The following is a 57671-nucleotide window of genomic DNA, read 5'->3' on the forward strand; positions in this document are numbered from 1 at the left end:
TAGCGCCGATGGTAGTGTGGGGCTTCCCCATGTGAGAGTAGGACATCGCCAGGCTTTAAATTAAATCTTTAGGTTGACCGACCTGGAGATATGGACGCTCACTTAGTGAGTTGACCACTGCGGAGTGGTAGTTCAGTTGGTTAGAATACCGGCCTGTCACGCCGGGGGTCGCGGGTTCGAGTCCCGTCCACTCCGCCACTTATTAGAAAGCCTAGTCTTACGACTAGGCTTTTGTCGTTTCTGGCATATGGATTTTAGCCTTAGATGACGATTACAAAAAAGTAATATCTCATCTGAGGTTTATCAAGAGTTACCTAAATACCATTGCTGTAAGTGGGTGCTAGCAGGCTCTCGAGGAAATGGTTTCAGAATAGATATAGCCATTTGATATTAATTTTAAGCTTCTTACCTAGAATAAAATGCCCAGCGACGAGGCTGGGCACCTAGGTAATAGCTTAGAAAGAAACTTAAAGTATCTGTTTTAGTACTCTGTCGGCTTTCACTCGAGTTATCTTACGAAGTAGCTTTTGTACGTCCAACGGGTAGCTATCTATCTTGTCTAACTGCTTATAAGTGCAAATTAACTGGGTATGTTGAAGGATATTATCAACCTCAACTTGGAACTTATCGGTTAGATGATGGTAATTGTCTTGGATAAATATACCGTTCTCTAGATCAAGTTTCCATGCTCTAGGGTTTAGGTTACTACCCGTTAGCAGCATATAGCGCTTATCGACCCAAATACCTTTAAGATGAAAACTATTGGAGTCATGTTTCCAAAGGCGGATCGATAGATTGCGACTGGCGATATTCGCTTCATTGGCTTTGGCAAAACGGCGTAGGTTCAACTCATAAAGGTATGGTAATCCACCAATTGTTTTAAACTCTTCTTCTGGTGAGATAAAAAAATCGTTCGCTGTTTTATCACCAACAACAATACTAACCTTGACCCCGCGTTTTAACGCCTTCTTAACTTCCTTAGCTAAGCTAGGAGGGAAGTTGAAGTAGGGGGTGCAGATGAATATCTCATCTTTAGCTTGGGCAATGAGTTGGTTGATTCCTTGATTCAAGCGGTTACGTCTCTTACCTATTCCGACTAATGGCGTAACGGCGACTTGCTCTGGAGATACATCTTGCCCATCGAATTTATACTGAGATCTCGCAAGTGATGCGCGGAACTGACGAATTGTTGGTTTTAGTTCTTTTGTGATTGGCTTGTTTTTATCAGCTAAGTCGTAAACTGCACTGTCTGGAACCATCTGATCGTGTACATACGCAAACATTGAATCTGCAAGCGCTGCGTTGTTTAAAACATGGTAGCGATCAAAGCGATAACGGTCATGGTAATTAAGATAGATATTATTAAGACTGGCACCGCTGTATATCACGCTGTCATCGATGATAAAGCCTTTTAAGTGCAATACGCCAAAGACTTCTTTGCCGCGAACTGGAATGCCATAGACGGGTACAGAGTGCTGATATTTCTCTGCGAACTCTTTATACATGGCTGCATTGCCTTCAGAAGACTCTGCACCAATCAATCCACGCTGCGCTCGGTGCCAATCGACACAAACGCTCACGTTTAATTCTGGGTTCTTTTGCTTTGCTTCATATAAGGCAGTTAGGATCTCACGGCCAGCCTCATCATCTTCAAGATACAAAGCGACTAAACTAATACGAGTCGTTGCGCGAGATATCTCATCAAGTAGGCGAGTTCGAAACTCTTGCGCTGATAGTAGTACTTCAAACTTGTCAGGATTCTGCGCTATGGTTGGCAACTGTATGAATGGATTCCTACTGGCAATCATATTGACTGTTTTACCTTAAAAATATGCAAAATTGCGAACCTTTAATTTTACCAAAGGGATAGCACCAAATACTAGATAATCGAGGCATTCTCTAACAATTTTGCTGATAATGCATAGGAATGAGATCTTTTCCGCTATTCGAATAGCGCTCGTATAAAACTCTTAAACCATTTGGTAGATCTTTAGGGTCTACTTGTACGAATTTGTGTCGTGCATAAAAATTGGTGAGATGAGCGTACGCAAAGCAGTAATCGTCTTCCGTAAGCGTATATTGCGCACAATAATCCATAAGCTGGGAGCCTAATTGCTTACCACGATGTTGTTTTGATATCGCCATTCCAGTAAGTAAGCGATTATTTTCTATTGTACGAAAACGCACGACACCGCACAGCTCGTTATTCAGTAATAACGAATAGATCAGTTCACTCTTATTCGCTTTTCCCGTTGGGTAATGTTCTTTATAGAAACGTTTAACTAGGGGAACCTTTACTGGGTCTAATTGAGTAATGATGACATTGTTCATTCAGTCACTGCGCCATTGGTTTATCTGCTGTAGAATGACCGCAGTGTAAGTTAATTGAATATCGCCATGCAATTCCATCTCAATGCTAGTTTAAAAAATGTTCATACTTTTTCCATCGATCAGACGTGTGATGCGTTGGTTGAAGTCACCACTACCGAAGAACTGATTTCGCTTTACAAAGACCCTAAATGGTCAGCTTTGCCTAAGTTAATACTGGGTAAGGGCAGTAATATGCTTTTTACTGAGCACTTCGCTGGTCTGGTCATTGTGAATAAATTGGCCGGGATTGAGTTGACCGAGATGGGCAGTCATCACCTACTGCATGTTAGTGGGGGGGAAGATTGGCCAAGCTTGGTTGAGTGGAGTGTGGATAAGGGGCTGGGTGGTCTAGAAAATCTAGCAATGATACCGGGTTGTTCAGGCTCAGCTCCGATTCAGAATATTGGTGCGTATGGTGTTGAACTGCAAGACGTATGTGAGTATGTCGACATCCTGTGTCTGGATACTTATACAGTTAAGCGCTTAAGCAAAGAAGAGTGTCTCTTTGGTTACCGAGACTCTATTTTCAAACACGCTCTCTACGGTAAAGCGATTGTTGTTGCGATTGGTTTAACGTTACCTAAAGAGTGGCAGCCCTGTAATCACTATGGTCCTTTGAAAAGCCTAGCTGCTGATAGTCTTTCTCCTCGTACTATATTTGATGAAGTGTGTGCTATCCGTTCAAGTAAGCTACCAGACCCTAAAGTACAAGGGAATGCGGGCAGTTTCTTCAAAAACCCTGTGATCACCAAAGATCATTTTGATCGCTTGTTAGCTCTATATCCAAATATGGTTGGCTATGAGAGTAATGACATGATCAAAGTTGCTGCTGGCTGGCTTATTGATCAATGCCAGTTCAAGGGTGTGACAGAAGGTGGCGCTCAGGTTCACCCCAACCAAGCATTGGTTATTATCAATTATGATGAGGCTTCTGCTGTGGATATCCTTAAGCTTGCAGAGCGAGTGCGCCAGTCCGTTTTGAATAAATTCGATATTCGATTGGAACATGAAGTGCGCTTTATGGGACGAGACTGCGAGACAAACCTAGACAAGGCTTTGGAGTCATTGGCATGAGAGAACACAGTACCAAGCTTGCACTATTGAGATGCCTTGCTGACGGTGAGTTTCATTCAGGTGAAGACCTAGGTGAAATGATTGGTGTATCACGAGCGGCTATCAGTAAGCACATTAAAGGTATTCAAGAGTGGGGTTTAGATATCTATCGAGTACAAGGCAAGGGTTACAAGCTAGCCAGTCGTTTGGATATGCTTGACCAAGAAAAATTGTCTGCAGTTAGTCGCGATGCTTCTCTTGAACTCATTCCCATCATAGGTTCTACAAACCAACACCTATTAGAGCGTACTAACACCCTCGAATCGGGTTCTGTCTGTATTGCTGAATATCAAGCTGCGGGTCGTGGACGCCGTGGACGAGAGTGGGTATCGCCATTCGGTGCAAACCTCTATCTTTCAATGTATTGGAGACTTGACGCAGGGATGGCTGCCGCGATGGGCTTAAGCCTTGTGGTTGGTGTTGCTGTTGTTGAAGCTTTGGAAGAAATGGGTGTAGAAGGTGTAAAGCTCAAATGGCCGAACGACCTCTACCACAATGATAAGAAGCTTGCAGGTATCTTGGTCGAGCTGTCAGGACAGTCTGGTGGCGCTGCACATATTGTGATTGGTTTAGGGCTAAACTTATCCATGGATCCAACAACATCAGGTATTGGCCAGCCATGGACTTCCCTTAAAGAAGTGTGTGATGGGAAGGTGCCAGACCGTAGTCAGTTAGCGCAGGCTCTAATCAATGCCTGGGATAAGTCTCTTGTCGATTATGAGCTGAAAGGGATGTCCAATTTTGTAGAGCGTTGGAACCGCTTGGATAACTTCTTAGGTCGCAATGTGAAGCTGATTATTGGACCTCGAGAAATTGAAGGTGTCGTACAAGGTATTGATGAGCAGGGTGCTGTGTTACTCAAAACCGAGAATGGTATAGAAAGTTATATCGGCGGTGAAATCTCACTAAGGAAAGGTAGCTAAGACCTTCCTATTTTCTTAGTAGTACTTCTTCAACCATGTGGTCTGCACCTTTACGAAGGATTAGGTGCGCTCTTTCCCTTGTTGGGAGAATATTTTGTTCTAGGTTCAAGCCATTGATTGAGCGCCAGATCCCTTCCGCTTTATCTAAAGCTGCTTGGTTTGATAATTTCGTGTAATGACTAAAATATGAACCTGGTTTGGTAAACGCACCATCGCGGAATTTGAAAAAACGATTGATGTACCACTCTTTAATTTGTTTACTATCAGCATCAACGTAGAGTGAAAAGTCGAGGAAATCGGAGATAAAGACACGATGCGGCTCGTGTGGGTAGTTCATGCCTGTCTGCAAGACATTAAGCCCTTCAATAATAAGCACATCTGGCAGGTCGACGCATTTTTCCTCATCTGTGATGTTATAAGTAAGATGCGAGTATACTGGTGCTGTGACATTTCTTTGGCATGCTTTTACATCAGAAACAAACTTCACTAAACGCTTGATGTCGTAGGATTCGGGAAACCCTTTCTTGCTCATTAAGCCTTTTTCTTCCAGCACTTTATTTGGATACAAGAAACCATCTGTGGTCACAAGCTCTACCTTTGGATGGTTCTCCCAACGCGATAATAATGCCTTGAGCAACCGAGCCGTTGTACTTTTTCCAACCGCAACACTACCTGCTATACCGATGATGAAAGGTGGCGCTTTTTCTTTCTTATCAAGAAATTGATGAAGTATTGAATTTCTGTTTTGTCTGGCTGCCACATAGAGGTTCAATAGGCGAGATAGCGGTAAATAGATCTCCACAGCTTCTTCCATTGTGAGCTTTTCATTGATGCCTTGAAGCTCTTTTAAGTCGCTTTCAGAAAGTGTCATAGGAACTGAATTCCTTAACTCCGACCAGCGTTCGCGGTCAAATGACATAAATGGGCTCATACAAAACTCTATAGTGGATAACAAAATAAGAGCATGGAAAATACATCAAGCGCTAGATAAATAAAATATCTTCCTGTGTTAGATACGAGTTAAAGACAGAAACCTTGAGCGAAATAGCGATATAGAGGAATTTGATACGAGATTTTTTCACTTTTTTTCAATTTGCTATTGCAAGGTGGAAAATCATTCAATAAAATGCGCCCCACTTGTGCCGACTTAGCTCAGTAGGTAGAGCAACTGACTTGTAATCAGTAGGTCACCAGTTCGACTCCGGTAGTCGGCACCACTTTCTCCCTTCCAATAAGGTAAGCGAGAGGAAGCTCAAAATTTGGAGGGGTTCCCGAGTGGCCAAAGGGAGCAGACTGTAAATCTGCCGGCACTGCCTTCGATGGTTCGAATCCGTCCCCCTCCACCATATTCTAAAGGTTAAATAGCTCAAGCAGAGTTACGTGTTGCGTGCATCGTATAATGGCTATTACCTCAGCCTTCCAAGCTGATGATGCGGGTTCGATTCCCGCTGCACGCTCCAACTCATTTTGTGTGCTGATATAAGCTCAGTCGGTAGATTTCACCCTCAGTAAAGGGTGAAGACACCAGTTCGAGTCTGAGTATTAGCACCAGTCTAAAGCTTCTTCTCCTTTTTATTAAGAAAACCATTTTTTGGTTGCGTGGTCTTATTGTAAGCCACCTAATCCGTACCTAGAGGGACACCCCATGTCTAAAGAAAAATTTGAACGTACGAAACCGCACGTAAACGTTGGTACTATCGGCCACGTTGACCACGGTAAAACAACTCTAACTGCTGCTATCTGTACTACACTTGCAAAAGTGTACGGTGGTGTTGCTAAAGATTTCGCATCTATCGATAACGCTCCAGAAGAGCGTGAGCGCGGTATCACAATCGCTACTTCTCACGTTGAGTACGACACTCCATCACGTCACTACGCACACGTAGACTGTCCAGGACACGCGGATTATGTTAAAAACATGATCACTGGTGCTGCACAAATGGACGGCGGCATCCTAGTTGTTGCTGCGACTGACGGCCCTATGCCTCAAACTCGTGAGCACATCCTACTTGGTCGTCAAGTTGGTATCCCTTACATCATCGTATTCATGAACAAATGTGACATGGTTGATGACGAAGAGCTACTTGAGCTAGTTGAGATGGAAGTTCGTGAACTTCTTTCTGAATACGATTTCCCAGGTGATGACCTACCAGTTATCCAAGGTTCTGCACTTGGCGCACTAAACGGCGAGAAGCAGTGGGAAGACAAGATTGTTGAGCTTGCAGAAGCACTAGATTCTTACATCCCAGAGCCAGAGCGTGCAGTAGACCAACCGTTCCTACTACCAATTGAAGACGTATTCTCAATTCAAGGTCGTGGTACTGTTGTAACTGGTCGTATCGAGCGCGGTATCCTACGTGTAGGTGACGAAGTAGAAATCGTTGGTATCAAAGAGACAACTCTTACTACTTGTACTGGTGTTGAAATGTTCCGTAAACTGCTTGACGAAGGTCGTGCAGGTGAGAACGTTGGTGCACTTCTACGTGGTACTAAGCGTGATGACGTTGAACGTGGCCAAGTACTTTCTGCGAAAGGTTCAATCAACCCACACACTAAGTTTGAGTCTGAAGTATACGTACTTTCTAAAGACGAAGGCGGCCGTCACACTCCTTTCTTCAAGGGTTACCGTCCACAGTTCTACTTCCGTACAACTGACGTAACAGGCGATATCACTCTACCAGAAGGCGTAGAAATGGTAATGCCAGGTGACAACGTTCAAATGACTGTTGAGCTAATTGCTCCAATCGCAATGGACGAAGGTCTACGTTTCGCAATCCGCGAAGGTGGCCGTACTGTTGGTGCTGGTGTTGTAGCTAAAATCTTTGCATAAGATTTGACGAACCACTAGTAAAAAGGGCATCATTTGATGCCCTTTTTCTGCGCTAAAAAAAGAGTTGAGCGATTTGGCATCAATTTCGACTCTTAGCAAGGAATTAAACGGTCTTTTTGGCTAAAATGACTGTTAGATGTGTTGTTTTGCAACGCAAAGGAATGTGCCCTGCAACAGCGGGGTTATTGTCGTCTATATTTAAGGCTTGTCACAGGTTGGTTTTATGAAAGCAAACGCTGAAACTCCTGATAGCTCAAGTGCAGCAGATACAATGAAGTGGATTGTCGCTTTTGTTCTGTTGGCTGCTGCTGTTGTGGGTAATTACCTGTATGGTGAATTGTCTGTTGTGATTCGCGCTGCAGGTGTAGTTGTGCTGATTGCTGCCGCACTAGGCGTTGCAGCAACAACAACTAAAGGTAAAGCTGCGATCGATTTTGCAAAAGAATCTCGAATGGAGATTCGTAAAGTTGTTTGGCCTACTCGCCAAGAAACTATGCAAACTGCATTGATCGTTTTAGCTGTATGTATTGTTATGTCTCTAGTGCTTTGGGGAATTGACGGCATTATGGTCCGTCTAGTTTCTCTAGCAACTGGGGTGTAGAGGGTTCTGATTCATGAGTGAAGCTCCAAAAAAACGTTGGTATGTAGTTCAAGCCTTTTCTGGCTTTGAAGGTCGTGTTGCTCAGTCGCTACGCGAGCATATTAAAATGCACAACATGGAAGAATTCTTTGGTGACGTTTTAGTACCTACTGAAGAAGTAGTGGAAATGCGTGCAGGTCAACGCCGTAAAAGTGAACGTAAATTCTTCCCTGGCTACGTCTTAGTTCAAATGATCATGAATGATGAATCATGGCACTTAGTACGCAGCATTCCGCGTGTTATGGGCTTCATTGGTGGTACCTCTGATCGTCCTGCACCAATCACTGATAAAGAAGCTGATGCTATTTTGAACCGTCTAGAGAAAGCGAGCGAGTCTCCACGTCCTAAGACAATGTTCGAAGCGGGTGAAGTGGTTCGTGTGAACGATGGTCCATTTGCTGATTTTAACGGTACTGTTGAAGAAGTAGATTACGAGAAAAGCCGTATTAAGGTATCTGTATCGATCTTTGGTCGTGCAACACCGGTTGAGCTTGAATTTGGTCAAGTCGAAAAACTGGATTAATACTCTTACCTTTTGAGCAAGTTGTGGATAAATAGTTTATAAGCTGTTCAAAATCAAAGAGTATAAAAAATCACCTTTTTAGGGTTGTTAAAGGCGCGAATTATGATTATAATTTCGCGCCTTTTTGCTTCTATGGAAGCGGAAAAGAGTTAATTGAAATTATGGGGAGCTTGCTTGACGGCTGGCGCATGTACCCAAATATTAGGAAATATCATGGCTAAGAAAGTTGAAGCTTATATCAAACTGCAAGTTGCAGCTGGTATGGCAAACCCAAGTCCACCGGTTGGTCCTGCTCTAGGTCAACACGGCGTGAACATCATGGAATTCTGTAAAGCGTTCAACGCAAAAACAGAATCTGTTGAGAAAGGTCTACCTACTCCAGTAGTTATTACTGTTTACAACGACCGTTCTTTCACGTTCGTAACTAAGACTCCACCTGCTGCTGTTCTTCTTAAGAAAGCTGCTGGCGTTAAGTCTGGTTCTGGTCGTCCAAACACTGAAAAAGTGGGCACTGTAACTGACGCTCAAATCCAAGAAATCGCAGAAACTAAAGCTGCTGATATGACTGGTGCTGACATCGAAGCAATGAAGCGTTCTATTGCTGGTACTGCTCGTTCAATGGGCCTAGTGGTAGAGGGATAAGATCATGGCAAAACTTACTAAGCGTATGCGCGTAATCCGCGACAAAGTTGATTCAACTAAAGAATACGAGATCAACGAAGCTGTTGCTCTTCTTAAAGAACTAGCAACTGCTAAGTTCGTTGAGTCTGTAGACGTTGCTGTTAACCTAGGCATCGATGCTCGTAAATCTGACCAAAACGTTCGTGGCGCAACTGTGTTACCTCACGGTACTGGCCGTGACATCCGCGTTGCTGTTTTCACTCAAGGTGCAAACGCAGAAGCTGCTAAAGCTGCTGGCGCAGATATCGTTGGTATGGAAGATCTTGCTGAGCAAGTGAAAAAAGGCGAAATGAACTTCGACGTAGTTGTTGCTTCTCCAGATGCAATGCGTGTTGTTGGTCAACTAGGTACAATCCTAGGTCCACGCGGCCTTATGCCAAACCCTAAAGTTGGTACTGTAACTCCTAACGTTGCTGAAGCGGTTAAGAACGCTAAAGCTGGTCAGGTTCGTTACCGTAACGACAAGAACGGCATCATCCACACTACTATCGGTAAAGCATCTTTCGAAGCTAACCAGCTTCAAGAGAACCTAGAAGCACTTCTAGTTGCTCTTAAGAAAGCTAAGCCTTCTTCAGCTAAAGGTTCTTACCTGAAGAAAGTAAGCATCTCGACTACGATGGGTGCTGGTGTTGCTGTTGATCAAGCTAGTCTTGATACTCAAGCAAACTAATTTGCTTAGGCGCAGATTTAGTGTATACTTCTGCGCCTAATATTTGTGGTTGGATGGTTTTAAAGCAATTTGAAATTATCTATCCCAAGACCGTAGGCGCTATCGATTTTCATCAGATTGTTGATGGCTTAATAAAACCTACGTAGGCGATGTTGTGGTTTGAAGTGAATTTATTCATTTTTAAATAACATCGTAAACGCTCAATACATTTTGTATTGGGTGCTGTAATCACAACCAGAGGTTAATCCAAATGGCTTTAAATCTTCAAGACAAAAAAGCAATTGTTGCTGAAGTCAACGAAGCTGCCAGTGGTGCACTTTCTGCAGTTGTAGCTGATTCTCGTGGCGTTGAAGTTGGCGCAATGACTTCTCTACGTAAACAAGCTCGCGAAGCGGGTGTTTACATGAAAGTTGTTCGTAACACACTAGCACGCCGTGCGGTTCAGGGTACAGACTACGAGTGTCTAGTAGACACTTTCACTGGTCCTACTCTGATCGCATTCTCTAATGAGCACCCAGGTGCTGCAGCGCGTCTTTTCAAAGACTTCGCTAAAGAGAATAAAGATTTCGAGATCAAAGCTGCTGCATTTGAAGGCGCAGTTACTGATGCTGAAGTACTAGCGACACTACCAACTTACGACGAAGCAATTGCACGCCTAATGATGTGCATGAAAGAAGCTTCTGCTGGCAAGCTGGTTCGTACTATCGCTGCTGTTCGCGACCAAAAAGAAGAAGCTGCGGCATAAGCCTTGCTTTTCACTGGTTGCTATTTAAACTTATTGTTGACTTAAAAGAGAATTGTTATGTCTATTACTAACGAGCAAATCCTAGACGCAGTTGCAGAAATGTCTGTAATGCAAGTTGTTGAGCTTATCGAAGCTATGGAAGAGAAATTCGGCGTTACTGCAGCAGCTGCTGTTGTAGCTGGCGGCGCTGCTGGCGGCGAAGCTGCTGCTGAGCAAACTGAATTCGACGTTATCCTAACAGGTGCTGGCGCTAACAAAGTACAAGTTATCAAAGCTGTACGTGGCGCAACTGGCCTAGGTCTTAAAGAAGCTAAAGGTCTTGTAGACTCAGCTCCTGCAGCGCTTAAAGAAGGCGTTGACAAAGCTGAAGCTGAAGCTCTTAAAGCACAGCTAGAAGAAGCTGGCGCTTCTGTTGAAGTTAAGTAATTACTACTTAATTTCATAGCCGAAAGGCTAATGGCTGGTGGTTAATTAACCACCGGCCTTTTTGCGCTGTAGGGCTATGACGAAATTTCCGCTGTTTAACCGTCATAATCCGAGCAAAAAAACAGTCATTTTTTCGAAATGATTGTTCACTACAGTAAACAGCTGTTTGTCACCACCCCCTCTGAAGAGTGTTTTGGGTGGTTTGGGTCACTTATCAGCGAGCTGAGGAACCCCATGGTTTACTCTTATACCGAGAAAAAGCGCATCCGTAAGGATTTTGGTACTCGTCCACAAGTTTTGGACATTCCATACCTACTATCGATCCAGCTTGATTCTTTCGACAAATTCATCGAACAGGATCCTGAAGGTCAATACGGTCTTGAAGCTGCTTTCCGTTCTGTATTTCCAATTCAGAGCTACAACGGCAATTCTGAGCTGCAATACGTTAGCTACCGTCTTGGTGAGCCAGTTTTTGACGTTAAAGAATGTCAAATCCGCGGTGTTACTTACTCAAAGCCACTACGCGTAAAACTACGTTTAGTTATCTTTGATCGAGACGCACCAGCAGGTACTGTAAAAGACATTAAAGAACAAGAAGTCTACATGGGCGAAATTCCGCTTATGACAGACAATGGTACTTTCGTAATTAATGGTACCGAGAGGGTTATCGTATCCCAGCTGCACCGAAGCCCAGGCGTGTTCTTCGACAGTGATAAGGGTAAGACTCACTCATCAGGTAAAGTTCTTTATAACGCACGTGTAATTCCTTACCGTGGCTCATGGTTAGACTTTGAGTTCGATCCTAAGGATAACTTATTCGTACGTATCGACCGTCGTCGTAAACTACCAGCATCGATTATTCTTCGTGCACTTGGTAAATCGACTGAAGAGATCCTTGATCTGTTCTTCGACAAAGTGAACTTCGAAGTTAAAGACCAAACTCTTCTTATGGAGTTGGTTCCTGATCGTCTACGTGGTGAAACTGCGTCATTCGACATCGAAGCAAACGGCAAAACTTACGTTGAGACTGGTCGTCGTGTTACTGCTCGCCATATCCGTCAACTTGAAAAAGATGGCGTTGAGCACATCGAAGTACCAGTAGAGTACATCGTTGGTAAAGTTGCATCTAAAGATTACATCAATGAAGCAACTGGCGAGATCATCGTTGGCGCGAACCAAGAGATTAGCCTAGAAGCACTTGCTAACCTGTCTCAAGCAGGCCACAAGGCTCTACAAACTCTGTTCACGAATGACCTAGATCACGGTCCATTCATGTCGGACACTCTACGTGCCGATAGCACAGTAGATCGCATCTCTGCATTGGTAGAAATCTACCGCATGATGCGTCCTGGCGAGCCACCAACGAAAGAAGCTGCAGAATCATTGTTCGAAAGCCTATTCTTCTCTGAAGATCGTTACGACCTATCAACTGTAGGCCGTATGAAGTTCAACAGCTCTATCGAGCGTGAAGAAGAAGAAGAGCGCGGTACTCTGGATGAATCAGACATCATCGAAGTGATGAAGAAACTGATTGGTATCCGTAACGGTATTGGTGAAGTGGACGACATCGACCACCTTGGCAACCGTCGTATCCGTTCTGTTGGTGAAATGGCAGAAAACCAATTCCGTGTTGGTCTAGTTCGTGTAGAACGTGCCGTAAAAGAGCGCCTAAGCCTTGGTGACCTTGACGCAATCATGCCTCAAGACCTTATCAACGCTAAGCCTATCTCTGCTGCAGTGAAAGAATTCTTTGGCTCTTCACAGCTTTCACAGTTCATGGACCAAAACAACCCATTGTCAGAAGTTACGCACAAGCGTCGTATCTCTGCTTTAGGTCCCGGTGGTCTTACTCGTGAGCGCGCAGGCTTCGAAGTACGTGACGTTCACGTAACTCACTACGGTCGTCTATGTCCGATCGAAACGCCTGAAGGTCCAAACATCGGTCTAATTAACTCGCTATCTGCGTTTGCACGTTGTAACGATTACGGTTTCCTAGAAACTCCGTACCGTCGTGTTGTGGATGGTGTAGTAACAGAAGAAGTTGATTACCTGTCTGCAATCCAGGAAGGTCAATTCGTAATCGCGCAGGCAAACACTGTTCTTACAGAAGAAGGTACGTTTGCAGATGAGCTAATCACAGCTCGTCAAAAAGGTGAATCAGGTCTTCACCCTCGTGATCACGTTGACTACATGGACGTTGCGACAAACCAAGTAGTATCTATCGCTGCTTCGCTTATCCCGTTCCTAGAACACGATGATGCGAACCGTGCATTGATGGGTGCGAACATGCAACGTCAAGCAGTACCAACACTTAAGGCTGATAAGCCTCTAGTCGGTACTGGTATTGAACGTAACATCGCCGTTGACTCTGGTGTTACAGCGGTTGCTAAGCGTGGTGGTCAAGTTCAGTCTGTAGACGCTTCTCGTATCGTAGTTAAGGTTAACGAAGATGAATTGGTACCTGGCGAAGCTGGTATCGATATCTACAACCTAACTAAGTACACGCGTTCGAACCAAAATACATGTATTAACCAACGTCCAACTGTACTTCCTGGCGAACCAGTTGCACGAGGCGACGTGCTTGCTGATGGTCCTTCAACTGACCTTGGTGAACTCGCTCTTGGCCAAAACATGCGTATCGCGTTCATGCCTTGGAACGGTTACAACTTCGAAGACTCGATCTTAGTATCTGAGCGCGTAGTTCAAGAAGACCGTTTCACGACAATCCACATTCAAGAACTATCTTGTGTGGCTCGTGATACTAAGCTGGGCTCTGAAGAGATCACAGCTGATATTCCAAACGTAGGTGAGTCTGCTCTGTCTAAACTAGACGAGTCAGGTATCGTTTACATTGGTGCTGAAGTTAAGGGTGGCGACATCCTAGTTGGTAAAGTAACCCCTAAAGGTGAAACTCAACTGACTCCTGAAGAGAAGCTACTACGTGCGATCTTTGGTGAGAAAGCATCTGATGTTAAAGATACTTCGCTACGTGTACCAAACTCTGTTTCAGGTACTATCATCGATGTACAAGTCTTCACTCGCGATGGCGTAGAGAAAGACAAGCGTGCACTTGAAATCGAACAGATGCAGCTTAAAGAAGCTAAGAAAGACCTAACTGAAGAGTTCCAAATTCTTGAGGGTGGCCTTCTTAACCGTGTTAAAGCTGTACTTCTGTCTGGTGGTTACTCTGAAGCTAAGCTTGATACTATCGGTCGTAAGCAATGGTTAGAGCAAGTTCTAGAAGACGACGCGCTACAAACACAGCTTGAGCAACTTGCTGAGCAGTGGGATGAGCTAAAAGCTGACTTCGATAAGAAGTTTGAAACTAAGCGTCGTAAAATCACTCAAGGTGATGATCTAGCGCCTGGCGTTCTTAAGATTGTTAAAGTTTACCTAGCGGTTAAACGTCGTATCCAGCCTGGTGATAAGATGGCCGGTCGTCACGGTAACAAAGGTGTAATCTCTAAGATTAACCCTGTTGAAGACATGCCATACGATGAGAAAGGCCAGCCTGTAGACATCGTACTTAACCCGCTGGGTGTACCATCGCGTATGAACATCGGTCAGATCCTAGAAGTACACTTAGGTTTGGCTGCGAAAGGTATCGGTGACAAGATCAACCAAATGGTTAAGGAACAACAAGAACTGCATAAGTTCCGTGAGTTCCTACAGAAGGTTTATGATCTTGGTGAGACTCGTCAGAAAGTTGATATTGCAGAATTGTCTGATGATCAAGTTCGTACACTGATTAAGAACCTACGTGGCGGTCTACCGATTGCTACTCCTGTGTTCGACGGTGCTTCTGAGCCTCTAATCAAAGAACTACTTAAACTGGGTGATCTGCCAGAATCTGGTCAGCTTAAACTGTTTGATGGTCGTACTGGTGATTCGTTTGAGCGTCCTGTAACTGTTGGTTACATGTACATGCTGAAACTAAACCACTTGGTTGATGACAAGATGCATGCTCGTTCGACGGGTTCTTACAGCCTAGTAACTCAGCAACCACTTGGTGGTAAAGCTCAGTTCGGTGGTCAGCGTTTCGGTGAGATGGAAGTATGGGCACTAGAAGCATACGGTGCTGCATATACTCTACAAGAAATGCTAACAGTTAAGTCAGATGACGTTAACGGCCGTACTAAGATGTATAAGAACATCGTAGACGGTAACCATAGCATGGAACCTGGTATGCCTGAGTCGTTCAACGTACTGTTGAAAGAGATTCGCTCGCTAGGTATCAACATCGAGCTAGAAGACGAAGAGTAATCCCTCCTCTTTTTAAAAGAAGATAGGATTATTTGGTAAAAGGGAGCTTGCTACAGCAGTGAGCTCCTTTAACTCCTTACAGGAGCTGAATGTGAAAGACTTATTAAACTTTCTAAAAGCACAGCATAAGACCGAAGAATTTGATGCAATCAAAATCGGTCTATCTTCACCAGACATGATTCGTTCATGGTCTTTTGGTGAAGTTAAAAAGCCGGAAACAATTAACTATCGTACGTTCAAACCTGAACGTGATGGTCTGTTCTGTGCACGTATTTTTGGTCCAGTTAAAGACTATGAATGTCTTTGTGGCAAATACAAGCGCCTGAAGCACCGTGGTGTTATCTGTGAGAAGTGTGGCGTTGAAGTTACACAAACTAAAGTTCGTCGTGACCGAATGGGCCACATCGAGCTAGCTTCACCAGTGGCTCACATCTGGTTCCTTAAATCACTACCGTCTCGTATCGGTTTGTTGATGGATATCCCTCTACGTGATATCGAGCGTGTTCTTTACTTCGAAATGTACGTAGTAACTGAACCAGGTATGACTGATCTAGAAAAATCTCAGATGCTTACTGAAGAAGAGTATCTGGATCGCCTAGAAGAATGGGGTGACGAATTCACTGCTAAGATGGGTGCTGAAGCGATCAAAGATCTGCTTTCAACAATGGACCTTCATCAAGAAGTGGAAGAAATGCGTGAAGAGTTAGAAACAACTAACTCAGAAACTAAGCGTAAGAAAGTTACTAAGCGTTTGAAGCTAGTGGAAGCGTTTATTGCATCGGGTAACGATCCGCAATGGATGATCCTAACTGTTCTTCCGGTACTTCCGCCAGATCTACGTCCTCTAGTACCTCTAGATGGCGGTCGTTTTGCGACTTCAGATCTGAACGACCTTTATCGTCGTGTGATCAACCGTAACAACCGTTTGAAGCGCCTTCTAGAGCTAGCGGCTCCAGACATCATCGTACGTAACGAAAAGCGTATGTTGCAAGAGTCTGTTGATGCCCTTCTAGATAACGGTCGTCGTGGTCGTGCAATTACAGGTTCGAACAAGCGCCCTCTGAAATCTCTTGCTGATATGATCAAGGGTAAACAAGGTCGTTTCCGTCAAAACCTTCTAGGTAAACGTGTAGACTACTCTGGCCGTTCTGTAATCACAGTAGGTCCATACCTTCGTCTACATCAGTGTGGTCTTCCTAAGAAGATGGCGCTAGAGCTATTTAAGCCGTTCATCTACAGCAAGCTAGAAACTCGTGGCATGGCTACGACTATCAAAGCAGCTAAGAAGATGGTAGAGCGTGAAGAAGCTATCGTTTGGGATATCCTAGATGAAGTTATCCGTGAACACCCAGTACTGCTTAACCGTGCACCTACACTTCACCGTCTAGGTATCCAAGCGTTTGAACCAGTACTAATCGAAGGTAAAGCGATTCAGCTTCACCCACTTGTGTGTGCGGCATACAACGCCGACTTCGATGGTGACCAAATGGCGGTACACGTGCCTCTAACTTTAGAAGCACAGCTTGAAGCACGTACACTGATGATGTCGACGAATAACATTCTGTCGCCAGCGTCAGGTGATCCGATCATCGTACCTTCTCAGGACGTTGTATTGGGTCTTTACTACATGACTCGTGAAAAGATCAATGTGAAAGGCGAAGGTATGTACCTTGCTGGCCCTGAAGAGGCTGAGAAGGCATACCGTACTAAGAGTGCAGAGCTACACGCTCGCGTTAAAGTTCGTATCACTGAGACCGTAGTAGACGAAGATGGTAACAGCACTACTGAAACGAAGATGGTTGATACAACTGTCGGCCGTGCAATGCTATGGCAAATCGTTCCAGCTGGCCTACCGTACAGCATTGTTAACCAAAAGTTAGGTAAGAAGCAAATTTCTACCCTTCTTAACGAAGCGTACCGTAAGCTTGGTCTTAAAGACACAGTCGTATTCGCTGACCAAATCATGTACGCAGGTTTTGCATACGCGGCACTTTCTGGTGTTTCTGTAGGTATCGACGATATGGTTGTACCTCAAGCGAAATACGACGAAATTGAATCTGCTGAAGAAGAAGTTCGTGAAATCCAAGAGCAATTCCAATCTGGTCTTGTTACTGCGGGTGAGCGTTACAACAAAGTTATCGATATCTGGGCGTCTACGAACGACCGTGTTGCGAAAGCAATGATGGATAACCTTTCTTCTGAAACAGTTATTAACCGTGACGGCGAAGAAGAACAGCAAGAATCGTTCAACAGCATCTACATGATGGCCGACTCGGGCGCACGTGGTTCTGCAGCTCAGATTCGTCAGCTAGCGGGTATGCGTGGTCTGATGGCGCGTCCAGATGGTTCAATCATCGAAACGCCGATCACTGCGAACTTTAAAGAAGGTCTAAACGTCCTTCAGTACTTTATCTCAACGCACGGTGCTCGTAAGGGGCTTGCGGATACAGCACTGAAAACAGCAAACTCGGGTTACCTAACTCGTCGTCTAGTAGACGTTGCTCAAGACGTTGTAGTACACGAACATGACTGTGGTACGCAAGAAGGTATCGACATGATGCCTCACATCGAAGGTGGTGACGTTAAAGTTGCACTTTCTGAGCTTGCTCTAGGTCGTGTAGTTGCTGAAGACGTTCTTAAGCCTGGTACTGACGATGTACTGATTCCACGTAATACTCTGATTGATGAGAAGTGGTGTCAAATCATGGAAGACAACTCAGTAGATAGCATGAAAGTGCGCTCTGTAGTTACCTGTGATGCAGACTTCGGTTGTTGTGCGCAGTGTTACGGCCGTGACTTAGCACGTGGTCACCTAGTGAACCAAGGTGAAGCAGTTGGTGTTATCGCTGCACAATCTATCGGTGAACCGGGTACACAGTTAACGATGCGTACGTTCCACATCGGTGGTGCAGCATCTACTGCAGCAGCAGAGAACAGCATCCAAGCTAAAACTACGGGTACTGTGAAGCTTCACAACGCTAAGTTCGTAATCAACAAAGATAAGAAGCTAGTCATTACTTCTCGTGCATCTGAGATGACGATTATTGATGAGTTCGGTCGTACTAAAGAGAAGCATAAACTTCCTTACGGTTCGATTCTGAGCAAAGCAGATAACGACGCAGTGGAAGCTGGCGAAGTTGTCGCTAACTGGGAAGCTCACACCATGCCAATCATCACTGAAGTGGCAGGTCGCATCCAGTTCGTTGATATGATCGATGGCGTAACCGTTTCTCGTCAAACAGATGATCTGACTGGTCTTTCTTCAAGTGAAGTGACAGACACAGCAGCTCGTCCAGCAGCAGGTAAAGATATGCGTCCAGCAATCAAACTTGTTGACGAGCAAGGTAACGATGTAATGATCCCTGGTACTGATATGCCAGCTCACTACTTCTTGCCTGGTAAAGCGATTGTAAACATTGAAGACGGCGCTGAAGTTGGCATTGGTGACACACTATCTCGTATCCCTCAAAAATCGAGCGGAAACAAAGATATCACCGGTGGTCTACCACGCGTAGCAGACCTATTCGAAGCTCGTAAGCCTAAAGAGCCTGCGATTCTTGCTGAGCACACAGGTACTGTGTCTTTCGGTAAAGAAACGAAAGGTAAACGTCGTCTAGTAATCACTCGTGAAGGCGGTGAAGCTTACGAAGAGATGATTCCTAAGCATCGTCAATTGAACGTGTTCGAAGGTGAGAAGATTGAACGTGGTGATGTAATCGCCGACGGTCCTGAAACTCCACACGATATTCTGCGTCTACGTGGTATCCACGCTGTGACTCAGTACATCGCGAACGAAGTTCAAGAAGTTTACCGCTTACAAGGCGTTAAGATTAACGATAAGCACATTGAAACTATCGTTCGTCAAATGCTACGTAAGTGTACAATCACTCATTCTGGTGACTCTCAGTTCCTACCTGGCGAACAAGTTGAGTATCACAATGTTAAGATTGCTAACCGTAAGCTAGAAGCTGAAGGTAAAGAACTAGTACGTTTCGAACGTGATCTACTAGGTATTACTAAAGCATCTCTTGCAACTGAGTCATTTATCTCAGCGGCATCGTTCCAAGAAACGACTCGCGTACTAACAGAAGCTGCGGTTTCTGGTAAGCGTGATGACCTTCGCGGTCTGAAAGAGAACGTAATTGTTGGTCGTCTGATCCCAGCTGGTACTGGTTTCGCATACCACCAAGAGCGTCAAGCTAAGCGTGAAGAAGAGCAAGACGGTCCTTCAGCTGAACAAGCTACTGACAATCTAGCAGCACTTCTAAATGCTGGTTTCTCTTCAGAAGAGTAAGCTCTACGAGTTGTCTCTAAGAGATAAGAAAAAGGCACCTTCGGGTGCCTTTTTTGTATCTGGCGCATTGGTATTTAGCGATAGGAATAAAACAATAAACTGGCTTGGCTTATTTGGTTAATGGACTTGGACATGAGTAGGCTCTGAGCTCTGTTCTTTCAAGCTAACAGGTTGGCTATTAGTGTTGAGCCTGATTTGGCCTATAACCTATACCATCGTTAAAGATTAAAGTAAGAACGAGTAGGTTCTGGTGGATAGTTTGGATTAGCCATAGGCAAAACAAAAAGCTTGCACAGGGGCAAGCTTATAAAGCGTTATAACATTAAGCTCCTGGCGGAACCGCTAGGCTGTCGGCAATTTGCTGTATTAGTTGATCTTCAACTTCAAACCTCACCTCAAGGGTTTCACCAATGAGTGATAAATCACTATCCAAACTTTCTAATGCATCATCAGCATCAATGGCGGCGTACTTATCGGTAAAGTTGAGTAGAGGATCTGTGGTAAGAACGATATGACCATAAGATTGGTTAATCTCGTCTGTTGCTTTGAAGCCTGTAGCCTGCCACTTGTCCATCACCATGTCATAAATTTTGAAATGACCTTCGGAAATGTAATCAACTAGGTGTTGGCTGAATTTTTGAAGCTCTTCAGGAGAGGGTAGTTCTGTTACAGCAGTTGTTTTTGATGATGAAGGCTGTAGAGCGGCAAGCTTACAATACTCAACGATTAGAGACTGTCGAGTGTCGAGCCAATGATCGATGACCTCATTAGAGCCACCCCATTGTTCTTGTACTTTTTTAAATTTATTTAGCATGACCATGTCCTCATGATCTGATCACAACCTTGTGATCAAGTAATTGCCTAAGCAGGGTCCATTTATTGGTATCTACTTAAAGTAATAGCTTGAATTATTATTTGCTACCACTCTAGTATGAAATTAGATTGCCAGTAAAATGAACGAACTGCAAGCAATGAGGGATAGGGATGTTAAAAAGTGATAACAAAATGACAGAGTCAGCTTATTGGTGCGTCGTTTCAGCTAGTGATATTTGGGTTAGTAATGATCAGTTTCCTTACGGTTCTGCTGACGAATTAGGACTGAATGCTGAGTACGCTATCTGTATTGGTCATCACCAAGGGCATAAGGTCTATTGGCTCAATGACTGTGATGTTGAGATCGAACTCGTCATGGTAAACCTAAGAGAGTTACTTCACTGGCCTGAATCTAGTTTCCTCATGGCAAGCAAAGCCATCCAGTATGGGCACATGACTCAGAGTATGCGTTTTTGTCCACAGTGCGGCGGTCGTAATCACCTTAATCACAATCAGGTAGCGATGCAGTGCGGTGATTGTCGGGCGCTTCATTATCCTCGTATCTTCCCGTGCATCATTGTCGCTGTGCGAAACGACAACAAGATACTGTTGGCGCAGCATCCTAGACATAAAACAGGGATGTATACTGTGATAGCGGGCTTCCTAGAGGTTGGAGAAACCTTAGAGCAGTGCGTGGCAAGAGAAGTCAAAGAAGAGACAGGGATCGATGTCAGTAATATTCGTTACTTTGGCAGCCAGCCATGGGCGTTTCCATCGAGTATGATGATGGGCTTTCTCGCTGATTACGCTGGTGGTACGCTTAAGCCTGACTACAGCGAGCTCTCAGATGCTCAATGGTTTGATGTTGCAAGCCTGCCTGATGTGGCTCCAGTGGGAACGATTGCGAGACAATTGATTGAAAAAACAGCCGATGGCGTGATAAAAGGCGAGGTGATTGAGCAGGTGCTCGAGCACTAAAAAGCCTGTGAAAGTATTAGGCCTATAGGTGGCTAAAAGCTAAAAAAAACCCTCCACAAGTGGAGGGGGTAAGTAAGATGTCGTTATGAGATGCTGAGTAGTAGTTACTCAGATATTATAATTGTAATTTTCGCTAGCAAACAAATTTTTAACATGGTCCTTTAATTGGGTGCAAATTAAGCATTGATTTAAAAGTTAATAACTTGATCTAGGTTGCAAAGCACACAGCTTTTACCCTTCAATCAGTGTTAGAATACTGGCCATCAAAACTAGACAAGATTGAATTGGAATTTAACGGAATGACCGAATTAAAAAACGATCGCTATTTACGCGCACTTTTAAAACAGCCTGTTGATTGCACACCAGTGTGGATGATGCGCCAAGCTGGCCGCTATCTTCCAGAGTACAAAGCAACGCGTGCAGAAGCAGGCGACTTCATGTCTTTGTGTAAAAACGCAGAGCTCGCATCAGAAGTAACCCTTCAACCTTTGCGTCGCTTCCCGCTTGATGCAGCAATCTTGTTCTCAGACATCCTAACTATCCCTGATGCAATGGGATTAGGTTTGTACTTTGAAACAGGTGAAGGTCCTAAGTTTGAGCGCCCTATCACGTGTAAAGCTGACGTAGAGAAGATTGGACTACCTGATCCAGAAGGCGAGCTTCAATACGTAATGAATGCCGTTCGTCAGATCCGTAAAGACCTGAAAGGCGAAGTGCCACTGATTGGTTTCTCTGGTAGTCCATGGACACTAGCGACATATATGGTTGAAGGCAGCAGCTCGAAGGCGTTCACCAAGATCAAGAAGATGATGTATGCCGAACCACAGACTTTGCACCTGCTTCTAGACAAGCTGGCTGACAGTGTTATCGAATATCTGAACGCGCAAATTAAAGCGGGTGCTCAATCGGTAATGGTATTTGATACATGGGGTGGTGTTCTGACTCCTCGTGACTACAACCTATTCTCGCTGCAGTACATGCACAAAATCGTTGATGGCCTAATCCGTGAAAACGAAGGCCGCCGTGTACCGGTTACTCTGTTCACTAAGAACGGTGGCATGTGGCTTGAATCTATTGCAGCAACTGGTTGTGATGCTGTAGGCCTAGACTGGACAATCAACATCGCAGACGCGAAAGCTCGCATCGGCGACAAAGTGGCACTGCAAGGTAACATGGACCCTTCTATGCTTTACGCTCAACCAGAACGTATCCGTGAAGAAGTAGGTAGCATTCTTGAAGGCTTTGGCGACGGTGGTACGGGTCATGTATTTAACCTAGGCCACGGTATTCACTTAGATGTGCCGCCAGAAAACGCTGGTGTGTTCGTTGACGCTGTTCACGAACTGTCTAAGCCTTACCACAAGTAATTCTGAGATAAGATGATTGAAAGCGCTGTTGGGAAACCAACGGCGCTTTTTTATTGCCTGCGATTGGCATTTGAGCACGGTTTAATCTCGTGATGTGCAGTTACTTAGGCATTTGGATCATGGTAGGTCAAATGCTCAGAGATGTGTTTCCTGATATAAGGAATGACTTCATTTTCAAACCAAGGGTTCTTCTTGAGCCAGATATTATTGCGTGGCGAAGGGTGGGGTAATGGCAAAAACTCAGGCGCCCACCTTTGCCAATCACGCACGGTTTCGGTCAATGTGCTGGTGGTTTTGTTTGTTAGGTAATGGTTTTGTGCGTACTGGCCAATCAGCAGTGTCATTTGAATATTGGGTAGAGATTGCAGCACTTTGTTGTGCCAAAGCCCCGCGCACTCTTTGCGTGGTGGGAGATCGCCACTTTTCCCTTTCCCCGGATAACAAAACCCCATAGGCACAATCGCGACTTTTTGCTCGTCGTAAAAAGTATCGCTATCTACCCCTAACCATTCTCTTAGTCGTTCACCACTGGCGTCATTCCAAGGTATCGACGACTCATGCACCTTAATCCCCGGCGCTTGACCTATGATCAACAAGCGCGCGTTTGGATGCTCTTGAATCACCGGGTTGGCACCATGTGATAGGTGAGGTTCACAAGCTCGGCATTGTCGAATCTCTTTAAGTAATGAAGAGGACATCAGTAACCTTTATCAAAATCGATGACATGATTAAGTGTAAAGCCATCTCGCCACTGTTTGTAATTCTCTGCGAAGATCTCGACCACTTGTCTTGGTTCACTGAGTGCAGCGATGTGTGGCGTAATCGTCACTTGCGGTAGCTTCCAGAAAGGGTGCTCCTCAGAGAGGGGCTCACTTTCAAACACATCTAAAAATGCGTGCTCTACCCATCTATTTTTTATGGCGGTCAACAAGGCTTTGTTGTCTAGACTCTCTCCACGACCGACATTAAACAGCAGCACATTTGAGCAGTAACTTAATGTGGTTTGGTTCAACAACTGATAGGTTTCGGTTGTTGATGGCAAGGTGTTGACCACAATATCGGCCTGCTTAAGGGCTGCCTCTATTTCATTGATGTGGAAAGTCTCTTTAAAGGTCTCTTGCTTTGATGGGATACCGGTACGGTTGACACCTATGGTATGAATACCAAAAGCCGCCGCGGTTTTTGCCAAATGACTGCCGATTGAACCTGTTCCTAAAATCACCATAGTTTTGTCAGTTAGGCTAGTATAAAGCTGTGGTTGCCAGTTTCGTTGTTGTTGATGCTGGTGGTAATGAGGGAAATGTCTACAGTGACTGATTGTGTAACCCAACACGTATTCTGCGATAGCCGGGCCAAAGATGCCTTTGACGTTGGTTAGCGTATAGTCCTGACGCAGATCTGGCTGAGTGAGTCTATTGATGCCAGCATAGGTACTCTGTATCCAGTCTAGCTCTTTAAACTCGCCAAGGCGCTCTGTGATTAGAGGTGGTGATGCCAAGACAATCTGTGCTGATTCGGGGCTTTGAGTGATTTCTAGGTCGGGTAAATCCTGGTTTTGAATCAGTTGCGTATAGGTATTGTCATGCTCTGTAAGAATATAGAGCTTATTCGTAAAATTGTTCATCGGCCTACCTTTTCCATCCTAGGTTTATCAAGTACACTTTCGCTGTCTTTTTCTGCAATTATTGAGTGACTATGCTTCAGAATCCACTGCAGGTTCGTCTTGAAAAGTTAGAACCTTGGCAACAAATTACCTTTATGGCGTGTCTATGTGAGCGTATGTACCCTAACTATGCCATGTTTTGTGAGAATACAGAATTTGCGGAAGCTCGAATCTATCGTGATGTTTTGGATAGCATTTGGGAAATCTTAACGGTTAAAACGGCAAAGGTGAACTTTGAACGCCAACTAGAGAAAGTCGAAGAACTGTTTCCTAGCGCAGATGATTTTGATTTCTATGGTGTTTACCCTGCAATGGATGCATGCCAAGGCTTAGCAACGCTAATTCATGGCTTACTTGATCGTGAACATATGCTTGAAGCTGTGATTAAAGTGAGCCAACAGTCAGTAAAGACAGTTGCTGAGCTTGAGTTTGCGCAGGGCGCTGAAGAAGTGACGAACGAAAATCAGAAAGAAAACGAAGCGGTGTGTGAAGAGTGGGACGTGCAATGGGCCATCTTCAGACCTCTACGTGAAACGACTGAGCGTGACCTAGAGCTTATCAAAGATTTACGCCACGAACTGCGTGAAGACCCAGTGAGTAACATTGGTGTGGCGTTATAATTCGTTATCGTTCGAAAGTACGAATAAAAACAAAGGCTCCCTAAGGAGCCTTTGTTGTCTCTGACGATCTCAAATTTAGATTAAGCGTCTTTTTTTTCTTCTTTCTGTGCTTTGCAATCATCCGCTGGCTTTGAATGTGAGGTATCGTTGTCGGCAAGAGCTTCTTCTAGCTCTTCTTCCTCATCGCGGTTTTCGATAACACCGTGTGTCTCTTTCCACTTTTCCCAACGTTGAAACGCCAATTCTTGCATATCGGTAGTTTTATCCGCTTCGTCAACGATCTCTTCACCGACTAAATGCTCAAAGATGTCTTCTAGGGTAATGATGCCCTGAATCGTACCGTATTCATCAACAACCAAAGACAGTTGCAAACGGTTTGCCATCATTTGCTCAAATGCCTTCGCTAAGCCCATATTGTTCAGTAATACATGGATAGGGCGCATCACATCACCTAGTGCTTTTTCACCACAACCGGTTTGCTGTAGCTTAAACAGTTCCAAGCGGTGAACAAAACCAATGATGTTGTCGCTCTGCTCGCTATAGACCAGAGGACGTGAGAATGGTGTGTCTTTATGTTGTTCTAAGAACGTATTCACATTCATTTCTGCATCGACACGGAACACGACTGGGCGTGGTGTCATCACTTGAGTCACGGGTACATCTTGAATGCCTAGTAGGTTACTTAGAATTTTTGATTCGCCTTCAGCAAATTCACCACTTTCTGTTGCTAAAATAGCCATTGCAGATAGCTCGTCACGCATTTTGGGCGCCTGATGGCCGCGAGCAAGGCGCTTCGTGATCTGCTCAGAAAACCATACAAACGGTGTTAGGAAGAATACCATCCAGCGAAGCACGGTTGATGATGCAGGAGCAAGTTGGCGCCAGTAGGTTGCCCCAATGGTTTTTGGAACAATCTCAGACAAAACCAAAATACCCAAAGTGAGGACGGCAGAGAATACCCCCAACCATTGGCTACCAAAAACAACCGCTGCTTGTGCACCTGCTGTCGCAGCTCCGATAGTGTGTGCAATGGTGTTAAGTGTTAAAATTGACGCGAGTGGACGGTCTATGTCTGTTTTCAGTTTGTCTAATGACTTTGCTGCAGGGTGCCCATTTTGTTTTAGTTGAGCAATGTAGCTCGGACTAATACTCAAAAGTACAGCTTCCAAAACAGAACAAATGAAAGAAACTCCAATAGCAATGGAGACGTAAATAGTTAGCAGCAGCATGTTTGCCCTTAAATTAAATTGTACGCTTTGTCAGCGATTCAGCGTGGATTATAGATAAAAAGTAGTGGTTAGGTCATCATTAATTTCGCGCTCAGCCCCTTTTAAACAAGGGCTTACTCAATAAAATCAGTAACAAATTGTGAGTTATTACTCATATTATGGCTAAAACTGCGGCATTAGAGCTAAAGATCGACGACAAACCTTTGCCAGATGGGGCATTTATGTTTTAGAGTGAATTGAATTCAAAAATACAAAGAAGGGAAACCTAAAATGAACAAGACTCAATTAATCGACTTTATTGCTGAAAAAGCGGACCTTTCTAAAGCACAAGCTAAAGCTGCTCTAGAAGCGACTCTTGGTGGTGTTACAGATGCGCTTAAAGATGGCGATCAAGTTCAGCTAATTGGTTTTGGTACTTTTAAAGTAAACCACCGCGCAGCTCGCACTGGTCGTAACCCAAAAACTGGTGATGAGATCCAAATCGCTGCTGCAAATGTTCCAGCATTTGTTGCAGGTAAAGCGCTGAAAGATTCAGTGAAATAATCTAAACTGTACCGAGGTAGTCGTATTCCACCTCGGTACAGGTTTTTATGAAAAAAGCATTTCTTCTCGTTTCACTGTTATCTACATTTCTCATTGGCTGTTCTTCAACCAGTCCTCGCAAAAACCTAGAGCAATTTGAAACCTACACCGGCGGCCAAGTGATGGGCGACGCGACAAGTTTCTACTGGGTCACCAACAAGCTAACACAACCTCATACTTCAGCTGACTACGTCACTGTGGGCGATTATGGCTGGTACCAAACTGACTATGCTTGGTCGGAAGGAGTACTACGTGAGTTCATTCGTGAGGGCGAACTGCGTAATTCATCGAATGAACTTATTCCTTATCGTGTCCATGTACGTTTCAATAAGTCAGGCGAAGCCGTGTATCAACAGTATCGTCTTAACAACAAGATCTTACCTATTCAAACTAAGCAACTGGAGGGCTACCAGAAAGAAGCCAAGTCGGCTCTAGAAACCACAATGAAACAATATGACGAAGGGTTTCGATTGATTCAGGGATACTGGAATGGCAGCTCTTTCGAAACATGCTCTGGCGGTGAGTTTGAGACCTTTGAGTTTAACCAGACTTTGCCAAATTTTGTGATTGACCGATTGGCGTCTGTGGAAAGTTATGCGGCATTTCTGGGCAGTGACTCGCTCGATAAAATGACGGTTGAAGAGTTATTGATGCTGGCTGAAGATAGCCATGATTGTGTTGTTAGGCCATCATTGTTGAAAGAATAGCGAGCAATCAAAGGATTGAGAGTGTTTGGTCTACTGTAGGCCAAGTGCTGATTTGTCTGTACAGGCGCAGATTCCTAGAAAGATTGAGTAATAAAAAAGGCGCCTATCGAGGCGCCTTTTGCTGTTATTCGCTTACTGTCATTTGCTTACTGTTATTGGAAAGTAAGCGAATAACAAGATTGATTACTGCTCTTGCTCACGCGCAATCGCACGGTAACCAATGTCATTGCGGTGGAACATACCATTCCAGCTAACTTGCTTCGTTAACGCGTAGGCTCGCTCCTGCGCTTCAGAAACCGTGTTCCCCAGTGCTGTTGCACAAAGTACACGACCACCGTTTGTTACCACATCGCCAGCTTCGTTATTTGTGGTGCCCGCGTGAAATACCTTTTGGCCTTCAACTTTGCTTGTTGGTAGTGAAATAACGTCACCTTTTGCGTAATCGGCAGGGTAACCGCCAGCCGCAAGAACAACACCGATAGAAGCGCGAGGATCCCACTTAGACTCTGCTTCGTCGAGCTTCTCATCGATAGCCATTAGGCAAAGCTCAACAAGGTCTGACTCCATACGCATCATGATAGGTTGCGTTTCTGGATCGCCGAAGCGGCAGTTGTATTCGATAACCTTAGGCGTACCGTCAGCATCGATCATAAGGCCAGCGTAAAGGAAACCAGTGTAAGGTGCGCCCTCTGCGTCCATGCCACGTACTGTTGGGTAGATAACTTCTTCAAGGATACGGTTATGGATTTCTGGAGTCACGACTGGCGCTGGAGAGTAAGCACCCATGCCGCCCGTATTCGGGCCTGTGTCTTTGTCGCCAACACGTTTGTGATCTTGGCTGGTGGCCATAGGAAGAACGCTAGAGCCATCAACCATTACGATGAAGCTTGCTTCTTCGCCTTCAAGAAACTCTTCGATAACCACGCGGCTGCCAGCTTCGCCAAATGCGTTGCCCGCTAGCATGTCTTTGATTGCGTCTTCAGCTTCTTCAAGGGTCATCGCAACGATAACGCCTTTACCCGCCGCAAGACCGTCCGCTTTTACTACTATTGGAGCGCCTTGCTCACGTACGTAAGCGATAGCCGGCTCAATCTCAGTGAAGTTTGCGTAGTAACCCGTAGGGATATCATGGCGAGCTAGGAAGTCTTTAGTGAATGCTTTCGAACCTTCAAGCTGTGCTGCCGCTTGAGTTGGACCAAAGATAGGAAGACCCACTTCGCGGAATGCGTCAACTACACCAATAACTAATGGCGCTTCAGGACCAACGATGGTCAGTTCGATTTTTTTCTCTTGAGCAAACGCTACTAAACCAGCGATGTCTTCAACGCCGATGTTTACGTTCTCAAGCTTAGGCTCAAGGGCAGTACCTGCGTTACCTGGAGCGATGAATACTGTTTCAACGTTTGGGTTTTGTGCTGCTTTCCAACCTAGTGCGTGCTCACGACCGCCGGCACCAATAATTAGTACATTCATGTTTTAAAATCCTTATAGCTGCTTCAGAGCCTTTATTTCTGTGTCAAACATGCTCACTTATGGTCATAAGCTCCGCGTGTTTTCCTTGAACTAAAGTCACTGACTTGCTCTACGTATTTCAAATATCGGAATATTTAAAAAACAAAATTATAAGTCTTGCTCAAAGTAGTTGGTGATGTGGCTAGGCAGCAATTGAGCCCATCCCCGGAAGCATAGTCCGCTATGTGACCGGGGTGGGCGAAAGCAGCTAACGACGCCACAGTGCCAAATACGAAGAGGAAATTAGTGGCGGAAGTGGCGCATACCCGTAAAGATCATCGCCATGCCGTGTTCGTCTGCTGCTGCGATAACTTCGTCATCACGCATAGAGCCGCCCGGTTGGATCACACACTTGATGCCAGCTTCTGCTGCCGCGTCGATACCGTCACGGAATGGGAAGAACGCGTCAGATGCCATTACACAACCTTCAACCTGTAGACCTTCGTCTGCCGCTTTGATGCCTGCGATTTTCGCAGAGTAAACGCGGCTCATTTGGCCAGCGCCTACACCGATTGTCATATCGCCTTTTGAGTAAACGATAGCGTTAGATTTAACGTACTTCGCTACTTTCCAGCAGAATAGGGCATCCTTTAGCTCTTCAACTGTAGGTTGGCGCTTAGAAACCACTTTAAGGTCATCTTCAGACACCATGCCTTGGTCGCGGTCTTGAACTAGCAAACCACCGTTAACGCGTTTAACGTCAAAGCCAGTTGTCTTCGTTGTCCACTCACCACATTCAAGTAGGCGAAGGTTTTTCTTAGCCGCTACGATTGCTACTGCTTCAGCAGAAACTGATGGTGCAATGATAACTTCAACGAATTGACGCTCAGTGATAGCCGTTGCTGTTGCAGCGTCTAGCTCACGGTTGAAAGCGATGATGCCGCCAAATGCAGATGTTGGGTCTGTTTTGAATGCGCGGTCGTAAGCTTCTAGGGTGTCTTCACCTAGTGCGACACCACATGGGTTAGCGTGTTTAACAATCACACATGCTGGCTGGTCGAACTCTTTCACACACTCAAGTGCTGCGTCGGTGTCAGCGATGTTGTTGTAAGAAAGGGCTTTACCTTGAATTTGTCGAGCAGTAGATACTGACGCTTCTTCAGGGGTTGCTTCAACGTAGAATGCGGCTGCTTGGTGGCTGTTCTCACCGTAGCGCATGTCTTGTTTTTTCTCGAACTGTTGGTTGAACGTGCGAGGGAATTTAGACTCGTCATCACCTTCTTTGTTCTCACCGTATGATGGAACCATAGTGCCGAAGTAGTTAGCGATCATGCCGTCGTAAGAAGCGGTGTGCTCGAATGCTGCGATAGCGAGGTCGAAGCGAGTCTCTAGCGTTAGAGATTGCTCGTTCGCGTCCATTTCAGCGACAACGCGCTCGTAGTCGTGTGCGTTTACAACGATCGTTACGTCTTTGTGGTTTTTAGCAGCAGAGCGAACCATTGTTGGGCCACCGATGTCGATGTTCTCAACAGCGTCAGCAAGGGTACAACCTTCTTTAGCAACGGTTTCTGCGAATGGGTATAGGTTTACAACAACCATATCGATAGGGTTGATACCGTGAGTTTCCATCACGTCATCATCTTGGCCACGACGGCCTAGAACACCACCATGAACTTTTGGATGTAGAGTCTTAACACGGCCATCCATCATTTCAGGGAAACCAGTGTAGTCAGATACTTCTGTAACAGAGATGCCTTTTTCAGCAAGTAGGCGAGCAGTGCCACCAGTAGATAAGATATCTACACCACGGTTAGCAAGAGCTTGTGCAAATTCAACGATACCAGTTTTGTCTGATACGCTGATGAGAGCGCGGCGAATTGGACGAGCGTTATTCATGCTTCCATCTTCCTCAAATTCATGGGGTTAAAATAAAGATATTTGCCAAAAAAGAACTTGTTTCTATCTTCTCAGCGTGGATTATCTTAGATACCAGTAAGAGATAAAATATTGGCCAGTTTTGGTAAAGACCTTTGGGTTAGTCTTATGATCACGCTATAAGATAACCAACTCCAAATTTGATGGCGCAGATTCTAACTAATTTATTACAAAAAAGCTCGCGCAATCGTTTGGCATCTCAAAATTAATTATGAAAAGTGCCATTTTAGCCTAAAAAGTAACGATAAAGTTAATTGTGCATTAGATGACAAAGTAGGAAAAAACATGTTTCAGATCGGTGAATTAGCGAAACGATGCGGTGTTACGGCCGATACCTTGCGATTTTATGAGAAGAATAAATTGATTGCTCCAGCCAGCCGCAGTGAGTCGGGTTATCGCCTGTATGACGAAAATAACCAGAAACAGGTGACGTTTATTCTCAAATCTAAAGAGTTAGGGCTGAGTTTGGGTGAGATTAAAGAATTGTTAGAGATTCGTCTTGAAGCGACTCAACACAGTTGCGCTGAAGTGAAGTCGATCACCTCTTCTAAGTTAGAGATGATTGATGAAAAGATAACGGAGCTTACTAAGATTCGAACGGCACTCAAGAAAATCAATGATGCCTGCTGTGGCCACATAGATGACGATGCGAGCCATTGTTCGATTCTGGCTGCCTTGGACTCAGCAAACCTTGAGAAGGGACGTTGTTGTAGCTAAGCAAGCCAGTTTTGTTTAGCGACATAATCAATAGGCCAAAAAAAGCCAAACTCAATCAATGAGTTTGGCTTTCAATTTAATAAATTACGAAAGAACGATTAGTTCATGCCGTATTTTTTAAGTTTCTTGCGAAGAGTACCGCGGTTAATACCCATCATGGTTGCTGCGCGAGTTTGATTACCGCGAGTGTACTGCATGATGGTGTCTAGTAGTGGCTGTTCAACTTCAGCTAATACTAATTCGTATAACTCGCTGACTTCTTGACCGTTTAATTGAGCAAGGTAATTTTTCAATGATGCTTTAACTGAGTCACGTAGTGGCTTCTGCGTGATTTGGTCTTGTGATGTAACTGTAGTTACTGTCAATGCTTCTGAAGTCAGATTTTGTTCGAACATATTCGGTCTAGCTCTTCTCGTAATTATGGTGCAACGTTATCAAAAAAACCTTCTAGCGCTTCAAGCTGCAGATCACCTGCTTCGAATGCGTTAAAGGTACGGCGAAACTCACTCGCTTGTTCATGTTCTTTTAGGTACCAACCCACATGCTTACGAGCAATTCGGGGGCCTAAAAACTCGCCATAAAATTCATGTAGAGCGTTCACATGACCAAGCATGATGTCTTTCACTTCCGAAATCGGGAGTGGATCCATCGTGGTACCGTTTTCCAAATAGTGTAGGATTTCGTTAAAAATCCAAGGGCGTCCTTGGGCAGGTCGACCTATCATTAAAGCATCAGCGCCGGTGTACTCCAGCACAAACTTCGCTTTTTCCGGACTATCGATATCACCGTTAGCGATAACCGGAATAGATACTGCTTGTTTCGCTGCTTTAATGTGTTTGTATTCTGCCTCACCTTTGTACATACAAGCGCGAGTTCTTCCATGGAGCGCAAGAGCTTGTATGCCGCAGTCTTCGGCTATTTTCGCGATTTGGACACAGTTTCTATTGTCTGTATCCCAGCCTGTGCGCGTTTTCAACGTTACTGGAACGTCGACAGCATTTACCACCGCTTTCAGAATGTCTTCAATGAGTTCTGGATGCTGCAGTAAGGCTGAGCCCGCAAGCTTCTTATTCACTTTTTTGGCAGGACAACCCATGTTGATATCGATGATTTGCGCACCGTTATCGACATTAAATTGAGCAGCCTCGGCCATAAGCTGTGGATCTGCACCAGCGATTTGCACTGAACGAATGCCCGATTCGCCTTCATGTACCATACGCTGCTGAGACTTTGACGTTTTCCAAACTTTCGGATTGGAGGACATCATTTCACTGACTGCCATCCCCGCACCGTAGCGAAGACACAACTCGCGGAATGGTCTATCCGTTACGCCAGCCATAGGAGCGACGATTAGATTGTTCTTAAGTTGATAATTTCCGATTTTCAAAAACGTCATCACAGTTCTGTACCAGCAAGGGCGCGCATTTTACGCATTTTTTCGCTGCGTGAAAAGACTAATATTTGAGCATTTACAATTTGTTTTTGTAATTTGTTTAAATATCAGTCAATTAGCGCTCAAAGTCTTGTCTAGCCTTGCTTGCGACCTGAGATTCGACACCATTCTTGTTGTTCAATGATCGGATCAATGTGAAGCTCATCACGATAATAAGTCGCAACATCTTCTGCTTGTGTATCTAAAACACCCGACATCGCAAGTACACCATTTGGCTTAACTAGGCCTTTGATGATGCCAGAAAGGTCGCGTAATGGACCTGCAAGAATGTTGGCAACCACAACGTCTGCTAGTAAACCTTCCGGTTGATCTTGTGGCAAGAACACCTCTAGTTGCTCAGCAACGCCATTGCGTTGTGCGTTGTCTTTTGATGCAAGCAGAGCTTGAGGATCAATGTCGATCCCGATAACTTTTGCCGCGCCTAGTTTGATCGCAGCGATCGCTAGGATGCCTGAGCCACAACCGAAGTCGATCACGGTTTTGCCTGCCAGGTCTAAGCCTTCCAGCCACTCAAGACACAATGCCGTTGTCGGGTGAGTACCAGTACCAAATGCAAGGCCTGGGTCTAGCATTACGTTTACAGCGTCAGGTTCAGGGATATCGCGCCAGCTAGGGCAGATCCATAAACGCTCACCAAACTTCATTGGGTGGAAGTTGTCCATCCATTCACGTTCCCAATCCTTGTCTTCAATTTGCTCTACTTTATGAGCAAAGTCTGCAGGGAACATGTTGCTTGCTTTAATCTGCGCTAGAACGACACCAGTATCAGTCTCAGCGTCGTAAAGCGCGAGAATATCAGTATCACCCCAAAGACGAGTTTCACCCGGCAGAGGCTCAAATACAGGGGTATCTTGTGCATCCAGGAAAGTTACAGAAAGAGCACCAGTCTCTTCCATTAACATGTCGCCGATTTGTTCGGCATTTTCATTGGTAGCATTAAGCTTGATTTGAATCCAAGGCATGGCTGCATCTTCTATATGAGAAAAATTGGATGGCGAGTCTAGCAGAAAATATGAGCAAATTCACCAAAACCCCATGGAATATAAAAGGGATTATTGATTGATTTTTTCGAAGGCTCTAAAAACAAAAAATGCCCACCGAAGTGAGCATTTATCTGTTCTTAAAAGAACGAATAGCGGAAGGCTAGATTCTATTGTAGACCGAGCTTCTTCTCAAGGTAGTGGATGTTTGCACCACCGTGTTGGAAGTTTTCGTCGTTCATAATAGCCAATTGAAGCTCAGTATTAACGTTAATACCTTCAACAATCATCTCACCCAATGCGTTCTTCATACGAGCGATAGCAACATCACGGTTCTCACCGTAAGTGATTAGCTTACCAATCATTGAATCATAGTGTGGTGGCACTGTGTAACCACTGTATATATGAGATTCCCAACGTACACCCATGCCGCCTGGAGCGTGGAAGCGTTGAATCTTACCTGGTGAAGGTAGGAAACGAACGGGATCTTCAGCATTGATACGACATTCGATTGAGTGACCGCGCAGCTTAATATCATCCTGTGTAAATGATAGAGGCTGACCAGCAGCAATACGCAGTTGCTCTTTCACTAGGTCGATACCCGTTACCATTTCAGTAATCGTGTGCTCAACCTGGATACGAGTGTTCATTTCGATGAAGTAGAACTCACCGTTCTCGTATAGGAATTCAAATGTACCTGCACCGCGGTAACCAATCTCAAGACAAGCACGAGTACAACGTTCGCCGATGTACTTACGCATCTCTTCAGTGATACCAGGAGCTGGTGCTTCTTCCACAACTTTCTGGTGACGACGCTGCATTGAACAGTCACGCTCACCAAGGTGGATAGCATTGCCTTGGCCATCTGCAAGTACTTGTACCTCAATGTGACGTGGGTTTTCTAGGAATTTCTCCATGTAAACCATATCGTTGTTGAAACAAGCTTTTGCTTCTGCGCGAGTCATTGCGATAGCTTCTGTTAGTTCTGCTTCAGAACGAACAACACGCATACCACGACCGCCACCGCCGCCAGATGCTTTGATGATAACTGGGAAACCAATGCGCTTAGCGTGCGCTTTGTTTTTTGCATCGTCATCATCAAGAGGGCCATCAGAACCGGGTACACAAGGTACGCCTGCTTTCTTCATTGATGTGATAGCTGACACTTTGTCACCCATAATACGAATGGTTTCAGCTTTAGGACCAACGAAGATAAAACCACTGCGCTCTACCTGTTCTGCAAAATCTGCATTTTCAGATAGGAAACCGTAGCCTGGATGGATAGCAACAGCACCTGTAACTTCAGCTGCGCTGATGATACGAGGAATGTTCAGGTAGCTATCGATACCACGAGCTGGGCCTATACAGATGGTTTCGTCTGCAAGAAGTACGTGCTTAAGATCGCGGTCAGCCGTTGAGTGAACCGCTACCGTTTTGATACCAAGTTCTTTACATGCACGTAGAATACGTAGTGCAATCTCACCACGGTTTGCGATTACTAATTTATCTAACATAATGAGTGCTCTCTATTATTCGATAATTACTAGAGCTTGGTCGAATTCTACTGGTTGACCATCTTCAACTAGAATCGCTGTCACAATACCAGACTTATCAGCTTCGATTTGGTTCATCATTTTCATTGCTTCAACGATACATAGGGTTTCGCCAGCCGTTACAGATTGACCAACCTTAACGAATGGTTTTGCATCTGGGCTTGGAGCACCGTAGAAAGTACCGACCATTGGAGAAAGAACTTGGTGACCAGTTGGAGCCGCAGGAGCTGCTGCTTCCACTGCTACAGGTACCGCTGCAGGAGCTGGAGCCGCTACAGGTGCAGGAGCTGCTGCATATTGAACAGGTGCGACAGGAGCTGTGCTGTTACGGCTGATTCGTACTGACTCTTCACCTTCAGAGATTTCTAGTTCAGAAATACCAGACTCTTCAACCAATTCGATTAGCTTTTTGATTTTGCGAATATCCATTGTATCTTTCTCTTTATCTGTTAATTGAACTTACTCGATGACTGAGTAGGTTAGTATAGTTCGTTGTTTATGTTTACTTTGAGTTGAGCTTGCTGAGCGCAGCGGTCAAAGCAAATTGATAACCTTGGGCCCCTAAGCCACAAATCACACCTTCTGCTTTATCAGATAGGTAAGAGTGGTGACGGAACGGTTCACGCGCGTGAACATTCGATAGGTGAACCTCAATAAATGGGATAGCAACACCAAGTAGTGCATCTCGCAGTGCCACACTGGTATGTGTAAAGGCGGCTGGGTTGATAATAATGAAATCAACGCTTTGAGAAGCACTATGGATAGCTTCAATCAGTTCATACTCGCGATTTGACTGTAAGTGAGATAGCTCAACATCATGTGTTTTCGCTTGCTCGGTCAATGAGCTAATAATCTGGTCAAGTGTTTGAGAACCGTAATGTGCAGGTTCTCGAAGGCCTAACAGGTTAAGGTTTGGGCCATTTAAAACTAGAATGCGAAACTTTGTAGACATTATGGGGCTATCTTCCTTTATCGTGATTACGAACGTGAATGTTGCCATTTTATTGAAAATTTGGGGTTAATTTCCAGTAAGGAAAACCCAAATTTAAAAATTAGAACCAGATTATAGCTAATTCAGCGCAAATCGCAGCAATTTACTGGTCTAATCTCCTATTGATACAACATGGAATTGTTACCAACTTAACAAAAAAGCGCCTTAGCCTTAATTTGGGGCGGGATATTTGAGATCAAGATCAGCCATAAAAAAACCGCCACATAGGTGACGGTTTAGAATGAACCTGTTTTAAACAGTACTTAGCTCGTGTGACTGGTTGATTATGCCAGTTCGGCTTTCTCGGCGATGAGCTTATCTACCACACCTGGATCTGCCAGTGTCGAAGTATCACCTAAGTTACCCGTATCACCTGTGGCTATCTTACGTAGGATACGGCGCATGATTTTACCCGAACGAGTTTTTGGCAAAGAGTCTGTCCAATGCAGGACGTCGGGTGTTGCGATTGGGCCAATCTCTTTACGTACCCAATCTTTCACTTCTTTATGTAGCTCCGCAGTTGGAAACTCACCATCATTAAGGGTGATATAAGCATAAATTGCTTGGCCTTTAATATCGTGAGGAATACCTACAATCGCTGCCTCTGCAATTTTATCGAACGCCACTAGAGCCGATTCAATCTCAGCGGTACCCATACGGTGACCAGATACGTTAAGCACGTCATCGACACGGCCAGTGATCCAGTAGTAACCGTCTTCATCACGACGAGCACCATCACTGGTAAAGTACATGCCTTTAAACGTAGAGAAGTAAGTCTGTTCAAAACGATCATGATCGCCATGGACAGTACGCATTTGGCCTGGCCAAGAGTCAAGAATCACAAGGTTGCCGTCGGTTGCACCCTCAATAATATTACCCATGTTATCAACCAGTGCCGGTTGCACACCGAAGAATGGGCGAGTTGCGGAGCCCGGTTTTAGATCGGTTGCGCCCGGTAGTGGTGCGATTAAGATGCCGCCCGTTTCTGTTTGCCACCAAGTATCGACAATTGGAGATTGCTCATTACCAATCGTTTTGTAGTACCACTCCCACGCTTCTGGGTTGATAGGCTCACCCACGGAGCCCATGATTCTTAGGCTGTCACGAGAAGTACCTTCAACGGCTTCATTGCCTTTTGCCATCAATGCACGAATAGCTGTTGGCGCAGTATAAAGAATATTAACTTGGTGCTTATCGACCACTTCACTCATGCGGTTAGTGTTCGGGTAGTTCGGCACGCCTTCAAACAGAATGGTTTTTGCACCATTGGCAAGCGGTCCGTAAACAAGGTAGGTGTGACCGGTAATCCACCCCACATCCGCAGTACACCAGAAAGTCTCGCCTTCTTGGTAATCGAATACGTATTTGAAGGTCATGGCTGCATATACTAGGTAGCCACCTGTGGTGTGCATAACACCCTTAGGTTTACCCGTAGAGCCTGACGTATAAAGGATGAATAGTGGGTCTTCTGCGTTCATCTCTTCAGGTGGGCAATCTGCCGATACGTTTGCGATAGCATCATGCCACCACACATCACGGTGTTCATGCCAAGCAACATCACCGCCAGTGCGCTTGAATACGATAACCTTCTCGATGTTTTTCACTTCAGGATTCGTTAGTGCTTCATCAACATTTTTCTTCAATGGAACCGCACGGCCGCCACGCACGCCTTCATCGGCAGTGATCACGACTTTAGAGTTTGAATCGATAATACGACCAGACAGTGCTTCTGGTGAGAAACCACCAAATACCACCGTGTGAACCGCACCGATACGGGTACACGCCAGCATGGCAACTGCCGCTTCTGGCACCATTGGCATGTATAAACAAACCACATCACCCTTGCGTACGCCTTGCTCTTTTAGAGCATTTGAAAACAGGCACACTTCTTTGTGTAGTTCGTTAAAGGTTAGGGTTTTATCATCAGCAGGGTCATCGCCTTCCCAGATGATAGCGACTTCATCACCGCGCTCAGCAAGATGGCGGTCGATACAGTTAGCCGAAACGTTAAGCGTGCCATCTTCAAACCAACGGATATCAATGTGGCCAGGGTCGAAAGAGGTATTTTTTACCTGTGTGAAAGGCTTAATCCAATCAACGATTTTTCCGTGTTCACCCCAAAAGCCTTCAGGGTCAGAAACAGATTGCTGGTACATGGCTAGGTAAGTGTCATTATCCGCGTGTGTGGTTGATTTAATATTTTCTTTTACCGGATAAACGTGGGCTTCACTCATTGCATCTCTCCTTGTGCCTACATTCCTAATGAACTGGCAACTTCCTTTGTGTTCAGTTTCTAAGTCTATTACAGGACTGTCTGTGTTATCACTCTCAGCTAGGACGACGATTTCCACAATTAGACTTTAGGATGAGATGCTGCTTTCTACTTAAAAAATAGCGAGTTAAGTTCATTTTTGCGAGATTGCTCTCTATGTAGAAATGCACTAGTTGAATTAAGAATAAGAGGAGTTGAAGCGAGGTAGATCACCATATTTTAGACGAATAAAGATCAGTGCTGCAGAGATAGCGTCTTGTAATGCATCATGTTTATTGGTGGAGATAGGCAAATCGAGCTGACGACAGATGGCGTCCATACTGAGATCGAAATAGGCATTAGGCAGCTGTCTTTCGAGTGTGTCTTGATAAAGCTGGCTCACTTCGACTAATCGGTTAGGCAGCGGAAATCCAAGCTGTTTTAAACAGGTGCGGTCGAGAATCTTTTTATCATAGCGGATGTGATAGCCGACTAAAGGTCTATTACCGATGAAGTTCAGTAGCTCGATTAAAGCCTGTTTTTCTTCAATGCCGTGCTTAAGATCTTGATGGCGAATACGGTGGATTTTTATGGAATTGCAATCGAGCGATTGAGGCGCTCGTAGTCGAACTTCAAAAGGTTGGCTGGTAATGATTCGGTTACCGATGATCTTGGTCGCGGCAATAGTGACTAATTCCGCCTGATTAGGGTCGAGGCTGGTGGTTTCACAATCGAGCGATACATATTCATGAATAACAGGCGCAGCAAACAGAGGCTGATACGGAGAGCCTTTGAGCTTGTAATGCCAGTAATAGCGAAGCAGTCTATTCATCGTTCAGTCGTCTAATCCCGTATCTGATAGTGATAGCCGAGCCATTGCTTGAATTTCTTCACCACGTGCAGGCTATGACGAAGCAGATCCCTGTCTGCTCGTTCCATCAGTTTAACGTTGATCTTGTTGCTGCTGTGCTGCTGAGAAAGTCTTTGGGCTAAGCGCCACTTAAAGAATTGCTTGAGCGCTTCACTGAGATTATCGGCAGTACTTTGCTCAAGTACTTTCTTGCTAACCAGTTGCTCAATGCGTTCGAAGGTGTTGTTGACCGTGACACCATGCTCAAGACAAAGTGCTCTCACACCATGCACGATAGGGAAAATACCACCTTGTTTGATATCGAGCCCTGACTTGGATTGCTTCACATTGCCAAATAGGGTGAGGGGAACCGAGAAGTTCAGCGCCGGGCGGCAGAACTCGGTCAGAATTAATTCCTGTCCTAGCATTAAATCACTGAGGTGCTGCTTTACAGGTTTTAATAATTCTCTATTACCCGCGACGGCGTGCGCATCCGCCATTATTGCAACCTCCATCACGCTATCGGGAGAGGCTTTCTTCACCCAACTTGTGAGGATGTGTTTCCATTCTTGCTGTGAGTGTACCCATTTCGGATTGTTGACCATCACGTTGCCAGGGCAGAGTGGATAGCCCAATTGCTGCAATGTGTGGGTGAGGTCGTTCATGGCACTTTGGCATTGATGCCACTCCAAGCCATCTTGAATTATTAGCGCGTTGTCTTGATCGGTTTTGAGAATTTGTTCTCCACGGCCTTCCGACCCCAACACGATTAAGCAGCAATGATTATGCAGTGCGGGTGGGATCACCAATTCAAACGCCTTCTCTATGATCTGTTCATTAACAGCAGAAATCAGCTCCATGATAAAGCGTGTGCGAATCCCATTACTGAGCAAGCTCTCGACCAGTTGACGCTGTTTGTTAGAAGCCATTGCCAATTCTTCAATGCTGGTGGCTCGCGCGATACGTAAAGTCAGCACGTGCGAGTGAGTCGAGAACGCACTGAGAATCTGTGTCATGTCCAACATACCAACAGCATTTTGGTCATCACAAACCATTAGCCTTTTCACCTTGTTTCTGGTCATAGTAATCATGGCATTGAACAAGAAGTCACCTTGGTTAACGTGCAACACTGGGAAAGTTGCTATCTCGCCAACTGCGCTATCGAGCGGGCGATTGTCGAGCATCACAGCATGCAATAAATTGGTCCGAGTGACGATGGCATACGGGAAAATAGATGATGTTCCAAAAGTATTGAGTTGATGATGATCTAGGTGGACTAAGGCCGAATCTAATCCCTGTTCTTTTAGGGTTTGAGTGACTTGGTTAATCGGCTGGGTTGGTTCCAATATTAGCGGTGGGTGATAAATAGAGTCGTCTACTTTGGTCAGTATGAACTCGGCAAGATTCTGTTGCTGTTGAGCGGCTTCAATAAGTGCTTTTCGGGTCGATAGGTTGCTATCAAAATAAGCCGCGAATTGGCCGTTGGCGTGGTAAAGATCAAGGAATACATCGGTTGGCAGCAAATAACTTAAGGTATCTTCAAGCGCGACATATTGGTGCTTGGTATGAGACTCAAACTGACTACGGACATCAAAAATATCGTCATTGGCATAGTGCGCGTAGATTTCCCCATCGCTGCTGGCTCGTTCTTCAACAGCCCCTTTAATAAGAATATGCAAATGACGACTTGGTCGGTCGGCCTCCAATATCACTTCGTGTGTTCGGTAGTAAACCACATCTAATGATGATCGCAGCGTTAGCTGTTCTGCATCGGACAGGCTATCGAAGGGTGGGTGCTGCATATTAAATTTATCAGGCATAAACATCGAAAGAATTAGGAATCTCTTTTCAGTCTGACAAATTACCAGCGAACCTCCAGACGACTTTAGTCTAAACGCAAATGCAGTTCTCGGTTGAAGTATGATTTTGTTGGAGAGTGAAGTGACGAGTTGAGTCAATATGGGAACGCTATCTTAGTAATAATTCCCTTTTTCATTGTATGCGAGGTAGGCATAATTGGTGCTGCCTTTTTCCATACACTTTATAGGTCATTTATGTTTAGCCCTTCACCTTATGGTTGGATTTCCCAGTATTTCCTTGGTTTCTTTTTTGCCTATGGTGTTTATTTGCCATTTTGGGCGTTGTGGTTTGAAGACCAAGGCGTCTCGGCTGGTGACATTGGGGTTTTAATTGGTATCGGCTTTGCGACGCGTTGTGTGGCTAACCTAGTGATTACACCGCGCATCCATAAAGTGGAGCACTTAATGCCAGCTCTGCGTTGTCTGAGTTTTGCTGCGCTCTTGTTTGTCGGTTTCCACTTCTTCACCGGTGGCAGCTTTCTGCTGATGTTGCTAGCCACGGTATTATTCAATCTATGTTGTGGCCCAATTATTCCGTTGTCTGACGCCATGGCGAATCATTACAGCCGCTTAAAAATGCTTGATTATGGACGTACTCGATTATGGGGTTCGATTGCCTTTATCGCGGGCTCTACAGTGGTTGGCTATCTGGTTGCTGAATTTGGCACTGATATGATTTTGTATACAGCACTTGCGGGCGTGTTGTTGTCACTGGTGTTGGCGATGAGAAACCCGAACGTGATGCCAGTCACGCAATCTGAGCAACAAACGGTGCGACCGAAGTTAGGTGATTTACTACGTGAGTCGTCAGTGGTGAAATTCTTAGCCTTGATGGCGTTGTTGCAAGGTAGCCATGCGGCTTATTACAGCTTTAGTGCGATTTATTGGAAAGAAGCGGGGCACTCAGAGGCGATCATCGGTTATTTGTGGAGCCTAGGTGTTGTCGCAGAGGTGGCTGTGTTTGCTTTAAGTAAGCGCTTATTTTCTGGTTGGTCACTGCGCACTCTTTTTGTGGTCGCGGCAATAGGGGTGATGGCTCGTTGGGGAATTACGGCATCGACTACGGCAATTGGTGCTTTGATTTTGGTTCAACTGTTGCACGGCGTGACATTCGCAATGGCTCATATTGCGGCGATTCAGTACATTCAGTCTGAAGAGCAAAACAAAATGGTGGCTTTACAAGCGCTTTATAACGCCATTCCATTGGGGGCGTTTATTGCTCTAATGACAACGTTGAGTGGCTGGGGCTATGAGTTATGGGGGGCTAATATTTTCTGGGGTATGGCTGCGATGGGGGCTCTTGCGCTATTTATTAAGCTTGATGAAAGAAGCTCGGTTGTTGAAGTTAATCAAATTGGGTCTGAACAATCTGAAGCAAAAAGTTAGTGGCGAAGTACATTATTAAAGCCCAAAGCACAGAATTTAAGTGATGCGATTGAGTTAATGGTGCATCCTTAGTTAAATGAAACCTCTCCCTTATGGAGAGGTTTTTTTATGGATGAAAAAGGGTTGTTAATGCAAGGATGGATAGTAATTCCAGTCTCTTTAGCCTACTTGGGCGTGTTATTTCTGATCGCTTGGTATGGAGACCGACAGGTTCGTTGGCTTTCGCGTTGGCGCCCATGGATTTATAGCCTCTCCATTGCGGTGTATTGTACCTCTTGGACGTTTTATGGAACGGTCGGGCAGGCGAGTGATAATCCTTGGTCTTTTCTTCCTATCTATCTCGCCCCTATTTTAGTGTTTACGTTGGGGGGGCGGATCTTAGCTCGGCTGATCCTTATTGCGAAGCGCGAGCACATCACTTCTATTGCCGACTTTATTGCGGCTCGTTACGGAAAATCCCAAGGCTTAGCCGTTGCTGTCACTATTATTGCTGTGGTGGGTATCCTTCCTTATATCGCACTGCAACTTCGTGGCATTACCATGGGGTTGGATATTGTTGCGCCCAACCTAGCCACTGATTTTGGTTATCAGGACTATCACGTTTCTTGGTTTGTGGTCGGTGCATTGGCCATTTTTACCATGCTGTTTGGTACCCGGCACATCGATAACACAGAACATCACCGTGGTATGATGATGGCTGTGGCGTTTGAATCTATTGTTAAGCTTGCGGCATTCTTGATTGTCGGCTTGTTTATTATTTATCTGGCGATGAGTCACGATAAAATTGACTTGCTTGACGTTGCGGCATCCACGTATGAACCCCCCAATATTCCTACTTTAGTCATTCATACCGTTTTGACCATGTTGGCGATTGTTTGTTTACCGCGTCAGTTTCATACCATGGTTGTGGAGAACGAACGCCCTCAGGATTTACACACAGCACGTTGGTTATTTCCGGTTTACTTGATCTTGATGGGGTTGTTTGTACTACCCATTGCCTGGGCCGGTCAGGGGTTACTCACAAATATGCCAGCAGATACCTATGTGATAAGTGTGCCAATGGCGGTAGGAGCGAACCACATTGCTTTGCTCGCTTTTCTGGGCGGCACATCAGCTGCGAGTGGGATGGTGATCGTATCGACTATCGCATTAGCGATCATGGTGTCTAATGATTTAGTGATGCCGTTGTTGTTGCGTCGTATGCGCCTAACTCAGAGAACACATAAGCATTTTTCTGGTTTGTTGTTGGTGATTCGTCGCGGATTAATCCTATTGCTTTTACTTGGTGCGTGGGCGTTTTATCAGGCACTCGATACCATTCATTCACTGTCGGCGATCGGGTTTCTTTCGTTTGCGGCTATTGCTCAGTTTGCTCCAGCATTAATTGGTGGTTTGTATTGGCGCCCCGGAAATCGAAAGGGTGTTTATGTGGGGTTGCTTGTCGGCTCGGTGATCTGGCTTATTACCCTGATGAGTCAAACCAGCATGCTGGCTGGTGATAGTGAGAGTAACTTATTACTGTGGATCATCACGCCCCCTGAACTGCTCATTAGCTGGGGTGTCAGCAGCTCAAACTGGGGAATTGTGATGAGCATTTTACTCAATACCTTGTGCTACGCGGTGGTCTCGATATCGACCAGACCAAGCCTAAGTGAGCGCTTGCAATCAGCCACTTTTATTGGCACACCGTTACCTGAAAATGAGAACATCAGTCTGTATCAGAGCCGCGTGACGGTGGCTGAATTAGAGATGTTGGCGTCGCGTTTTGTGGGCCGAAAGCGTGCGAAAAGTGCCTTACACAGTTATTGGCAGCAACACGGACAGCCGCTGCTTCCTAACCAACAAGCCCCCGCAAGCCTGATCCGACATGCAGAGCGTGTACTCGCTGGGGTGTTCGGTGCTTCTTCTGCTAAGTTAGTACTTACTTCGGCTTTGCGAGGCAGAAACATGCAGCTTGAAGAGGTCGCGACTATCGTTGATGAAGCCTCTGAGCTGTACGATTTCAGCCGTGGCTTATTGCAAGGTGCGATTGAACATATTGGCCAAGGCATCGCAGTGATCGATAAACAAATGAGGTTGGTGGCGTGGAATCAACGTTATTTAGAACTGTTTGAATTCCCTGCAGGCTTGATTCAAGTTGGGCGACCCATTTCAGATGTGATTCGTCACAATGCGCAGCAAGGTCTATGTGGCCCGGGTGACCCAGAAGATCACGTTCGACGTCGTGTCTATCACCTTGAACAAGGTACTCGACATACCTCTTCACGTATTCGCCCCGATGGACGAGTCATTGAAGTGCAAGGTAATCCGATGCCAAGTGGTGGCTTTGTGATGAGCTTTACCGACATCACGGTATTTAGACAAGCAGAACAAGCGCTAAAAGATGCTAATGAAACCTTAGAGTGGCGAGTGCACGAGCGAACTCAAGAATTAGAAAAGCTTAACCATCGCTTGGTCAAGGCGACACAGATCTCTGATCAAGAATCTCAATCTAAGAGCCGTTTTCTCGCGGCAGTAAGCCACGATTTGATGCAGCCATTGAATGCGGCACGCTTGTTCGCTTCGTCACTTTCTGAGATGGCAAAAGAGCAAGAAGTGAAGCAGCTTTCGTCCCATATCGAGAGTGCACTCGGAGCCGCAGAAGATCTGATTGGTGACCTGCTGGATATCTCTCGATTGGAATCGGGGAAATTAGAAACCAACATCCACGCGATCGCAGTGCGTGATGTACTAGCCAATTTGAATGCCGAGTTTAGCGCCCTAGCCACGCAGCAGAAAATTGAGTTTAAGATGGTCCCATCGTCGCTATTTATTCACTCTGATCCGAAGTTATTAAGGCGTGTTATTCAGAATTTTTTGAGCAATGCATTTCGTTATAACCCAGAAGGTAAAGTGATACTCGGAGCGAAACGAGTTAACGGTCAGGTTCGAATCGATGTATGGGATAATGGAACCGGTATTGATGAAGATAAACAGCAAGAAATCTTTGAAGAGTTTACTCGTGGTAGCCAAGTGCGCGCCGATCAAGGTTTGGGTTTAGGGTTAGCTATCTCTAAAGGTATTGCTCAAGTACTCGGTCATCAAATATCGATGCGCTCATGGCCGGGGCAAGGCAGCGTTTTTTCTATCACCTTAGCGAGAGCAGAAAAGGTGGCTCCGGCTATTCAAGTTTCAGCGCCAATGGCCACTAGCGATATCGAACACCTAAAAATACTATGTGTCGATAATGAACGAGAAATCTTAGTTGGCATGGAGAACTTGATAGGCCGTTGGGGGTGTGAAGTGAAGACCGCTGTCGACTTAGTCGAAAGCTTGAAGTGCCTAGAGAATGATTGGCAGCCAGATGTGATCTTCTCGGATTATCGTCTCGATAATGATCGAACGGGTCTGGAAGTGTTACAACAGTGTCGTTTACGCCTTGGAGATTCTTTTGAAGGCGTCATCATCAGTGCAGATAGAACCGATGATATGTTGGCAGCGATAAAGGCTAACAGCTTTAGTTTTATTGCTAAGCCTGTGAAGCCGCTCAAACTCAGAGCGGTATTGAATCGTGTGAGTTAATGAAATTAACATCCAAGATGTGAAAAGGCCTCGTATGAGGCCTTTTTTGTCTCTGATATTTCAGTGAGTTTCAGCAAATGCCTATCAGCTTGCTAACTAGCTGGCAATACCGCCCTGCGTCAGTGTGGTTGGATCAAGTAGCTTGCTGAGTTCTTCTCGGCTAAGATCGGTTTCTCTTTCGGCGACATCAAGGATCGGTAATCCTTCTTTGTAAGCCTTTTTAGCAATATCAGCCGCCTTCAAGTAACCAATCACAGGGTTAAGTGCCGTGACGAGAATTGGGTTCTTTGAAAGCGCTAAATCAAGGTTGTCTTGTCGTACCGTGAAGGTAGCAATCGCTTTATCAGCCAATGCGACGGAACTGTTTGCTAGCAGCTCAATACTTTCTAATACGTTATGAGCAATCACAGGCAGCATCACATTCAATTGGAAGTTGCCCGATTGGCCTGCGATAGTAATGGTTGTGTCGTTACCAATCACTTGCGCCGCCGCCATTGCAGCGGCTTCTGGAATCACAGGGTTCACTTTGCCCGGCATGATAGATGAGCCCGGCTGTAGTGCCTGCAATTCAATTTCACCCAAGCCGGCCAGTGGCCCTGAGTTCATCCATCGAAGATCGTTGGAGATCTTCATGATCGCAACGGCTGCCGTTTTAAGCTGACCAGACAATGCTACGATCGCGTCTTGGCTGCTGAGGTTAAAAAAGAAGTTTTCACTTGAGGTAAAACTGATCTTTGTCGATTGAGAAAGATTGCTCGCAAACTTATCGGCAAAGCGTGGGTCGGCATTGATCCCCGTACCTACCGCTGTGCCACCTTGGGCAAGTGCCTTGATTGCTGGCAAGTTGCTTTCAATGGCTTGCTTGGCGTGTTCAATTTGATACTTCCAACCACCAAGCTCTTGCCCAAAGGTTATTGGCATCGCATCCATTAGGTGGGTACGGCCGGTTTTGACTACTTTAGCAAGCTCATGTTGTTTTACTGTAAGTGCTGCAGAAAGGTGGGTTAATGCCGGCAACAACTTATTTTCTGCCATCAGAGCGATACTGACTTGGATTGCGGTTGGCACTACGTCATTACTGCTTTGCCCCATGTTTACGTGATCATTGGGGTTCACGTCGCCTTGCAGGCTTCTTGAAGCGAGTGTCGCAATCACTTCATTGGCATTCATGTTGGAACTGGTGCCAGAGCCCGTCTGATAGACATCAATAGGAAATTGCTCGAGGTGTTTACCCTCGATGATCTCTTGGCTGGCTTCGGCTATCGCGTTGGCAATATCACCTTCCAGCAACCCTAACTGAGCATTAGTATCGGCGGCGGCCTGTTTAATTAACGCCAATGCTTGAATAAAGCTGGTTGGCATCTTGTGTGAGCTAAAAGCGAAGTTATCCGCAGCACGTTGAGTTTGTGCTTGGTATAGCGCATCAGCAGGGACTTTAACTTCGCCCATGCTGTCTTTTTCAATCCGAAATTTTTGGGTCATCTTCTATCCTTGTTAGCCAAGTGGCGCTTGGACTTGTTGTAGTATTTGGCTGAGATTCAAAAAACGCGCTTGGCCCTGTGGTTGCTGGCAATAATGGCGTTTTAAATAAAATAGTGGTGCGTGAATAGAGTCTAGGCAGATATGACGAAAGGTGAAACTGCGACCTGGTGATTCGATTGCTTCAATTAAATGGAAGAACACTTGGCGTAGGTACAGTTCACACAGCAAGGCATTTTCTTGGGTGGCATGCCTTTCATAATAAGTAGAAAGCGTAAGCGCACACTCGATGTAGTCTCGAATCACAAACGGCTCGTGGCCTTGAACTTGTTCTAATGAAGCAAAGCGATCTTGTGCTTTGTAAAACCTCGAATAGAGACCCTGCTGCTCTTTCATCATCATTTGCATCTCTTTAATGGATGTTAATGATAATTATTATCAATCGGGTTTTTAAAAACAACCCTTTGTTTGTCTTTTTATACTTTGTTTGCCTTTTTATAAAATGTAAGGGGAAAAGAAAAAGCCGATACATACGTATCGGCCTTCTGGAGTCAGTACCTAATCCCTACAATGTAAGTACTGATTCATTTTTTCTAAACATCTCTGCTTAGTGGTCGTGAGCTTCACCTGCACCTTTAGGGTAGCGGATAGACTCAACCATCTCTTGTACATCTTCAGGAACTTCAGCTGTCACTTTATTCACTGCAATTGATACGACGAAGTTTAGACACATACCTAGCGTACCGATGCCTTCAGGGCTGATACCAAACCACCAATTTTCAGGTGTGCTTGCTGCAGGGTTAATGAACTTGAAGTAGATGATGTAGCTTGCCGTAAAGGCGATACCCGTCAACATACCCGCAATCGCGCCTTCCTTGTTCATCTTCTTGTAGAAGATACCTAGGATGATGGCAGGGAAGAAGGATGCGGCGGCAAGGCCGAAGGCAAATGCTACTACCTGAGCTACGAAGCCTGGTGGATTAATACCTAAGTAACCGGCACCCACAATCGCGACCATGGCGGCCAAACGAGCGGCTAATAGCTCCTGCTTGTCGGTCATGTTTGGTCTGAAGCCTTTCTTCAACAAGTCATGTGAAATCGACGTTGAGATTACTAATAGTAGACCAGCGGCTGTTGATAGTGCGGCTGCTAGGCCACCAGCTGCAAGTAGTGCTACAACCCAGTTTGGTAGTTTCGCTAACTCTGGAGAAGCCAGTACAATGATGTCACGGTTAATATTCATCTCGTTTCGTTCATCGCCCGAGTAGAACATTTTGCCATCGCCATTCTTGTCTTCCCAGCCCACTAGGCCAGTGCTTTCCCAGTTTTTGTACCAGCTTGGTGCGTCTACTGCGGTGACACCTTGCATGTCTGGGCCATTGATTGTCTCGATCATGTTTACACGAGCGAATGCTGCAACGCCTGGTGCTGTTGTGTATAACAATGAGATGAACAGTAGAGCCCAACCCGCTGAGATACGTGCATCACGTACTTTTGGTACCGTGAAGAAACGAATGATTACGTGTGGAAGACCGGCTGTACCAACCATTAGAGCCGCACAGATGAAGAAGACGTCGACAGTGCTCTTGTTACCTTCGGTATAGGCGGTAAATCCGAGCTCTTCGGTGAGGCCATCCAATTTATCAAGTAGGTAAACATCAGTACCTGTGATCGTCGAACCCATGCCAACTTGTGGTAGCGGGTTGCCCGTCATCATGATTGAAGTAAAGATAGCAGGGACAAGGAAGGCGAAAATGAGGACACAGAATTGAGCTACCTGCGTATAAGTGATGCCTTTCATGCCACCCAGTACTGCGTAGAAGAACACAATACCCATACCAATGATGATACCTAGGTTAATGTCGACTTCTAGGAAACGAGAGAATACAACGCCTACACCACGCATTTGGCCGGCAACGTACGTAAATGATACGAAGATTGCACAGAATACCGCGACCATACGCGCTGTTTTCGAGTAGTAACGTTCACCGATAAAATCAGGAACCGTAAACTGACCGAACTTACGTAGGTAAGGTGCTAAACATAGCGCCAGTAGTACATAACCACCTGTCCAACCCATTAGGTAAACCGCACCGTCGTAACCAACGAATGAGATGATACCTGCCATTGAGATGAACGACGCTGCCGACATCCAGTCAGCGGCAGTTGCCATGCCGTTTGCTACCGGGTGTACACCACCGCCAGCAACGTAGAATTCACTGGTTGACCCTGCACGAGCCCAGATTGCGATGCCGATATATACTGCAAAAGTAATACCGACGAGAATAAACGTCCAAGTTTGAATATCCATGTTCTAGCCTCTAGTCTTCCTGTACGTTGTATTTTTTGTCGAGCGCGTTCATGCGGACAACGTAAATAAATATCAGCGCAACGAAGGTGTATATCGAACCTTGTTGAGCGAACCAAAAGCCGAGCTTGAACCCGCCAAACTGAACGGTGTTAAGGGCATCCACAAATAAGATGCCAGCGCCGTAAGACACCGCGAACCAGGTCGCGAGCAGTGTTCCCATAATCCCCAAGTTTTCCTTCCAGTAGGCTTGAGCATGTTCTGTAGATTCGAACGCCATTGCCTTCTCCTTTATTCCGTTTTCGTAGAAACCATGTCTGTATAAATTAATATGTTAATGCAATGTTACGGTTTAGAATGTAGCAAGGATAAGTCAAGGGATCTGTGCAACTTTAGTCGGGATACTATTAGCGCTAATGTACTGAAATGTGGGACCGAGAAGCCATAATCGCAGAAAATTGTGATGTTGCAATATTGTTAAATTAGCCAAAGGTCTAACAAAACAATCTAAATTAGTGCGTTGGTCAGAAAATTTAACAATGAAATGACAGATAAATTGTCGATGAACCCGCATATGTCATGAACAACGATATAATTTTGTTATAGTAAAAAGGCATGTTCACCGACCGTGCATTGCTTTACGGCAAACGTTTGACATGCTTAAAGCACGGTGTTGTATTCTTTAGGGGAACGAATTGGACGCAATAACTATCAACCACTTGTTTTTAACTGGTGCAGTATTAATCTCCATCAGTGTGCTTTTCTCACCAGTGTCCTCTCGATTGGGCATTCCTATTCTTTTGATATTTCTGTTTGTTGGTATGTTGGCGGGTGAAGATGGACTCGGTGGCATTAAGTTCGATGATTATTCACTGACATACTTGGTGAGTAACCTTGCGCTTGCTGTAATTCTTCTTGATGGCGGTATGAGAACCAAAGTTGCTAGTTTCAAAGTGGCTTTTTGGCCATCACTCTCGTTGGCAACCGTAGGGGTAGCATGTACTGCAACCTTAACGGGTCTAATGGCAGCTTGGTTATTTGACCTTTCGTTTATGCAGGGAATTTTGGTCGGAGCGATTGTCGGTTCAACCGATGCTGCTGCGGTATTTTCTTTGTTGAAAGGACAGAGTCTCAATGAGCGTGTGGGTTCAACACTAGAGATTGAATCCGGCACTAACGATCCAATGGCGGTCTTTCTGACGGTGACTTTAATCGCACTGTTGGGCAACCCAGATGTCGATATGGGGGGAGGTTTCCTACTCAAAAGTTTTGTAATGCAGTTTGGTATCGGCATTATTGTCGGAATTGGCGGTGGTTGGGTTCTGTGGAAATCAATTAATCGAGTGCAACTGGCTGATGGTCTTTATTCTATTTTAGTGCTCAGTGGTGGCATTGCTCTGTTTGCATTCTCTAACATGCTCGGCGGCAGTGGGATTTTATCGATTTACCTCGTAGGTTTGTTCATCGGAAATCGCCCGACTCGCTCTCGACACTCTATTCTCAATGTTCTTGATGGAATGACGTGGTTAAGCCAGATCGTGATGTTCTTGGTGCTTGGGTTATTGGTTACGCCATCGACATTGATGGACATTGCACTTCCTGCGTTGGCACTCGCCTTCGGTATGATTTTGTTTGCTCGTCCACTGTCTGTTTGGTTGGGTTTACTGCCGTTCAGAAACTTTACCACCAAAGAGCGTTGGTTTGTTTCTTGGGTTGGTTTACGTGGCGCAGTGCCGATCATTTTAGCGGTTTTCCCGATGATGGCTGGTTTGCCAAATGCGCAGCTGTATTTCAATATCGCCTTCTTCGTGGTGATGGTTTCGTTGATTGTTCAAGGTGGTAGCTTGATGAAAGTTGCTCGATTAGCTCAGGTGACTCTACCACCAACGCCGACACCTATCTCTCGCACGGGTATTGAGATCTACCCGACCAGTGAGTGGGAGATGTTTGTTTACAAGCTGAAAGACGAAAAGTGGTGTATTGGCGAACCTTTAAAGCGTTTGTCTATGCCTGAAGGGACGCGAATTACCGCACTATTTCGACAAGATGTCTTGCTTCACCCATCGGGCAGTACAGTATTAGAGGCCAATGATATTCTGTGCGTACTGGGCCAAGATAAAGACTTAGGTAGTTTAAGCCAGCTATTCAGTGAAGCTCCGTTAGCCGAAGAAGCAGCACGATTTTTTGGTGATTTCTTCCTGGATGTTAGCTTATCAATTACTGCGGTAAGTGATTGGTATGGTATTGAGCTTGGCTCGGAAGAAGAGCGAGAAATGACGCTAAAACAGTTAGTAGAACAAGAGCTTGGTGTATACCCAGTATTAGGTGACAGCTTTGAGTGGCATGACATTAATTGGGTGGTCGCTGAGGTCAATGATTATCAAGTCGTCAAGCTGGGCTTATGTTTACCAAAGACGACTTTAGAAAAGGATATTAGTGAAGCCTAATTGTGGACTTCTTGTAGCAATATAACTGCTTGAGTTCTGTTTTTCACGTCCAGCTTACGGAAGATAGCGGTCATATGTGCTTTTATGGTCGCTTCTGATACATTCAACTCATAGGCAATTTGCTTGTTAAGTAGACCATCAGACAGCATTCCCAAGACCTTATATTGTTGAGGGGTCAGTGTGGAGAGTTTTTCTGCAAGGTCGCTACAAGCCGCATTATTAGTGATGAGGCTTTCAGGGAAGAATGGATCACCGTTGAGAACTTGGTTGAGTGCACTCAAGAGTTCACGCATATCACTCGATTTAGGAATAAAGCCAAAAGCACCATGACTTTTAACTTGGCTGACCACGCTGGCATCTTCGCTGGCTGAGATCACTACAATCGGTAAATCTGGGTATTCAGCGCGCAGCTGAATTAAACCTGACATCCCATTTGCACCTGGCATTTTAAGATCGAGTAACAAGAGGTCGGGCTCATCTTCTTTCTTTAGTAAAGTCAGCAAGGCATCCAGAGAATCGGCTTCAAGAAGGTTTGCTCCACTGATCGCCATGTGAACTGACTGAAACAGGGCGTTGCGAAAAAGAGGGTGGTCATCAGCGATGATGATGGTATAGGTCGAGTCCATGACGTTCATACTTTTAACAATTTAGTTAAGATTTATTATCATCCCGATTGAGTGTGTGGACAATATTTATGCATTAAAAGTCTGAACCATATCGACTTTTATCCCCAGAATAAGAAAGTGTTACTCTGAATAGCAAAAAAGCCGCACTGTCATCTCGGTACCGAGGGGCAGTGCGGCTTTTGTTTGGGCTTAGATATGGACAAATGTCGTCGCTTTATAGCTGGTGGTCTTGAATGTGCTTTAGGAATATATCAGCAGGCATAAAGCCGGTCACACGAGCATTTGGAACATGATTACCCTCACCGTCCCAGAACTCAATGGTTGGTAAGCCTAGCACTTGTAATTGCTTTAGTAATTCAATGTCTTGAGGCATGTTTCTCGTTACGTCGGCCTGAAGCAACACGAAGTCAGATAGTTTGTTTTCGACATCGGCCTGATGGAAGGTGTACTTCTCAAACTCTTTACACGCCACACACCAATCGGCGTAGAAATCGAGCATTACTGGCTTGCCCAGTTTTTTCGCTTCGATGAGTTGGATCTCTAGCTCTTCAACGGTATTGATGCGTGCAAATTGGATATGCTGTTGTTCTACCGTTATGCTCTTCTCCGCAAACCAATAGTTCAATGCAGGCTGTGCCGAAGCGAATAGGCCAAGCATCGCGATGATGCCCACAGCGCTTTGCTTCCAACCGCCGAATGGCAGTGCATTCTTGCTATGGTACAACCAACCGAAAGCGATAAACCCAAGGCCAGACCAAAGCACGGTTGCCCACAATTCAGGAATGATGCGTTCTAGCAGGAAGATAGGCGCGGCAAGCAAGATAAAGCCAAATACGATCTTCACCTTGTCCATCCAACTGCCTGCTTTCGGCAGAAGTTTATTACCAAATACCGCAACCAAGATCAGCGGGATACCCATACCCATCGCTAAGGCATACAGAGCAATAGCACCCGTTAATAGGTCGCCACTTTGAGCCACATACAGCAGCGCACCTGACAATGGAGCCGTGGTACAAGGTGAACACACCAAGCCAGAGATAGCACCCATCGCGAACACGCCCAAGGTATTGCCACCTTGTTGCTTGTTACTTTGATTGTTAAGCCAAGTTTGGATGCTGCTTGGAAGTTGCAGGTTATAAACGCCAAACATCGACATCGCCAACGCCACGAACAGAACGCTCAACGCAATTAATACGTAAGGATGTTGCATCGCAGCTTGGAACTGCATACCCGCAGAGGCAACCACTAAACCCAATAAGGTGTAGGTTAACGCCATGCCTTGCACGTAGATGAACGATAGCATCAGCGCACGACCTTGGCTGAGCTTGCCACCACCTAAAACGATACCCGTTAGAATTGGATACATAGGCAGAACACACGGCGTAAAGGCTAAACCAACACCGAGCGCTAAGAATAGTAATGGTGTCCACCAACTGTCACCGAGTTTATCGGCTAAGCCTGCGTCTTTTGAAACGGGAGTATTGGTTTGTTGAGTGGTATTGCTTGCTGCGTCAGTCGTAGGAGAAGAGGGTTGTACTGAATTGTCAGCTTCACCAGCAGCATCAGAAAAACCTTGCGAGGCACCACTGTTTTGCGCATCACTGCTTTTCATATCTCCAGAATCCGTCGCAGTAAATGGCTCAATGTCGATGATTCGAGTTTCGGGTGGATAGCAGAAACCAGCATCTGCACAGCCTTGATACTTAACGATCAGCTGTGAGCCATCTTGGTAACTCTGTAGCGGAACTTGCACGAATAACGGTTGAGTATAAATGCTTACTTCACCGAAGAATTCATCTTGGTGTGGTTGGCCATCTTCTATTTTAACATTGCCGATTGCGAGGTTTTGACCGCTAAAAGAGAGGCTATGTTGATAAAGGTAGTAGCCCTCCTTTACTTGCCAGTCGAGAAGCACTTGGCCGTCTTGTTGGTAGTAATTGAAAGGGAAAGCTTGGTCTACAGGGACAAAACCATTGTTATTGCCTCCGAAGCTTGGCTCGGCGTTGTCATTTCCAAAAAGCGCCCACGCAGGCTGGGTGAATAAGGAAACGCAAACAAAAAGTAATGTGGCAAGTCGTCGCATACTATTAGTCATCAAAATGGAGTTGAAGGTATCTTAACTCAATCAGACCGTAATAGTTTGTGATTAGTTTCATCGATAAATAAATATCCCCTTGGACAAGCGAAGCATTGATTTGTCGATCCAAGGGGAGCTATGTGATTTAAGTGTTTAGTTTTGTGTAAGTGAGACGCTTAGGCGACGCCCAAACGTGCTTTTACCACTTGTTCGCAAGCATCAATATTCATCGTGTCTTTTGGAATAATGAGCACCGTGTCATTGCCGCCAACGGTACCGATAATTTCAGTATGTGGGTCGATGTCGACTAATCTTGCGACCAGCTGTGCACAACCCGGGTGAGTCTTTACTATCACCATGGCTTGGTTGTGAGTAATTAATTCGATTTGCGAGGAGATGGATGCGTCGACACGTACAGGTGCACTCTCAACGGTTATGCAGTAGACCTTCTTACCACAGGCGTTTTGAACTTTTACAACGCCGAGTTGTGACAAAATGCGAGATACGGTCGATTGACTAATACCTATATAGCCAATGTCGACGAGTTTCTCTCTCAGTTGATTCTGGGTCGAGAAGCTTTGTTGTTGTAGCAAGCGTTTGCACGCTGCAGTCAGTGTTTTATCTTCAGCTGAATACAAGCAACCGTGCTCAGTGATTTCGTTCATGAACAACTCCTTAAGGTCAACGTTTGGATATCGCTTGTCCATAGCGTCGAACGCACTCCCAAAGCCGTAGAGTACAATTATTAATTAGGGCTTACCGATGAATCCCGAAGTAAATATGGGAGGGTATGCGAGATGTATGATCATCTATCCACTAAGTCTAACACTAAAGAATAGTTATCTTTTTGAAGGTGATCACCAAACAATATTCTGGTTAACTGCTTTTATTTTGGTTTTTTATTCTTTGGTTGAATGGATATTTATTCCAGGTTGAGAATAAATATCCATTAGGATTAAGTGGTTTTTTGTAGCGAAGGTAATAGCGCTAAGGGTTAGCGAATTTCGCTCATGATCTCGCGAGAGAATACTTTTTCACAATAGTGACATTTTAGCTGTACGTTTTCGTGTTTTAGCTGCACTTTAAAGCTACTTTCGACCGGTTCACCGTGTGAAATACAGTTGCTATTTGGACAAGCGAACACACTGTTGATTTGCTCTGGCAGCACAAGGGTTAGCTTGTTGACTACTTTGTACTCTTCAATTTGGTTGACTGTGGCTTGCGGAGCATACAGAGCCAATTGGTTGGCTTGTTCCTTGGTCAGAAAGATGTTCTCAATCTTGATCAGGTCTTTGTTGCCGAGTGCTGATGATGGCAGGTTTAACCCCATGGTGATTCGTTGTTCTGTTTTATGAAGCTTAAACAGTTTAAGGATTTTGATACCAAGGTGAGCAGGGATGTGGTCAATGACGCTGCCGTTACGGATCGCTTCTACTTGTAGCTGAGTTTGTTTAACCATGACTGTTTCTCCTGCTTATAAAGTGTCGTTAAGAACTAGGGCCAATAGGGCTTCGCGAGCGTATACACCGTTTTCAGCTTGTTCGAAGTAGTAAGCGTGTCGCGTTTTATCGACGTCGGTTGTGATTTCGTCGACACGTGGCAGTGGGTGAAGCACCTTCATGTTTTGGCGTGCGTCTTTCAGCGTATCGGCCGTCAGAATGTAAGCCGACTTCATGTGTGCGTATTCTGACGCATCAAAGCGCTCTTTCTGTACGCGAGTCATGTACAGCACATCCAGTTCAGGCACCACTTCTTCAATGCTGCTGTGGGTGCTGTATTGGATGCCCATCTCTTCTAATTCTTCACAGATGTAATCCGGCATCGCTAACACTTCTGGCGCGATAAAGAAGAAACGCACGTTGTTGAATTTTGATAGCGCTTGCGTCAATGAGTGCACGGTGCGGCCATATTTTAGGTCGCCAACGAATGCCACATTGAGGTTATCGAGCGTGCCTTGAGTTTCGTAAATCGAAAATAGATCCAACAAGGTCTGCGTTGGGTGTTGGTTCGCACCGTCGCCACCATTGACGATAGGAACATCGTTAGAGAATTCAGAGGCCAAGCGTGCTGCGCCTTCTTGTGGGTGACGCATCACAAAGGCATCGACGTAAGAGGAAATAACCTGCACTGAATCGGCAAGTGTTTCGCCTTTTTTGGCCAGCGATGTGTTTCCACCATTATCAAAACCGATGACGGTGCCGCCAAGGCGTTGAACTGCGGTTTCGAATGAAAGGCGAGTTCGAGTTGAAGGCTCAAAGAAGCAGCTTGCAACAACTTTATTTTTCAGCAGCTCTGGATTTGGCTCAGCC

47 protein-coding genes and 5 tRNA genes (1 of these 52 running past the window's edge) are annotated in these 57671 nt (G+C 45.3%); 25 read left to right on the forward strand and 27 right to left on the reverse strand.

Annotated elements, in window-relative coordinates:
- Positions 1-121 precede the first annotated feature (121 nt).
- A tRNA-Asp gene (locus tag ACED48_RS08440) sits at positions 122-198 on the forward strand.
- 269 nt (positions 199-467) lie between these two features.
- Here the strand turns inward: ACED48_RS08440 and pssA are convergent.
- Positions 468-1808 (reverse strand): CDP-diacylglycerol--serine O-phosphatidyltransferase, encoded by a 1341-nt coding sequence (pssA, locus tag ACED48_RS08445; protein ID WP_017055408.1) that lies wholly within the window; start codon positions 1806-1808, stop codon positions 468-470.
- Between the two features lie 91 nt (positions 1809-1899).
- On the reverse strand, positions 1900-2331 hold the full coding sequence (locus ACED48_RS08450; protein WP_017055409.1) for a GNAT family N-acetyltransferase: 432 nt from the start codon (positions 2329-2331) through the stop codon (positions 1900-1902).
- A gap of 66 nt (positions 2332-2397) precedes the next feature.
- On the opposite strand from ACED48_RS08450, the gene murB reads away from it, so the two are divergent.
- Positions 2398-3444 (forward strand): UDP-N-acetylmuramate dehydrogenase, encoded by a 1047-nt coding sequence (gene murB, locus ACED48_RS08455; protein WP_017055410.1) that lies wholly within the window; start codon positions 2398-2400, stop codon positions 3442-3444.
- Positions 3441-4406: a bifunctional biotin--[acetyl-CoA-carboxylase] ligase/biotin operon repressor BirA gene (gene birA, locus ACED48_RS08460; protein ID WP_017055411.1), complete on the forward strand. Its 966-nt coding sequence runs from the start codon at positions 3441-3443 to the stop codon at positions 4404-4406. The genes murB and birA overlap by 4 nt, the downstream gene beginning before the upstream one ends.
- 7 nt (positions 4407-4413) lie before the next feature.
- Here birA and coaA read toward each other — a convergent pair whose 3' ends face one another.
- On the reverse strand, positions 4414-5337 hold the full coding sequence (coaA, locus tag ACED48_RS08465) for a type I pantothenate kinase (RefSeq protein ID WP_029626842.1): 924 nt from the start codon (positions 5335-5337) through the stop codon (positions 4414-4416).
- A gap of 210 nt (positions 5338-5547) precedes the next feature.
- On the opposite strand from coaA, the gene ACED48_RS08470 reads away from it, so the two are divergent.
- The 13 genes from ACED48_RS08470 (at position 5548) to rpoC (ending at position 19478) form a co-directional block, all read left to right on the forward strand.
- Positions 5548-5623, forward strand: a tRNA-Thr gene (locus ACED48_RS08470).
- Positions 5624-5667: 44 nt separating this feature from the next.
- Positions 5668-5752: transfer RNA gene (locus ACED48_RS08475), tRNA-Tyr, on the forward strand.
- A 39-nt stretch (positions 5753-5791) separates the two neighbouring features.
- Positions 5792-5866, forward strand: a tRNA-Gly gene (locus ACED48_RS08480).
- Positions 5867-5879: 13 nt separating this feature from the next.
- Positions 5880-5957 (forward strand) — tRNA-OTHER (locus tag ACED48_RS08485).
- A 94-nt stretch (positions 5958-6051) separates the two neighbouring features.
- Positions 6052-7236 (forward strand): elongation factor Tu, encoded by a 1185-nt coding sequence (gene tuf / locus ACED48_RS08490; RefSeq protein WP_077680933.1) that lies wholly within the window; start codon positions 6052-6054, stop codon positions 7234-7236.
- A gap of 223 nt (positions 7237-7459) precedes the next feature.
- Positions 7460-7837, forward strand: coding sequence for a preprotein translocase subunit SecE (gene secE, locus ACED48_RS08495; protein ID WP_017055920.1), 378 nt, complete (start codon positions 7460-7462; stop codon positions 7835-7837).
- A 13-nt stretch (positions 7838-7850) separates the two neighbouring features.
- Positions 7851-8399 carry a transcription termination/antitermination protein NusG gene (nusG, locus tag ACED48_RS08500; RefSeq protein ID WP_017055919.1) on the forward strand — a complete coding sequence of 183 codons (549 nt, stop codon included), beginning with the start codon at positions 7851-7853 and terminating at the stop codon, positions 8397-8399.
- Positions 8400-8612: 213 nt separating this feature from the next.
- Positions 8613-9041 (forward strand): 50S ribosomal protein L11, encoded by a 429-nt coding sequence (gene rplK / locus ACED48_RS08505; protein WP_026084318.1) that lies wholly within the window; start codon positions 8613-8615, stop codon positions 9039-9041.
- 4 nt (positions 9042-9045) lie between these two features.
- On the forward strand, positions 9046-9750 hold the full coding sequence (gene rplA / locus ACED48_RS08510; RefSeq protein WP_017055917.1) for a 50S ribosomal protein L1: 705 nt from the start codon (positions 9046-9048) through the stop codon (positions 9748-9750).
- A gap of 250 nt (positions 9751-10000) precedes the next feature.
- The gene (gene rplJ / locus ACED48_RS08515; protein WP_010435550.1) at positions 10001-10495 is read left to right on the forward strand and encodes a 50S ribosomal protein L10; all 495 of its coding nucleotides are present in this window, start codon (positions 10001-10003) and stop codon (positions 10493-10495) included.
- A 57-nt stretch (positions 10496-10552) separates the two neighbouring features.
- A complete protein-coding gene (gene rplL / locus ACED48_RS08520) occupies positions 10553-10921 on the forward strand; it encodes a 50S ribosomal protein L7/L12 (RefSeq protein ID WP_017055916.1) in 369 nt (122 codons plus the stop codon).
- A gap of 234 nt (positions 10922-11155) precedes the next feature.
- Positions 11156-15184 (forward strand): DNA-directed RNA polymerase subunit beta, encoded by a 4029-nt coding sequence (gene rpoB, locus ACED48_RS08525; protein ID WP_017055915.1) that lies wholly within the window; start codon positions 11156-11158, stop codon positions 15182-15184.
- 91 nt (positions 15185-15275) lie between these two features.
- Positions 15276-19478, forward strand: a complete 4203-nt coding sequence (gene rpoC / locus ACED48_RS08530) for a DNA-directed RNA polymerase subunit beta' (protein WP_017055914.1) — start codon at positions 15276-15278, stop codon at positions 19476-19478.
- A 322-nt stretch (positions 19479-19800) separates the two neighbouring features.
- Here the strand turns inward: rpoC and ACED48_RS08535 are convergent, their stop codons facing one another.
- Complete coding sequence (locus ACED48_RS08535; RefSeq protein ID WP_032547880.1) at positions 19801-20298, reverse strand: Rsd/AlgQ family anti-sigma factor; 498 nt, start codon at positions 20296-20298, stop codon at positions 19801-19803.
- A 164-nt stretch (positions 20299-20462) separates the two neighbouring features.
- Here ACED48_RS08535 and nudC point away from each other — a divergent pair, with 164 nt between their 5' ends.
- Together nudC and hemE are read left to right on the forward strand one after the other, a co-directional pair.
- A complete protein-coding gene (gene nudC, locus ACED48_RS08540; protein WP_017055912.1) occupies positions 20463-21269 on the forward strand; it encodes an NAD(+) diphosphatase in 807 nt (268 codons plus the stop codon).
- Between the two features lie 299 nt (positions 21270-21568).
- Positions 21569-22636: a uroporphyrinogen decarboxylase gene (gene hemE, locus ACED48_RS08545; protein WP_017055911.1), complete on the forward strand. Its 1068-nt coding sequence runs from the start codon at positions 21569-21571 to the stop codon at positions 22634-22636.
- A 104-nt stretch (positions 22637-22740) separates the two neighbouring features.
- Here hemE and ACED48_RS08550 read toward each other — a convergent pair whose 3' ends face one another.
- Both ACED48_RS08550 and ACED48_RS08555 read right to left on the reverse strand, forming a co-directional pair.
- Positions 22741-23334, reverse strand: coding sequence for a uracil-DNA glycosylase family protein (locus ACED48_RS08550; RefSeq protein ID WP_017055910.1), 594 nt, complete (start codon positions 23332-23334; stop codon positions 22741-22743).
- Complete coding sequence (locus tag ACED48_RS08555; protein WP_017055909.1) at positions 23334-24260, reverse strand: D-2-hydroxyacid dehydrogenase; 927 nt, start codon at positions 24258-24260, stop codon at positions 23334-23336. Before ACED48_RS08555 ends, ACED48_RS08550 begins: the two co-directional genes overlap by 1 nt.
- A gap of 71 nt (positions 24261-24331) precedes the next feature.
- Between ACED48_RS08555 and ACED48_RS08560 the strand changes: the two genes are divergently transcribed.
- Complete coding sequence (locus ACED48_RS08560; protein WP_017055908.1) at positions 24332-24919, forward strand: YjaG family protein; 588 nt, start codon at positions 24332-24334, stop codon at positions 24917-24919.
- An 80-nt stretch (positions 24920-24999) separates the two neighbouring features.
- On the opposite strand, the gene ACED48_RS08565 is transcribed toward ACED48_RS08560, so the two are convergent.
- Complete coding sequence (locus ACED48_RS08565) at positions 25000-26148, reverse strand: CNNM domain-containing protein (protein ID WP_017055907.1); 1149 nt, start codon at positions 26146-26148, stop codon at positions 25000-25002.
- Positions 26149-26418: 270 nt separating this feature from the next.
- Here ACED48_RS08565 and hupA point away from each other — a divergent pair, with 270 nt between their 5' ends.
- Positions 26419-26691, forward strand: a complete 273-nt coding sequence (hupA, locus tag ACED48_RS08570) for a nucleoid-associated protein HU-alpha (RefSeq protein WP_004729753.1) — start codon at positions 26419-26421, stop codon at positions 26689-26691.
- A gap of 47 nt (positions 26692-26738) precedes the next feature.
- Positions 26739-27437 carry a DUF1481 domain-containing protein gene (locus ACED48_RS08575; RefSeq protein ID WP_017055906.1) on the forward strand — a complete coding sequence of 233 codons (699 nt, stop codon included), beginning with the start codon at positions 26739-26741 and terminating at the stop codon, positions 27435-27437.
- Between the two features lie 183 nt (positions 27438-27620).
- Here the strand turns inward: ACED48_RS08575 and purD are convergent, their stop codons facing one another.
- Positions 27621-28910 (reverse strand): phosphoribosylamine--glycine ligase, encoded by a 1290-nt coding sequence (gene purD, locus ACED48_RS08580; protein WP_017055905.1) that lies wholly within the window; start codon positions 28908-28910, stop codon positions 27621-27623.
- A 282-nt stretch (positions 28911-29192) separates the two neighbouring features.
- Positions 29193-30785, reverse strand: coding sequence for a bifunctional phosphoribosylaminoimidazolecarboxamide formyltransferase/IMP cyclohydrolase (purH, locus tag ACED48_RS08585; RefSeq protein WP_017055904.1), 1593 nt, complete (start codon positions 30783-30785; stop codon positions 29193-29195).
- A gap of 324 nt (positions 30786-31109) precedes the next feature.
- Here purH and zntR point away from each other — a divergent pair, with 324 nt between their 5' ends.
- Positions 31110-31541 (forward strand): Zn(2+)-responsive transcriptional regulator, encoded by a 432-nt coding sequence (zntR, locus tag ACED48_RS08590; RefSeq protein WP_017055903.1) that lies wholly within the window; start codon positions 31110-31112, stop codon positions 31539-31541.
- 98 nt (positions 31542-31639) lie between these two features.
- Here zntR and fis read toward each other — a convergent pair whose 3' ends face one another.
- The 9 genes from fis to ACED48_RS08635 form a co-directional block, all read right to left on the reverse strand.
- On the reverse strand, positions 31640-31936 hold the full coding sequence (gene fis, locus ACED48_RS08595; protein ID WP_004729744.1) for a DNA-binding transcriptional regulator Fis: 297 nt from the start codon (positions 31934-31936) through the stop codon (positions 31640-31642).
- A 23-nt stretch (positions 31937-31959) separates the two neighbouring features.
- A complete protein-coding gene (dusB, locus tag ACED48_RS08600; RefSeq protein WP_004729742.1) occupies positions 31960-32928 on the reverse strand; it encodes a tRNA dihydrouridine synthase DusB in 969 nt (322 codons plus the stop codon).
- A gap of 140 nt (positions 32929-33068) precedes the next feature.
- Positions 33069-33956, reverse strand: coding sequence for a 50S ribosomal protein L11 methyltransferase (prmA, locus tag ACED48_RS08605; protein ID WP_017055901.1), 888 nt, complete (start codon positions 33954-33956; stop codon positions 33069-33071).
- 188 nt (positions 33957-34144) lie between these two features.
- Entirely contained in the window at positions 34145-35488 is a 1344-nt protein-coding gene (gene accC, locus ACED48_RS08610; RefSeq protein WP_017055900.1) for an acetyl-CoA carboxylase biotin carboxylase subunit, read from the reverse strand.
- Between the two features lie 15 nt (positions 35489-35503).
- On the reverse strand, positions 35504-35956 hold the full coding sequence (gene accB, locus ACED48_RS08615; RefSeq protein WP_017055899.1) for an acetyl-CoA carboxylase biotin carboxyl carrier protein: 453 nt from the start codon (positions 35954-35956) through the stop codon (positions 35504-35506).
- A gap of 73 nt (positions 35957-36029) precedes the next feature.
- Positions 36030-36479 carry a type II 3-dehydroquinate dehydratase gene (gene aroQ / locus ACED48_RS08620; protein ID WP_017055898.1) on the reverse strand — a complete coding sequence of 150 codons (450 nt, stop codon included), beginning with the start codon at positions 36477-36479 and terminating at the stop codon, positions 36030-36032.
- Between the two features lie 323 nt (positions 36480-36802).
- Positions 36803-38752: an acetate--CoA ligase gene (gene acs / locus ACED48_RS08625; RefSeq protein ID WP_017055897.1), complete on the reverse strand. Its 1950-nt coding sequence runs from the start codon at positions 38750-38752 to the stop codon at positions 36803-36805.
- A gap of 216 nt (positions 38753-38968) precedes the next feature.
- Entirely contained in the window at positions 38969-39601 is a 633-nt protein-coding gene (locus tag ACED48_RS08630) for a 3'-5' exonuclease (protein ID WP_017055896.1), read from the reverse strand.
- 11 nt (positions 39602-39612) lie between these two features.
- Positions 39613-41445 (reverse strand): DUF294 nucleotidyltransferase-like domain-containing protein, encoded by a 1833-nt coding sequence (locus ACED48_RS08635; protein ID WP_017055895.1) that lies wholly within the window; start codon positions 41443-41445, stop codon positions 39613-39615.
- A 228-nt stretch (positions 41446-41673) separates the two neighbouring features.
- Here ACED48_RS08635 and ACED48_RS08640 point away from each other — a divergent pair, with 228 nt between their 5' ends.
- Complete coding sequence (locus ACED48_RS08640; RefSeq protein ID WP_017055894.1) at positions 41674-42864, forward strand: 3-phenylpropionate MFS transporter; 1191 nt, start codon at positions 41674-41676, stop codon at positions 42862-42864.
- Between the two features lie 129 nt (positions 42865-42993).
- On the forward strand, positions 42994-46425 hold the full coding sequence (locus tag ACED48_RS08645; RefSeq protein ID WP_371692190.1) for a PAS-domain containing protein: 3432 nt from the start codon (positions 42994-42996) through the stop codon (positions 46423-46425).
- A gap of 96 nt (positions 46426-46521) precedes the next feature.
- On the opposite strand, the gene ACED48_RS08650 is transcribed toward ACED48_RS08645, so the two are convergent.
- The 4 genes from ACED48_RS08650 to ACED48_RS08665 all read right to left on the reverse strand — a co-directional run bounded on the left by ACED48_RS08650 (position 46522) and on the right by ACED48_RS08665 (position 50492).
- A complete protein-coding gene (locus ACED48_RS08650) occupies positions 46522-47907 on the reverse strand; it encodes a lyase family protein (RefSeq protein ID WP_017055892.1) in 1386 nt (461 codons plus the stop codon).
- A 12-nt stretch (positions 47908-47919) separates the two neighbouring features.
- Positions 47920-48306, reverse strand: a complete 387-nt coding sequence (locus tag ACED48_RS08655; protein ID WP_017055891.1) for a hypothetical protein — start codon at positions 48304-48306, stop codon at positions 47920-47922.
- A 205-nt stretch (positions 48307-48511) separates the two neighbouring features.
- A complete protein-coding gene (locus ACED48_RS08660; protein WP_017055890.1) occupies positions 48512-50215 on the reverse strand; it encodes a sodium:solute symporter family protein in 1704 nt (567 codons plus the stop codon).
- A gap of 10 nt (positions 50216-50225) precedes the next feature.
- A complete protein-coding gene (locus ACED48_RS08665; RefSeq protein ID WP_017055889.1) occupies positions 50226-50492 on the reverse strand; it encodes a DUF4212 domain-containing protein in 267 nt (88 codons plus the stop codon).
- Between the two features lie 415 nt (positions 50493-50907).
- On the opposite strand from ACED48_RS08665, the gene ACED48_RS08670 reads away from it, so the two are divergent.
- Positions 50908-52659, forward strand: a complete 1752-nt coding sequence (locus tag ACED48_RS08670) for a potassium/proton antiporter (RefSeq protein ID WP_017055888.1) — start codon at positions 50908-50910, stop codon at positions 52657-52659.
- On the opposite strand, the gene ACED48_RS08675 is transcribed toward ACED48_RS08670, so the two are convergent.
- The 5 genes from ACED48_RS08675 to pyrB form a co-directional block, all read right to left on the reverse strand.
- Positions 52656-53285, reverse strand: a complete 630-nt coding sequence (locus tag ACED48_RS08675) for a response regulator transcription factor (RefSeq protein ID WP_017055887.1) — start codon at positions 53283-53285, stop codon at positions 52656-52658. The two genes, ACED48_RS08670 and ACED48_RS08675, sit on opposite strands and share 4 nt — an antisense overlap.
- 214 nt (positions 53286-53499) lie before the next feature.
- Positions 53500-55368, reverse strand: a complete 1869-nt coding sequence (locus tag ACED48_RS08680) for a protein-disulfide reductase DsbD (protein WP_017055886.1) — start codon at positions 55366-55368, stop codon at positions 53500-53502.
- A gap of 170 nt (positions 55369-55538) precedes the next feature.
- Complete coding sequence (locus ACED48_RS08685) at positions 55539-56027, reverse strand: arginine repressor (RefSeq protein ID WP_017055885.1); 489 nt, start codon at positions 56025-56027, stop codon at positions 55539-55541.
- A 329-nt stretch (positions 56028-56356) separates the two neighbouring features.
- Positions 56357-56821, reverse strand: a complete 465-nt coding sequence (gene pyrI / locus ACED48_RS08690; RefSeq protein ID WP_004729721.1) for an aspartate carbamoyltransferase regulatory subunit — start codon at positions 56819-56821, stop codon at positions 56357-56359.
- A gap of 15 nt (positions 56822-56836) precedes the next feature.
- Positions 56837-57671: the 3' portion of an aspartate carbamoyltransferase gene (gene pyrB, locus ACED48_RS08695; protein ID WP_017055884.1), read on the reverse strand. It continues 95 nt past the right edge of the window; only the last 835 of its 930 coding nucleotides appear in the window; its start codon lies beyond the right edge, outside the window; the stop codon is at positions 56837-56839.

This window comes from Vibrio sp. 5S239 (assembly GCF_041439575.1).
In the GTDB taxonomy this organism is placed as follows: domain Bacteria; phylum Pseudomonadota; class Gammaproteobacteria; order Enterobacterales; family Vibrionaceae; genus Vibrio; species Vibrio kanaloae.

Bases quoted from the DNA above. Each gene is read 5' to 3' on its own strand.
- pssA (WP_017055408.1), bottom strand. From the start codon at position 1,808: ATGATTGCCAGTAGGAATCCATTCATACAGTTGCCAACCATAGCGCAG.
- ACED48_RS08450 (WP_017055409.1), bottom strand. From the start codon at position 2,331: ATGAACAATGTCATCATTACTCAATTAGACCCAGTAAAGGTTCCCCTA.
- murB (WP_017055410.1), top strand. From the start codon at position 2,398: ATGCAATTCCATCTCAATGCTAGTTTAAAAAATGTTCATACTTTTTCC.
- birA (WP_017055411.1), top strand. From the start codon at position 3,441: ATGAGAGAACACAGTACCAAGCTTGCACTATTGAGATGCCTTGCTGAC.
- coaA (WP_029626842.1), bottom strand. From the start codon at position 5,337: ATGAGCCCATTTATGTCATTTGACCGCGAACGCTGGTCGGAGTTAAGG.
- tuf (WP_077680933.1), top strand. From the start codon at position 6,052: ATGTCTAAAGAAAAATTTGAACGTACGAAACCGCACGTAAACGTTGGT.
- secE (WP_017055920.1), top strand. From the start codon at position 7,460: ATGAAAGCAAACGCTGAAACTCCTGATAGCTCAAGTGCAGCAGATACA.
- nusG (WP_017055919.1), top strand. From the start codon at position 7,851: ATGAGTGAAGCTCCAAAAAAACGTTGGTATGTAGTTCAAGCCTTTTCT.
- rplK (WP_026084318.1), top strand. From the start codon at position 8,613: ATGGCTAAGAAAGTTGAAGCTTATATCAAACTGCAAGTTGCAGCTGGT.
- rplA (WP_017055917.1), top strand. From the start codon at position 9,046: ATGGCAAAACTTACTAAGCGTATGCGCGTAATCCGCGACAAAGTTGAT.
- rplJ (WP_010435550.1), top strand. From the start codon at position 10,001: ATGGCTTTAAATCTTCAAGACAAAAAAGCAATTGTTGCTGAAGTCAAC.
- rplL (WP_017055916.1), top strand. From the start codon at position 10,553: ATGTCTATTACTAACGAGCAAATCCTAGACGCAGTTGCAGAAATGTCT.
- rpoB (WP_017055915.1), top strand. From the start codon at position 11,156: ATGGTTTACTCTTATACCGAGAAAAAGCGCATCCGTAAGGATTTTGGT.
- ACED48_RS08535 (WP_032547880.1), bottom strand. From the start codon at position 20,298: ATGGTCATGCTAAATAAATTTAAAAAAGTACAAGAACAATGGGGTGGC.
- nudC (WP_017055912.1), top strand. From the start codon at position 20,463: ATGTTAAAAAGTGATAACAAAATGACAGAGTCAGCTTATTGGTGCGTC.
- hemE (WP_017055911.1), top strand. From the start codon at position 21,569: ATGACCGAATTAAAAAACGATCGCTATTTACGCGCACTTTTAAAACAG.
- ACED48_RS08550 (WP_017055910.1), bottom strand. From the start codon at position 23,334: ATGTCCTCTTCATTACTTAAAGAGATTCGACAATGCCGAGCTTGTGAA.
- ACED48_RS08555 (WP_017055909.1), bottom strand. From the start codon at position 24,260: ATGAACAATTTTACGAATAAGCTCTATATTCTTACAGAGCATGACAAT.
- ACED48_RS08560 (WP_017055908.1), top strand. From the start codon at position 24,332: ATGCTTCAGAATCCACTGCAGGTTCGTCTTGAAAAGTTAGAACCTTGG.
- ACED48_RS08565 (WP_017055907.1), bottom strand. From the start codon at position 26,148: ATGCTGCTGCTAACTATTTACGTCTCCATTGCTATTGGAGTTTCTTTC.
- hupA (WP_004729753.1), top strand. From the start codon at position 26,419: ATGAACAAGACTCAATTAATCGACTTTATTGCTGAAAAAGCGGACCTT.
- ACED48_RS08575 (WP_017055906.1), top strand. From the start codon at position 26,739: ATGAAAAAAGCATTTCTTCTCGTTTCACTGTTATCTACATTTCTCATT.
- purD (WP_017055905.1), bottom strand. From the start codon at position 28,910: ATGAATGTACTAATTATTGGTGCCGGCGGTCGTGAGCACGCACTAGGT.
- purH (WP_017055904.1), bottom strand. From the start codon at position 30,785: ATGAATAACGCTCGTCCAATTCGCCGCGCTCTCATCAGCGTATCAGAC.
- zntR (WP_017055903.1), top strand. From the start codon at position 31,110: ATGTTTCAGATCGGTGAATTAGCGAAACGATGCGGTGTTACGGCCGAT.
- fis (WP_004729744.1), bottom strand. From the start codon at position 31,936: ATGTTCGAACAAAATCTGACTTCAGAAGCATTGACAGTAACTACAGTT.
- prmA (WP_017055901.1), bottom strand. From the start codon at position 33,956: ATGCCTTGGATTCAAATCAAGCTTAATGCTACCAATGAAAATGCCGAA.
- accC (WP_017055900.1), bottom strand. From the start codon at position 35,488: ATGTTAGATAAATTAGTAATCGCAAACCGTGGTGAGATTGCACTACGT.
- accB (WP_017055899.1), bottom strand. From the start codon at position 35,956: ATGGATATTCGCAAAATCAAAAAGCTAATCGAATTGGTTGAAGAGTCT.
- aroQ (WP_017055898.1), bottom strand. From the start codon at position 36,479: ATGTCTACAAAGTTTCGCATTCTAGTTTTAAATGGCCCAAACCTTAAC.
- acs (WP_017055897.1), bottom strand. From the start codon at position 38,752: ATGAGTGAAGCCCACGTTTATCCGGTAAAAGAAAATATTAAATCAACC.
- ACED48_RS08630 (WP_017055896.1), bottom strand. From the start codon at position 39,601: ATGAATAGACTGCTTCGCTATTACTGGCATTACAAGCTCAAAGGCTCT.
- ACED48_RS08635 (WP_017055895.1), bottom strand. From the start codon at position 41,445: ATGTTTATGCCTGATAAATTTAATATGCAGCACCCACCCTTCGATAGC.
- ACED48_RS08640 (WP_017055894.1), top strand. From the start codon at position 41,674: ATGTTTAGCCCTTCACCTTATGGTTGGATTTCCCAGTATTTCCTTGGT.
- ACED48_RS08645 (WP_371692190.1), top strand. From the start codon at position 42,994: ATGCAAGGATGGATAGTAATTCCAGTCTCTTTAGCCTACTTGGGCGTG.
- ACED48_RS08650 (WP_017055892.1), bottom strand. From the start codon at position 47,907: ATGACCCAAAAATTTCGGATTGAAAAAGACAGCATGGGCGAAGTTAAA.
- ACED48_RS08655 (WP_017055891.1), bottom strand. From the start codon at position 48,306: ATGATGATGAAAGAGCAGCAGGGTCTCTATTCGAGGTTTTACAAAGCA.
- ACED48_RS08660 (WP_017055890.1), bottom strand. From the start codon at position 50,215: ATGGATATTCAAACTTGGACGTTTATTCTCGTCGGTATTACTTTTGCA.
- ACED48_RS08665 (WP_017055889.1), bottom strand. From the start codon at position 50,492: ATGGCGTTCGAATCTACAGAACATGCTCAAGCCTACTGGAAGGAAAAC.
- ACED48_RS08675 (WP_017055887.1), bottom strand. From the start codon at position 53,285: ATGGACTCGACCTATACCATCATCATCGCTGATGACCACCCTCTTTTT.
- ACED48_RS08680 (WP_017055886.1), bottom strand. From the start codon at position 55,368: ATGCGACGACTTGCCACATTACTTTTTGTTTGCGTTTCCTTATTCACC.
- ACED48_RS08685 (WP_017055885.1), bottom strand. From the start codon at position 56,027: ATGAACGAAATCACTGAGCACGGTTGCTTGTATTCAGCTGAAGATAAA.
- pyrI (WP_004729721.1), bottom strand. From the start codon at position 56,821: ATGGTTAAACAAACTCAGCTACAAGTAGAAGCGATCCGTAACGGCAGC.